This window comes from uncultured Phascolarctobacterium sp. (assembly GCF_902463975.1).
Classification (GTDB): Bacteria; Bacillota; Negativicutes; order Acidaminococcales; family Acidaminococcaceae; genus Phascolarctobacterium_A.
On the sequence record NZ_CABQHJ010000013.1, the window covers coordinates 1 to 57,671 of the forward strand.

Annotated in this window: 51 protein-coding genes, 1 riboswitch and 2 other annotated features; of the genes, 49 read left to right on the forward strand and 2 right to left on the reverse strand. The window is 46.2% G+C overall.

Features of this window, described 5'->3' with window-relative positions; genetic code table 11:
* Window positions 1–79: 79 nt before the first annotated feature.
* Together RDW05_RS05215 and RDW05_RS05220 are read right to left on the reverse strand one after the other, a co-directional pair.
* Window positions 80–334, reverse strand: a complete 255-nt coding sequence (locus RDW05_RS05215; RefSeq protein WP_307978103.1) for a DUF2442 domain-containing protein — start codon at window positions 332–334, stop codon at window positions 80–82.
* Window positions 335–700: 366 nt separating this feature from the next.
* Window positions 701–1,903, reverse strand: coding sequence for a Fic family protein (locus tag RDW05_RS05220; protein WP_307978104.1), 1,203 nt, complete (start codon window positions 1,901–1,903; stop codon window positions 701–703).
* Between the two features lie 422 nt (window positions 1,904–2,325).
* Window positions 2,326–2,585 (forward strand) — a binding site (T-box leader).
* Between the two features lie 86 nt (window positions 2,586–2,671).
* On the opposite strand from RDW05_RS05220, the gene metA reads away from it, so the two are divergent.
* From metA to RDW05_RS05465, 49 genes are all read left to right on the forward strand, one after another.
* On the forward strand, window positions 2,672–3,682 hold the full coding sequence (gene metA, locus RDW05_RS05225; RefSeq protein ID WP_009145640.1) for a homoserine O-succinyltransferase: 1,011 nt from the start codon (window positions 2,672–2,674) through the stop codon (window positions 3,680–3,682).
* A gap of 33 nt (window positions 3,683–3,715) precedes the next feature.
* The gene (locus RDW05_RS05230) at window positions 3,716–5,005 is read left to right on the forward strand and encodes an O-acetylhomoserine aminocarboxypropyltransferase/cysteine synthase (RefSeq protein WP_307978105.1); all 1,290 of its coding nucleotides are present in this window, start codon (window positions 3,716–3,718) and stop codon (window positions 5,003–5,005) included.
* A gap of 182 nt (window positions 5,006–5,187) precedes the next feature.
* On the forward strand, window positions 5,188–5,547 hold the full coding sequence (locus RDW05_RS05235) for a DRTGG domain-containing protein (RefSeq protein WP_246869400.1): 360 nt from the start codon (window positions 5,188–5,190) through the stop codon (window positions 5,545–5,547).
* Window positions 5,548–5,552: 5 nt separating this feature from the next.
* On the forward strand, window positions 5,553–5,996 hold the full coding sequence (locus RDW05_RS05240; RefSeq protein WP_307978106.1) for an anti-sigma regulatory factor: 444 nt from the start codon (window positions 5,553–5,555) through the stop codon (window positions 5,994–5,996).
* A gap of 61 nt (window positions 5,997–6,057) precedes the next feature.
* On the forward strand, window positions 6,058–7,404 hold the full coding sequence (locus tag RDW05_RS05245; protein ID WP_307978107.1) for a [Fe-Fe] hydrogenase large subunit C-terminal domain-containing protein: 1,347 nt from the start codon (window positions 6,058–6,060) through the stop codon (window positions 7,402–7,404).
* Entirely contained in the window at window positions 7,394–7,747 is a 354-nt protein-coding gene (locus tag RDW05_RS05250; protein ID WP_307978108.1) for a serine kinase, read from the forward strand. Before RDW05_RS05245 ends, RDW05_RS05250 begins: the two co-directional genes overlap by 11 nt.
* Before the next feature lie 3 nt (window positions 7,748–7,750).
* Complete coding sequence (locus RDW05_RS05255) at window positions 7,751–8,521, forward strand: PHP domain-containing protein (RefSeq protein WP_307978109.1); 771 nt, start codon at window positions 7,751–7,753, stop codon at window positions 8,519–8,521.
* A gap of 114 nt (window positions 8,522–8,635) precedes the next feature.
* The gene (gene nuoE / locus RDW05_RS05260) at window positions 8,636–9,145 is read left to right on the forward strand and encodes an NADH-quinone oxidoreductase subunit NuoE (RefSeq protein ID WP_293722718.1); all 510 of its coding nucleotides are present in this window, start codon (window positions 8,636–8,638) and stop codon (window positions 9,143–9,145) included.
* Between the two features lies 1 nt (window position 9,146).
* A complete protein-coding gene (locus tag RDW05_RS05265) occupies window positions 9,147–9,698 on the forward strand; it encodes an ATP-binding protein (protein WP_307978110.1) in 552 nt (183 codons plus the stop codon).
* Between the two features lie 4 nt (window positions 9,699–9,702).
* Window positions 9,703–10,071 (forward strand): ferredoxin, encoded by a 369-nt coding sequence (locus RDW05_RS05270; protein WP_009145649.1) that lies wholly within the window; start codon window positions 9,703–9,705, stop codon window positions 10,069–10,071.
* A 78-nt stretch (window positions 10,072–10,149) separates the two neighbouring features.
* Window positions 10,150–11,940 carry an NADH-quinone oxidoreductase subunit NuoF gene (gene nuoF / locus RDW05_RS05275; protein ID WP_307978111.1) on the forward strand — a complete coding sequence of 597 codons (1,791 nt, stop codon included), beginning with the start codon at window positions 10,150–10,152 and terminating at the stop codon, window positions 11,938–11,940.
* A gap of 14 nt (window positions 11,941–11,954) precedes the next feature.
* A complete protein-coding gene (locus tag RDW05_RS05280; RefSeq protein WP_374111012.1) occupies window positions 11,955–13,679 on the forward strand; it encodes an NADH-dependent [FeFe] hydrogenase, group A6 in 1,725 nt (574 codons plus the stop codon).
* 425 nt (window positions 13,680–14,104) lie between these two features.
* Window positions 14,105–15,643, forward strand: a complete 1,539-nt coding sequence (locus RDW05_RS05285; protein ID WP_293722725.1) for a succinate CoA transferase — start codon at window positions 14,105–14,107, stop codon at window positions 15,641–15,643.
* A gap of 263 nt (window positions 15,644–15,906) precedes the next feature.
* Window positions 15,907–17,556 (forward strand): methylmalonyl-CoA mutase, encoded by a 1,650-nt coding sequence (locus RDW05_RS05290; protein ID WP_293690594.1) that lies wholly within the window; start codon window positions 15,907–15,909, stop codon window positions 17,554–17,556.
* A 36-nt stretch (window positions 17,557–17,592) separates the two neighbouring features.
* Window positions 17,593–17,982, forward strand: a complete 390-nt coding sequence (locus RDW05_RS05295; protein WP_293690592.1) for a cobalamin B12-binding domain-containing protein — start codon at window positions 17,593–17,595, stop codon at window positions 17,980–17,982.
* Window positions 17,983–18,062: 80 nt separating this feature from the next.
* Complete coding sequence (gene meaB / locus RDW05_RS05300; RefSeq protein WP_009145656.1) at window positions 18,063–19,001, forward strand: methylmalonyl Co-A mutase-associated GTPase MeaB; 939 nt, start codon at window positions 18,063–18,065, stop codon at window positions 18,999–19,001.
* A 34-nt stretch (window positions 19,002–19,035) separates the two neighbouring features.
* Entirely contained in the window at window positions 19,036–19,467 is a 432-nt protein-coding gene (gene mce, locus RDW05_RS05305; protein ID WP_293722727.1) for a methylmalonyl-CoA epimerase, read from the forward strand.
* A gap of 161 nt (window positions 19,468–19,628) precedes the next feature.
* Window positions 19,629–21,128: a carboxyl transferase domain-containing protein gene (locus tag RDW05_RS05310; protein ID WP_210685480.1), complete on the forward strand. Its 1,500-nt coding sequence runs from the start codon at window positions 19,629–19,631 to the stop codon at window positions 21,126–21,128.
* Window positions 21,129–21,188: 60 nt separating this feature from the next.
* The gene (locus RDW05_RS05315; protein ID WP_021719201.1) at window positions 21,189–21,539 is read left to right on the forward strand and encodes an OadG family protein; all 351 of its coding nucleotides are present in this window, start codon (window positions 21,189–21,191) and stop codon (window positions 21,537–21,539) included.
* A gap of 55 nt (window positions 21,540–21,594) precedes the next feature.
* Window positions 21,595–21,984, forward strand: a complete 390-nt coding sequence (locus RDW05_RS05320) for a biotin/lipoyl-containing protein (RefSeq protein ID WP_021719200.1) — start codon at window positions 21,595–21,597, stop codon at window positions 21,982–21,984.
* A 107-nt stretch (window positions 21,985–22,091) separates the two neighbouring features.
* Window positions 22,092–23,222 carry a sodium ion-translocating decarboxylase subunit beta gene (locus RDW05_RS05325; RefSeq protein ID WP_293722729.1) on the forward strand — a complete coding sequence of 377 codons (1,131 nt, stop codon included), beginning with the start codon at window positions 22,092–22,094 and terminating at the stop codon, window positions 23,220–23,222.
* Between the two features lie 164 nt (window positions 23,223–23,386).
* Window positions 23,387–25,111, forward strand: a complete 1,725-nt coding sequence (locus tag RDW05_RS05330; protein WP_307978113.1) for an ABC transporter ATP-binding protein/permease — start codon at window positions 23,387–23,389, stop codon at window positions 25,109–25,111.
* Between the two features lie 12 nt (window positions 25,112–25,123).
* Window positions 25,124–26,305 (forward strand): FprA family A-type flavoprotein, encoded by a 1,182-nt coding sequence (locus RDW05_RS05335; protein ID WP_307978114.1) that lies wholly within the window; start codon window positions 25,124–25,126, stop codon window positions 26,303–26,305.
* Window positions 26,306–26,406: 101 nt separating this feature from the next.
* A complete protein-coding gene (locus RDW05_RS05340; RefSeq protein WP_293389607.1) occupies window positions 26,407–26,865 on the forward strand; it encodes a YbjN domain-containing protein in 459 nt (152 codons plus the stop codon).
* Between the two features lie 259 nt (window positions 26,866–27,124).
* On the forward strand, window positions 27,125–29,749 hold the full coding sequence (locus RDW05_RS05345) for a calcium-translocating P-type ATPase, PMCA-type (RefSeq protein ID WP_307978115.1): 2,625 nt from the start codon (window positions 27,125–27,127) through the stop codon (window positions 29,747–29,749).
* A 202-nt stretch (window positions 29,750–29,951) separates the two neighbouring features.
* Window positions 29,952–30,186, forward strand: a binding site (T-box leader).
* A gap of 76 nt (window positions 30,187–30,262) precedes the next feature.
* Complete coding sequence (gene leuA, locus RDW05_RS05350; RefSeq protein WP_307978116.1) at window positions 30,263–31,942, forward strand: 2-isopropylmalate synthase; 1,680 nt, start codon at window positions 30,263–30,265, stop codon at window positions 31,940–31,942.
* 721 nt (window positions 31,943–32,663) lie between these two features.
* A riboswitch (cobalamin riboswitch) is annotated at window positions 32,664–32,835 on the forward strand.
* Between the two features lie 224 nt (window positions 32,836–33,059).
* The gene (locus RDW05_RS05355; protein ID WP_293852601.1) at window positions 33,060–33,464 is read left to right on the forward strand and encodes a hypothetical protein; all 405 of its coding nucleotides are present in this window, start codon (window positions 33,060–33,062) and stop codon (window positions 33,462–33,464) included.
* 130 nt (window positions 33,465–33,594) lie between these two features.
* Window positions 33,595–35,859 carry a TonB-dependent receptor gene (locus tag RDW05_RS05360; RefSeq protein WP_307978117.1) on the forward strand — a complete coding sequence of 755 codons (2,265 nt, stop codon included), beginning with the start codon at window positions 33,595–33,597 and terminating at the stop codon, window positions 35,857–35,859.
* A gap of 97 nt (window positions 35,860–35,956) precedes the next feature.
* Window positions 35,957–37,006 (forward strand): ABC transporter substrate-binding protein, encoded by a 1,050-nt coding sequence (locus tag RDW05_RS05365; protein ID WP_307978118.1) that lies wholly within the window; start codon window positions 35,957–35,959, stop codon window positions 37,004–37,006.
* Window positions 37,007–37,008: 2 nt separating this feature from the next.
* Entirely contained in the window at window positions 37,009–38,064 is a 1,056-nt protein-coding gene (locus tag RDW05_RS05370; RefSeq protein WP_307978119.1) for an iron ABC transporter permease, read from the forward strand.
* 2 nt (window positions 38,065–38,066) lie between these two features.
* A complete protein-coding gene (locus tag RDW05_RS05375) occupies window positions 38,067–38,840 on the forward strand; it encodes an ABC transporter ATP-binding protein (RefSeq protein WP_303711063.1) in 774 nt (257 codons plus the stop codon).
* Between the two features lie 101 nt (window positions 38,841–38,941).
* A complete protein-coding gene (locus RDW05_RS05380) occupies window positions 38,942–40,141 on the forward strand; it encodes a hypothetical protein (RefSeq protein ID WP_307978120.1) in 1,200 nt (399 codons plus the stop codon).
* Window positions 40,138–40,494 (forward strand): CGGC domain-containing protein, encoded by a 357-nt coding sequence (locus RDW05_RS05385; RefSeq protein WP_307978121.1) that lies wholly within the window; start codon window positions 40,138–40,140, stop codon window positions 40,492–40,494. The genes RDW05_RS05380 and RDW05_RS05385 overlap by 4 nt, the downstream gene beginning before the upstream one ends.
* Window positions 40,491–40,898 carry a GNAT family N-acetyltransferase gene (locus RDW05_RS05390; protein ID WP_307978122.1) on the forward strand — a complete coding sequence of 136 codons (408 nt, stop codon included), beginning with the start codon at window positions 40,491–40,493 and terminating at the stop codon, window positions 40,896–40,898. Before RDW05_RS05385 ends, RDW05_RS05390 begins: the two co-directional genes overlap by 4 nt.
* A 201-nt stretch (window positions 40,899–41,099) precedes the next feature.
* Window positions 41,100–41,639 carry a ribosome hibernation-promoting factor, HPF/YfiA family gene (gene hpf / locus RDW05_RS05395; protein WP_210684878.1) on the forward strand — a complete coding sequence of 180 codons (540 nt, stop codon included), beginning with the start codon at window positions 41,100–41,102 and terminating at the stop codon, window positions 41,637–41,639.
* Between the two features lie 488 nt (window positions 41,640–42,127).
* Entirely contained in the window at window positions 42,128–42,880 is a 753-nt protein-coding gene (locus RDW05_RS05400; RefSeq protein ID WP_293807847.1) for an amino acid ABC transporter ATP-binding protein, read from the forward strand.
* Between the two features lie 22 nt (window positions 42,881–42,902).
* Window positions 42,903–43,748, forward strand: a complete 846-nt coding sequence (locus RDW05_RS05405; protein ID WP_307978123.1) for a transporter substrate-binding domain-containing protein — start codon at window positions 42,903–42,905, stop codon at window positions 43,746–43,748.
* Between the two features lie 12 nt (window positions 43,749–43,760).
* Window positions 43,761–44,462, forward strand: coding sequence for an ABC transporter permease subunit (locus RDW05_RS05410; protein ID WP_307978124.1), 702 nt, complete (start codon window positions 43,761–43,763; stop codon window positions 44,460–44,462).
* The gene (locus RDW05_RS05415; RefSeq protein ID WP_307978125.1) at window positions 44,459–45,172 is read left to right on the forward strand and encodes an ABC transporter permease subunit; all 714 of its coding nucleotides are present in this window, start codon (window positions 44,459–44,461) and stop codon (window positions 45,170–45,172) included. Before RDW05_RS05410 ends, RDW05_RS05415 begins: the two co-directional genes overlap by 4 nt.
* A gap of 21 nt (window positions 45,173–45,193) precedes the next feature.
* On the forward strand, window positions 45,194–46,207 hold the full coding sequence (locus RDW05_RS05420) for a uroporphyrinogen decarboxylase family protein (RefSeq protein ID WP_307978126.1): 1,014 nt from the start codon (window positions 45,194–45,196) through the stop codon (window positions 46,205–46,207).
* A 164-nt stretch (window positions 46,208–46,371) separates the two neighbouring features.
* The gene (gene secA, locus RDW05_RS05425; protein WP_366914968.1) at window positions 46,372–48,831 is read left to right on the forward strand and encodes a preprotein translocase subunit SecA; all 2,460 of its coding nucleotides are present in this window, start codon (window positions 46,372–46,374) and stop codon (window positions 48,829–48,831) included.
* A gap of 118 nt (window positions 48,832–48,949) precedes the next feature.
* Window positions 48,950–50,054, forward strand: a protein-coding gene (gene prfB, locus RDW05_RS05430) for a peptide chain release factor 2 (RefSeq protein WP_187363676.1) whose coding sequence is annotated in 2 segments (ribosomal slippage) — window positions 48,950–49,018 and window positions 49,020–50,054 — 1,104 coding nt in all. Because the reading frame shifts where the segments join, the coding sequence is not laid out codon by codon here.
* A gap of 28 nt (window positions 50,055–50,082) precedes the next feature.
* On the forward strand, window positions 50,083–52,182 hold the full coding sequence (locus tag RDW05_RS05435; protein ID WP_307978127.1) for a DUF5693 family protein: 2,100 nt from the start codon (window positions 50,083–50,085) through the stop codon (window positions 52,180–52,182).
* The gene (gene csaB / locus RDW05_RS05440; RefSeq protein WP_307978128.1) at window positions 52,179–53,261 is read left to right on the forward strand and encodes a polysaccharide pyruvyl transferase CsaB; all 1,083 of its coding nucleotides are present in this window, start codon (window positions 52,179–52,181) and stop codon (window positions 53,259–53,261) included. Before RDW05_RS05435 ends, csaB begins: the two co-directional genes overlap by 4 nt.
* A gap of 25 nt (window positions 53,262–53,286) precedes the next feature.
* Window positions 53,287–53,964 carry a cell division ATP-binding protein FtsE gene (gene ftsE, locus RDW05_RS05445; protein ID WP_210685478.1) on the forward strand — a complete coding sequence of 226 codons (678 nt, stop codon included), beginning with the start codon at window positions 53,287–53,289 and terminating at the stop codon, window positions 53,962–53,964.
* Window positions 53,954–54,841 (forward strand): permease-like cell division protein FtsX, encoded by an 888-nt coding sequence (gene ftsX / locus RDW05_RS05450; protein WP_307978129.1) that lies wholly within the window; start codon window positions 53,954–53,956, stop codon window positions 54,839–54,841. Before ftsE ends, ftsX begins: the two co-directional genes overlap by 11 nt.
* A 14-nt stretch (window positions 54,842–54,855) precedes the next feature.
* The gene (locus RDW05_RS05455) at window positions 54,856–56,001 is read left to right on the forward strand and encodes a peptidoglycan DD-metalloendopeptidase family protein (protein WP_307978130.1); all 1,146 of its coding nucleotides are present in this window, start codon (window positions 54,856–54,858) and stop codon (window positions 55,999–56,001) included.
* 25 nt (window positions 56,002–56,026) lie between these two features.
* A complete protein-coding gene (locus tag RDW05_RS05460) occupies window positions 56,027–57,181 on the forward strand; it encodes a S41 family peptidase (protein WP_307978131.1) in 1,155 nt (384 codons plus the stop codon).
* A 12-nt stretch (window positions 57,182–57,193) separates the two neighbouring features.
* Window positions 57,194–57,541, forward strand: coding sequence for an arsenate reductase family protein (locus RDW05_RS05465; protein WP_307978132.1), 348 nt, complete (start codon window positions 57,194–57,196; stop codon window positions 57,539–57,541).
* Window positions 57,542–57,671 lie beyond the last annotated feature (130 nt).

Consider the following 57,671-nt stretch of genomic DNA (forward strand, 5'->3'; position numbering starts at 1 on the left):
CATAAATTTGCTTGCTGAAATTATCCATAGTTGCGAGTCCCTCCTTACTAATCTTACATTAGAAAATTTAAGTAGCAGCTTAAATAACCTGCAAAGGAAGGCTGCACTCATATAAATATTCCGGTGCAATATCAATTTCATCGCTCCAAGCTACGGAACCACAATCAGCCTTAGCTGTTAGGAAAAAACTGAGATTGTTCAATGGTTTGTAGATTGCTTTGGCAAGAAGTGGGCGAGCATCAAAGAGCTTCTTTTCACTGCTGGCAAAGGTTAAGATCAGCGTATAATCTTTTTGTGGTTGTACGTTGGTGACTACCCATACTGGCGTTTTCATAATCGTGGTCACTCCTTTTAACGCAATGGTTCGATTTTGTATAAGGTTTTTTCGTTAATTATAATATTTGCTCCAGCAAAATACAACATAAGGTGCTTAAGAAAAAAAGCAGTACACATAGCATACGGAAGTTCCGGATACCGTAGGTACTGCTAAATACTACCGACATGAGCCGGTAGGCCCTGCTTATTTTGTTGTCAATGTGAAGCTAAGATAAGTATAAATTAAAGGGTAGATTTGGACTAGTTCAAGTAAATTAATGTAATAGCAAACCCATAAAATGTAATAATTCTTAATCAAGCACAAAATTTGGACTAGGTCGATCCAACCACAAGTAATGGACTAATGCAAAAATCTCGCTCTTAATTATTTAAACATCAAAAGGTTTAACTTGTAATACTTGACTCTGTTGACAGTAGTAATTAGCAAATGTTCCCTAGGCATTGACTCAAGGCGTATTTTTATAGTTTTTTGAGATTTGTCAGTCATTTTTACTAGTTGAGCCATCGGGACACCTTGACCATAAAATAAAGCTGCCTGCAAGAGAATGTAGTAAATATTTTGCAGTAAATCATCATCACTGATAAATTTATCAACTTTAGCTCTGTATGTTTCCAACTGAGCCTCTTTACGTTGAAGTACTGCAATTGTATCATTGAAAGTAGATAACAAGAGTCGCATAAAGCCAGTGACAAACGGAGTCATATCGCCTCTATTTCTTTCACTGTCAGCTTCCTTGAAAAGAGCGTAATAAGTTGCACGATTTTTCTTTATAAAAATAGATAACCTTAATGAAGCTAATGGATGGAAGTGTTTAGATAGAAAATAAGAAGTAATAAATCTATCCGTTCTGCCATTACCATCATAAAAGGGATGGATATAAGCGAAAAAATAATGGAATATACTTACCCTAACAAGTAATGGAACGCTTTCATCGTTTAAAAGCTCCAAAGCATAATGCATTAAACTTATAATTTTTTCTTCAGGCATAACTCCTTGATGAATGGTTTTGCCAGTACCTGAATCAATATCAACAGAAAACTTTCGGAATAATTTACCGTCTAATTCGTTGTCAGGATTTTCTGCAATAACTTCAGCATGTGCAAAATCATCGTAAAAAGCTCTTACGTCTTCACATGTTTTGAATTCTATATCCGTTCTCCCCAGCAAATCTTGGTACTTATGAATTACTGAAGTGAAACGTGCCGAACGTGGTGCCGTACCGTCAATGATATCCCGCAATTCTTTCCTTGTGCTATGGATACCTTCTATTTCATTGGTAGATTTAACTTCTTCAAGTATAGATAATAACGTAAATTGGTCTAATACTACATTAGGTACAGAATGTATTACATACAGCAGCGTTTCGTATGATTTGTATATTTGCTCCGTGAGCAACGCTATTTCTTGCGTGTAAATGAGAAATGCTGAATAAGTATTTTTGCGATTATATTCTTTGATGGGCATATCAAAATGTTGGGTAAAAGGTGCGGCATAGCGTTTTGAATACTCTAATTCATAGCCGCTTTCGTTGGTGTAATATACTTTTTTTAGTGGTTCGTATTTCATATTTACTCCTAACGTCTTTGGTAAAAAAGGCCGATTTTCCAAAAGACAGCAAACGTCTTTGGTAAAAAGGGCCGATTTTCCAAAAGACAGCAAACGTCTTTGGTAAAAAAGGCCAATTTTCCAAAAGACAATTAAAATCTTGCGAATTGATGTGCATACCGTAGAAAGAAGATATTAACGGCATACTGTTTTCTCTCCTTTAATTATAATATTTGCTCCAGTAAAATACAACATAAGGTACTGAACAAAAAAGCAGTACACATAGCATTCGGAACTTCCGGATACCGTAGGTATTACCAATTTTGTGCAAATTTCTGTAACCTACTTTACAAAATCTGCGCTATACACTTTTTCTACGAGAAAACTGCAACTTTTTGTTGACAGTTACAAAGAATTACTGTATTATCATGCACATAACTTAATAATGGGCGATGAAGAGAAGAGTAAATGTACGAGCCTGGCAAAGAGAGCCTTCATAATGGTGCAAGAAGGAGCAGGTGGTGACATTGAAGATGGTCTTGGAGCCGATGGGCTGAGATGCTTGCATTTAGGCCGTCCGGGTGCGCCCGTTACAGTGCTGGAGTATTAAAGGGTAAACAACCCCTGCGTACTTGATGAGGTCTGTGTGGTGACATATGGATGAATTAGGGTGGTATCACGAAGCAACGCTTTCGTCCCTGTATTTTTACAGGAACGGAAGCTTTTTTATTGCTCTTCCTCCTGTAGCAAGTCGAAAATCTAAGTTAGGAAATGTAGGAGGAACAAACAATGCCGATTAAAATCAATGACCATTTATCCGCTATCTGCCAACTGCAGGAGGAAGGAATTTTTACCATGACAGAGCAGCGTGCGACAACGCAACGTATTCGTCCGCTGAAGGTGTGCGTGCTGAATCTGATGCCGCTGAAGAAGCCGACTGAAATTCAGCTGCTGCGTCTTTTGGGCAATTCTCCGCTGCAGATAGAGGTTGATTTCTGCCGTACTGTGAGCCGTGAAACTACGCATACCGATAATTCGTATCTTGACCGTGCTTATCTGGAGTTTGACGATGTTAAGGACCGCTATTACGATGCGTTCTTGATGACGGGTGCGCCTGTAGAAACTATTCCCTTTGAAGCTGTCGATTACTGGAAGGAAATCGAAGCTTATCTTGATTGGGCGGAATATCACTGTTATTCTACGATGACACTTTGTTGGGGCGCGCAGGCTGCCTTGTATCATTATTACGGCGTAAACAAAACGATTTTGCCGGCGAAGATGTTTGGCATCTTCCCCTACGGCCTGACGGTGAAAAATCATCCGCTGCTGCGTGGCTTTGACGACAGATACTTTATTCCGCAGTCACGTCATACCGCAGTTGATGATGATGCGATTGATGCCTGTAAGGCACTGCAGGTGCTGTCACGTTCGGTAGAAAACGGCATCAACATTTGTGCGACCAAGGATTTGCGCCGCATCTTCGTTTTAGGTCATTTCGAATATGATCGCTATACTTTGGCTAATGAATATTTCCGCGATAAGAAAAAGAATTTGCCGATTGATTTGCCGGAGTTTTACTTCCCTGATGGCGATACAACGCAGGAGCCGGTATTTAAATGGCGCAGCTACGCGCATCTGTTCTATATGAACTGGCTGAACATCGTTTACCAGGATACGCCGTATGATTTGCACGAACTGGCACCGGCGAGCGGTAACAAGTTGGATAAGGCTTTGGGCGAATATAACAAAATTCTTTTGCAGCTGCAGCGCATGGGTGCCGCAATTCCTGCTAACCAATAATATAATGATAAATTGTTAAAGGAGCGATAGAAAATGAGTGATTTTAAGATTAATACAAAATGCTTAGTAGGCGGTTACAAACCTGGTAACGGCGAACCGCGTCAGATTCCTATTATCCAATCCACTACATTTAAGTATGATACTAGCGAGGCGATGGGCAAGCTGTTCGACCTGGAGGCTACAGGCTATTTTTACTCCCGCCTGCAAAACCCGACCTGCGATTTCGTAGCAGCTAAGATTGCGGAGCTGGAGGGCGGTGCTGCAGCAATGCTCACTTCTTCCGGTCAGGCAGCTAACTTCTTTGCCCTGTTCAACATCTGCGAGGCGGGCAGCCATATTGTTGCTTCTTCTTCGATTTACGGCGGCAGCTATAATCTGATTGACGTAACGCTGGCGAAGATGGGTGTAACAGTGACCTTTGTTTCTCCAGATGCTACGAACGAGGAGCTGGACGCTGCTTTTCAGGACAATACCAAGGCTGTGTTTGGCGAAATTATCGCTAACCCTGCATTGACGGTGCTGGATATTGAAAAGTTTGCCAACGCTGCGCATCGTCATGGTTTGCCTCTGATCGTGGATAACACCTTCCCGACACCGATTAACTGCCGCCCGCTGGAATGGGGTGCAGACATCGTAACGCATTCCACGACGAAGTATATGGATGGCCATGCTGCCTGCCTAGGCGGTGCGATTATCGACGGCGGCAAGTTCGACTGGCTGGCGCATGCCGACAAGTTCCCCGGTCTGTGCGCACCGGATGAATCCTATCACGGAATTACCTACGCTGAAAAGTTTGGCAAGGAGGGGGCTTTTATTACCAAGGCAACGGCGCAGCTGATGCGTGATTTCGGCGCTATGCAGTCGCCGCAAAGCGCGTTCATCCTGAATCTTGGCTTGGAATCGCTGCATGTGCGTATGCCACGCCATGTAGAAAACGCTCAGGCTATAGCGGAATTTTTGGAGCAGCAGCCGCAGGTGGAATATGTCAATTACCCCGGACTGAAGTCCAATAAATATTATGCTTTGGCGCAAAAATATCTGGGCAACGGCGGCTGTGGTGTAGTTTCCTTCAACCTGAAGGGAGGACGCAAGGCGGCGGAAGAATTCATGAAGCGCTTGCAGCTGGCGGCAATCGAAACGCATGTTGCCGACGCGCGTACCTGCTGCCTGAATCCTGCAACTACAACGCATCGTCAGATGACGGATGAGCAGCTGGCGGTGGCCGGTATTCCTGCAGGCTTGGTGCGTTTGTCCTGCGGTTTAGAGGATAAGGAAGATTTGCTGGCGGATTTGCAGCAGGCACTGGCAGGTATTACAGAGTAAATCCAGTAGCTTTTATAATGAATTTTGAAGGCTGGTCCTGTGGGCCGGTCTTCTTTTTTGCGTAGTTATGCTATACTATTTATTTACATCTTGCGTATTAAAGTGTACAATAAATGTAATCAAGTCTGGCAAAAAACAGATATTTTGCTTAGATAAAGCTGTAATAAATGGAGGAAGGGGCTATGTGTATGGATTTGTATAATGTACAAAAGCTGCTGCAGGCCAAGATTCTGACCGGCAGCGAGCTGATGCACCGCCAAATTGAGTCCTGCTGCGGCAGTGACATGATGAGCGATGTTCTGGCCTTTACCAAACGCAACACCTTGCTGTGCACGGGACTGACTAATATGCAGGTAGTGCGCACCGCCGATATGACGGAGCTGAGCGCGCTGGTATTTGTGCGTGGAAAGGTGCCTGATGCTGATATTGTGGCAGCGGCGGCGGAAAACAATCTGCCGGTTCTGGCTACCGATTATACCTTATTTGAAGCCTGCGGCATTCTTTACGGAGCAGGTATCCGTGGCTGCAGCAAAAAGGAGTAAGCAAAATGACAGACAGTAAATCAGTAAAATTAGCCTTTGACTGCGTCGGCGGCGATTTTGAGCGCGCAGGCGAAGCCTCTTCTAGAATAAAAAAGATGCTGCAGCGCCTAGGCATTCCGGCAGATATTGTACGCCGTATTGCCATCGGCACCTATGAGGCGGAAATGAATGTTATCATTCATGCCGGCGGCGGCAATGTAGCGGCCGAGGTTTTCTCGGATGTTACGGTTATTACTGTAACCGACCACGGCCCCGGCATCCCTGATATCAACAAGGCCTTGCAGGAGGGCTGGTCTACTGCGCCTGATTATGTGCGTCAGATGGGCTTTGGCGCCGGCATGGGCCTGCCTAATATGGTAAAGTGCTCCGATAAGTTTGATATTCAGTCCAAGGTGGGTGAAGGAACCTGCATTACGATGCAGTTCAAGCACCAGAGCGAGGATTTATAAGAGATTTTAAGAAACGAGGTGATACGCAATGGCTCCTCAACCAACAACATATTTCCATTCAGTGGAATTGCAGCGGAATAAATGTCAGGGCTGCGTATCCTGCGTCAAGCTGTGTCCGACAGAGGCCATCCGCGTACGCAACGGCAAGGCAGAGATTTTGGGAGACCGCTGTATTGACTGCGGTGCCTGCGCTGCAGGCTGCCCCTATCATGCCTTTAACGTGAAAACCGACACGCTGGAGGGCCTGGCCGATTATGCTTATAATATTGTGCTGCCTGCACCTTCTCTGTATGCGCAGTTCCCGGATAATATCCCGCTGGAAAGCATTTGGCAGGGATTGCATAATATAGGCTTTGACGAAATTTTTGATGTTTCACTGGCTTCGGAGTATATCGCTCTGGAAATAGAAGAATATGTAAAAAAGAACAGCAACGGACGCAAGCCGTTGATTTCATCTACCTGCCCCGCAGTTATGCGCCTGATTCAGGTTAAGTTCCCCGAGCTGATTAAGCAGGTAGTACCCGTGCTGCCGCCGGTGGAGGCTGCGGCGATTTACGTGAAGCGTGAAGCGGCGGCGCGCAAGCAGCTGCCTGCGGAGCTGATTGGTGTATGGTTTATTTCACCCTGTCCGTCTAAGGAAACTAATATCCGCCAGTCGGTAGATGTGCACCATACAGAGCTGACAGGCAGCTTCAGCCTGTCGGAGATTTACGGACTGCTGCTGAAGAATCTTGGCGGCACGCATGAGCTGAATGTGCGCACCGGTTCCTCCTATGGCATGGCCTGGGGAACCTATGGCGGCGAAATAGAAAGCGCCGGTATTACCAACGGTCTGGCAATTCATGGGATTGATAATGTGTATGACCTGCTGGAGCAGGTTTCTATGAATAAAATGCCGCAGCTTGATTATGTGGAGTGCAGTGCCTGCAAAGGAGGTTGCCTAGGCGGTCTTTTGGCAGCAGAAAACAAGTTCGTGGCCGAATGCAATCTGCGCAGGCGTATCGCAGGCCTGCGGGAGCAGGAGCCGGCGGACAGGCGTGAGGCGATGGCGCGCACGATGGTGCTGGAGGACTTCCCGCATTCGGAGGCCTATCGCAAGAAGCTGGTAGCGCGTCCGATGATGCAGCTTGATGATGACATCATGGAAGCTATGAAAAAGTTTGAACGTATGGAAGAGGTGCTTTGCTCCTTGCCAGGTCTGGACTGCGGTGCCTGCGGTGCACCCAGCTGCCAGGGACTGGCGGAGGATATCGTGCAGGGCAAGGCGCACGAAATAGATTGTATTTTTAAATTGCGTGCCAGTGTACATAAATTGTCACAGGGCATGCTGGAGCTGGCTAAGCAGATACCTATTTATCACGAGCCGGCAGAAATAAATAAAACGGAGGCAGACAACGATGAAGGTTAAAGAAATGATTGAGAAGCTTGATTTGAAGCTTCTGACTAAGGATGTAAGCGAGGATGCTTTATATGCAGAGGTAGAAGGCGGTTATGCTTCCGATTTATTGAGTAATGCAATGGGCCAGGGTCAGCCCGGTATGGTTTGGGTAACGATGCAGGGACATCAGAATGTTGCTGCGGTTGCTTCGCTGATTGGCTTTGCGGCAGTTATTGTAGCTGGCGATGGTCCGGTAGCAGAGGATACACTGCATAAGGCAAATCTGAATGATGTTGTTATTGCGGCAACCGAAGCGCCTGCCTTTGAGGTTATCGGCAAGCTGTATGCATTGGGTGTTGGCAAGAAGGACTAAGCAATGCAGACAGTTCTGGCGGATTTACATGTACATACGCTGCTTTCGCCCTGTGCTGAGGTAGAAATGACACCGCATCACATTGTGATGCGTGCCGCCGAGTATGGCATTGGCGCGGTTGCGATTACCGACCATAACGCCGGTGCCAATGTGCCGGCTGCGCTGGAGGCAGCGCAGCGCTACGGCGTGAAGGTATTTCCCGGTATGGAAGTGGAAAGCAGTGAAGAAGCGCATATTGTGGCGCTGTTTGATACGCTGGAGCAGCTGCAGAGATGGCAGCTGCTGGTTGATGAGCATATGAACGGTATGCTGAATGATGCAGAACGTTTCGGTGCTCAGTATGTAGTAGATGCCGAGGACGAGTTTGTGCGCGAGGAGCAGCGTCTGCTGCATGCACCGCTGTCGCTGACTGCGGCGCAGGTGGTGCGGCAGGTTGATGCTTTGGGTGGCCTTACCATTGCCGCTCATATCGACCGTCCTTCCTACAGCATTCTGGGACAGCTGGGTTTTATTGAGCCGGACTTTGGCTTTGCTGCTGCCGAAATATCCGATGCGGGCTGGCGTCGCAAGCTGCAGTCGAAGCTGCAGCGTTTGGCAGGCTATCTGCCTTTTATTACGAATTCCGATGCACATAATATTTATGATTTTGTACAGGGTCCGAAAAATTTACTCCAGGTGGAGAAATTAACGATAGCAGAGCTGAAATTGGCGCTGGCAGGCAAAGGGATGCGTAATGTCCTGCCGGGACAATTTTCAGATTTTTGTAAAGAATAGCACAAATAGAGTACACTATATAGCGAAAATAACATAAATAGTATTGTGTATTTGCTTGCGAAATGGTATACTGAGTTGGTAAGTTTACAAAAAATCCTTTAGAGGAGGGGTAGTATGAATAATAGTGAAAACCGTCTTGAGCGTAAATGCAGCTGCTGCGGCGGCGAAAATCCGGAAAAGCAGCGTATTGATGCTATTCTGGAAAAATACGCAGATGTTAAGGGACCGCTGATTCCTATTCTGCAGGAAGTGCAGAACCTGTACAACTATTTGCCTAAGGATGTACTGGAGTATATTGCCGATAAAACAGGTACGCCGATTTCCGAAATTTACGGCGTAGTAACCTTTTATTCATTGTTCCATCTTAATCCGCGCGGACGCAATGTTATTCGCGTCTGCCAGGGTACTGCCTGCCATGTGCGTGGCGGCAAAACAATTCTGCAGGCCTTGGAAAAGCAGCTGGGTATTAAGGCCGGACATACGACCGACGACCTGCGCTTTACCCTGGAAACTGTAGCCTGCATCGGTGCCTGCGGCTTGGCACCGGTTATGCAGATTAACGATGATACGCATGGACGCCTGACTACCGATAAGCTGGCAGGCATTCTGGCAAGGTATAAATAAAATGCGGGAGCTGGCATTACACATCTTGGATATAGCCCAAAATTCTGTGGCTGCCGGTGCCCGTCACATCTGGCTGACTGTCAGCGAAAATGAACAGGGGTACTTTGTTTTCAGCGTCCGCGATGACGGAAAGGGCATGGATAGCGAGATGCTGCAGCGGGTGCGCGACCCCTTTGTTACCAGCCGTACTACCAGAAAGGTAGGCATGGGAATTCCCTTTATCGATATGGTTACGCAGCAATGCGGCGGACATTTGGAGCTGCGGTCTGCGCCCGGAAAGGGAACTGCGTTGACTGCATATTTTGCGGCAGATAATATTGACCGGCCACCGCTGGGAGATATTGTGAGCAGTGTGCAGGTGCTGTTGGCGGGGGCGCCGCAGCTGGAGCTGGAATTTGCCTATAACGGCGCCAACGGCTCGCTGGTGTTCAGAACGCAGGAGGTCAGAGAAATATTAGGCGAAGCGTGTGACTTTGCCAATCCTGAAATATATGCCTGGCTGGGTGCTTATTTAAAGGAGCAGCTGGCACAGGTGCAGGGTGAGGAGGTATAAACGAATGAAAAGCTTAGCGGATTTACACGCTTTGAGAGATAAACTGAAGGCAGATATCAAGCTGCGTCAGAGCTCAGGTACAAAAATTATTGTAGGTATGGGTACCTGCGGCATTGCTGCCGGTGCGCGCGAGGTTATGAGCGCTATCCTGCAGGAGCTGAACAAGCGTCATTTATTTGATGTTCAGGTACAGCAGACAGGCTGCATCGGTATGTGCGAAAAAGAGGTGCTCGTGGACGTAGTGCGTCCGGGTGAAGCACGAATTACCTATGGCAAGGTAACCCCGGAGGATGTTCCCAAAATTATCGCAGAGCATGTGGTAAACGGTCACATTGTGGAAGAGCTTGTCGTAGGCAGGCTGGATCAGGAATAAGCCGCAGGCAGGGTACACAGCAGTTGGAGAAGCTGATGTATCATAGCTTGTAAACAAAACAGGTGGAGGAAAAATATTATGCAGCATATAAGAGCTCACGTTTTAGTGTGTGGCGGTACGGGCTGTAAGGCTAACGGCTCGAAGGAAATCCAGCTGACTTTTGCCAGAGAGCTGCAAAAGTTCGGCCTGCAGGATGAGGTGATGGTTGTTGAAACAGGCTGCCATGGCTTCTGCGAGCACGGACCGCTGGTTATCGTTTATCCGGAAGGTACCTTCTATTGCAGTGTAAAGCCGGAGGACGTTAAAACCATCGTTGAAGAACATTTATATAAAGGACGCATCGTGCAGCGTCTGCTTTATCGTGAACCCATCAATCAGGAGCAGGTTCCGCGTTATTCGGAAATCGGCTTCTACAAAAAGCAGCATCGTCTGGTATTGGCTAACTGCGGCGCTATCAATCCGGAAGCTATTGAAGAATATATCGCCGTAGGCGGTTATGAGGCATTGGCTAAGGCTGTTACGCAGATGACTCCGCAGGAGGTTGTGGACGAGGTAAAAAAATCCGGCCTGCGCGGTCGTGGTGGCGGCGGCTTCCCGACCGGTATGAAATGGCAGTTTGCCAAAAACTCCGAGAGCGATAAAAAATATGTTATCTGTAATGCGGACGAGGGCGACCCAGGCGCATTTATGGATCGCAGCGTTCTGGAGGGTGACCCGCACCGTGTATTGGAAGGCATGGCTATCTGCGGTTATGCTATGGGTGCGGATGAAGGCTATATCTATGTACGTGCGGAATATCCGCTGGCTATCAAACGCTTGCGTACTGCCATTGCTCAGGCTGAAGAAATGGGTCTGTTAGGTGAGCATATTTTTGAAAGCGATTTCAGCTTTACTATTCATATCAAAGAGGGTGCCGGTGCCTTCGTCTGCGGCGAAGAAACTGCCCTGATGGCTTCTATCGAAGGCAAGCGCGGTATGCCACGCCCGCGTCCGCCTTTCCCTGCGGTCAGCGGCCTGTGGGGCAAGCCGACGAACATCAACAACGTAGAAACCTTTGCTAACGTGGCGCAGATTATCGTTAACGGTGCAGACTGGTACTGCCAGCTTGGTACCGAAAAATCCAAAGGCACCAAGGTTTTCGCTTTGACCGGCAAAATCAATAACACCGGTCTGGCAGAGGTGCCGATGGGTATTACCATGCGCGAGATTATCTATGATATCGGCGGCGGTATTACCAACGGCAAAAAGTTTAAGGCTGTACAGATCGGCGGTCCTTCCGGCGGCTGCTTGCCCGAAAGCATGCTGGATTTGCCGGTAGATTATGATTCTCTGATTGCTGCCGGTGCTATGATGGGCAGCGGCGGTCTGGTTGTTATGGATGAGGATACCTGCATGGTTGACGTTGCCAAGTTCTTCCTGAACTTTACGCAGTCGGAATCCTGCGGCAAATGTACTCCCTGCCGCGAAGGCACGAAGCGTATGCTGGAAATCCTTACCCGTATTACGGAAGGCCAGGGACGTGAGGGCGATATCGAGCTTTTGGAAAATCTGGCCAAGAATATCAAGGAAACAGCTTTGTGCGGCTTAGGACAAACCGCTCCTAACCCTGTTTTGAGCACCTTGAAATATTTCAGAGATGAATATGAGGCGCATATCAAAGAGAAGCGCTGTCCTGCAGGCGTCTGCGAAAAGATGCTGCATTACGAAATCAGCGATGCCTGCCGCGGCTGCGGTCTGTGTGCACGTCAGTGCCCGGTACAGGCTATCAGCGGTTCGCCGAAAGCAAAACATGTTATTGACCAGAACAAATGCATTAAATGCGGTGCCTGCATGACGGCGTGTCCGTTTAAGGCAATCAGCAAGGCATAAGGAGGGGACTGATGATGCAGATGGTTAATTTAACAATAGATGGAAAACAGATTCAGGCCCCGGCAGGCTCCAGTGTACTGGAGGCTGCACGCAGCGCGGGTATTTATATTCCTACGCTGTGCTACCACCCGGACCTGCGTCCGGAGGGTGCCTGCCGCCTGTGTATGGTAGAGGCCAGCGGTGCGCGTACTATGGTTGCTTCCTGCGTATATCCTGTAAGCGAGGGTATGGTAGTAAAAACTAATACCTCCAAGGTACGCGAAGCGCGTAAAACAGTACTGGAGCTGCTTTTGACCAATCACCCGAAGGACTGCCTGTGCTGCCAGAAGAACGGCGACTGCGAGCTGCAGAAAATTGCTGCTGACTTGGGCGTGCGTAAGCTCCGCTTCGAGGGTGGCGAAACAAGGGCGCGTACTATTGATAACAGCAATCCGTCGCTGGTACGCGATCAGGAAAAATGCATTCTCTGCGGTCGCTGCATCCGTGTTTGCCGTGATGTGCAGGGTATGAGCGTTTACAGCTTTGCCGGCCGTGGCTTCAACACCATGGTATCTACAGCCTTTGAGCATGATTTGCTCAACAGTGCCTGCACCTACTGCGGCCAGTGCGCCGATGTCTGCCCGACGGGTGCTATCGTGGAAAAGGATGATACAGACAAGGTTTGGGATGCAATCAACAATCCTGACAAGGTCGTTGTAGTACAGACAGCTCCGTCCGTGCGTGTTGCCCTGGGCGAGGAGCTGGGCATTCCAGCAGGTCAGGTTGTTACAGGTAAAATGGTTGCGGCATTGCGTCATTTAGGCTTTGACAAGGTTTTCGATACAAACTTCTCTGCCGACCTGACTATTATGGAGGAAGGCCATGAGTTCCTGCAGCGTCTGCAGAACGGCGGCGTACTGCCGATGATTACCTCCTGCAGCCCCGGCTGGGTAAATATGATTGAGCTGAAATATCCTGAGTTGCTGCCGCATCTTTCTACTGCCAAATCTCCGCAGCAGATGTTTGGCGCTGTTGCCAAAACATATTTTGCAGAACGTGCAGGCATTGATCCTGCGAAGATTGTCAGTGTATCGGTAATGCCCTGTACTGCGAAAAAAGCGGAGGCTGCACGTGAAGAAATGTGCGCCAGCGGTTATCGTGATGTAGATGTGGTTATTACTACACGTGAGCTGGGACGCATGATTCGCGAGGCTGGTATTGATTTTAATGCACTGGAGGAAGCAGAGTTCGATTCTCCGCTGGGAACCGGTACCGGTGCCGCAGTTATTTTCGGTACTACAGGCGGCGTTATGGAAGCGGCTTTGCGTACTGTGGCCGAGGTTGTTGCCGGCAAGGAGCTGCCGAAGCTTGAATATAATGAGGTACGCGGCATGGAGCAGACACGTGAGGCTGTTATTGATGTTGCAGGCACACCTGTGAAGGTTGCTGTAGTACATACACTTAAATCTGCTAAAATGATGCTGGAACGCATTAAAGCAGGTACAGCAGATTATCAGTTTATCGAGGTTATGGCCTGCCCTGGAGGCTGCATCGGCGGCGGCGGTCAGCCTGTTCCGGTTGATGCTTCTATCAGGCAGAAACGCCGTGAAGCGATTTTTAATTGTGACTGTACAAGCGAATTACGAAAATCGCACGAAAACCCGGAAATAAAATCACTTTATGATACTTGGTTAGGCAAACCTCTTTCTGAGAAGGCTCATAGTCTATTACATACACACTACCACGCGCAAAACCGTTAATTGTTCTATCTGGATAATACAAATCCCCCTTTTTTTCCTTGAAAAGAAGGGGGTGTTTTGTAAATTTGTAAAGAAAAAGCTTGCAGTGTTACAATTTTATTGGTATCATATATAGCGTTGAGTGCAATTTGCCTGCTATGTAAAACACAGGAAAAATTTGACAGAAAAAAGTGAAGTTTTTCTGAAAATGTGTTATAATTGTAGCAGATAGTAAAGAAGCCTTTGAAAAAATATTTATAGTACAAGCAGGAGTTTTCTCTTGTATGTCGAAATGACTATATAGTCAAGTATGAAATATTTGTGAAGAGCTTGATATACGGTAATATCTTATTCGTAATGCCGCAGGGTATTGCTGATAAGTTATATGCAAAAGGGTAATACCCTTATAAAAACTCAATGTCCTAATTAAAAGGAGGAAGGTAAACATGATCGATATTAAAGATCGCATTTGTGACGTAGTAGCTGACAAAGTGATGAGCGCTGAAGCTGCTGCAGAATTCGTAAAAGATGGTGACAATTTAGGTGTCAGCGGTTTTACCCCGTCTGGCTATCCGAAAGCTGTTCCTCTGGCTCTTGCTGAAAAGGGCAAAAAAACTCCTTTCAAAGTTAACGTTTGGACTGGCGCATCTGTTGGTCCTGAAATCGACCAAGCAATGGTTGAAGCTGACATCATTGACCGTCGTCTGCCTTACCAGACCAACGGCACCATGCGTAAAGCTATCAACGCTGGCAAAGTAAAATACGCTGATATTCATCTGTCTCACATGGCTCAAATGGTTCGCTATGGTTACATGGCTGGCCGTCCGACCGGTCCGGATGTTGCAATCGTTGAAGTTTGCAAAATCAACGACCTCGGCAATGGCATGGTTGGCTTGATTCCGACCACTTCCATGGGCAACAGCTCTTCCTATGTAGCTGGCGCTAAAAAGGTTATCGTTGAAGTTAACACCACTCAACCGGTAGGCCTGGAAGGCATGCATGACTCCTATATTCCTCTGGATCCCCCGAATCGTCAACCGATTCCTATCACCGCTCCGGAAGACCGCATCGGTACCACCTACATTCCTTGCGAAGTAGAAAAAATCGTTGCAGTAGTTCCTTGCGACCGTCCTGACATCGTTCGTCCGCTGGGCGAAATCGACGACGACGCTAAACATATGGGCGCTAACCTCGTTAACTTCCTGAAAAACGAAGTTAAAGAAGGCCGTCTGCCGAAAAACCTGCTGCCGCTGCAATCCGGCGTAGGTTCCGTTGCTAACGCAGTTATCAATGGTCTGGTTAACTCCGATTTCGAAGACCTGACCGTTTACACTGAGGTTATTCAAGATGGTATGTTCGACCTGATCGACGCTGGTAAACTCCGCGTTGCTTCCGGTACCGCTCTGACTCCGTCTCCTGAGTGCCAAAAGAAATTCTACGAGAACGTAGAACACTACAAAAAATACTTGCTGCTCCGTCCGCAAGAAATCTCCAACAGCCCTGAAGTTGCTCGTCGTATCGGCGTAATCGCAATGAACACCGCTATTGAAGTTGATATCTATGGTAACGTAAACTCCACCCATGTTTGCGGCACCAAGCTGATGAACGGTGTTGGCGGTTCCGGCGACTTCGCTCGTAACGGCTACCTGACCGTATTCTTCACCAACTCCCTGGCAAAAGGCGGCAAGATTTCTTCCGTAGTTCCGTTCTGCAGCCATATCGACCATGCTACCCTGGATGTTGACGTTATCGTTTCCGAACGTGGCGTTGCTGACCTGCGTGGCCTGAGCCCGAAAGAAAAAGCTCCGATCATCATCGATCAAATCGCTAACCCGAAATATCAACCTTGGCTGTATGATTACTTCAAACGCGCTTGCGAAGCTTGCGGCAACAGCCAAACCCCGCACATCCTGGCAGAAGCATTCGATTGCTACAAACTGTTTGCTGAAACCGGTTCCATGGAAGGCATGGTTGAAGGTAAATAATTTTAAAAAAACTTTGCGAAACCCCTTGTTAAGTTTTGCAAAATAGGTTAAACTATGTAATGTGCTTGCCGGTGGGTGAGATTCCCGCCGGCAGGTATATACAGACAAAGCCTCACCCAAGGCTTTGCCCAATAAATTCAGTTGACGAAGTCTCACCCTAGACTTTGCCATATATAGCCGTCATAGACGGAACACTCTCACCATCATTTCGGAACCGTCCAATCCGAAATATGAAACACAAATATTTTAAGGAGGATTTGAGAATGGCATTTGAAGAAATTAAAGCCGGTTTAGAGAAATATCATGCTGAAGTTGAAGCTAAACTGGTAAAAAACCCTGAACGCGCAAACCTGGTTCCTAACAGACTGTACACCCCGGTAGATCTTGGTGAAAACTTTGACTACATGACTAAACTGGGCTTCCCCGGTGAATATCCTTACACCCGTGGTGTTCAACCGACCATGTATCGTGGCCGTTTCTGGACCATGCGTATGTATGCTGGTTTCTCCACCGCTGAAGAATCCAACAAACGTTATCGTTACCTGCTGGCAAACGGTGGTTCTGGCCTGTCCTGCGCATTCGACCTGCCGACCCAGATCGGTTATGATTCCACCGATCCGATGGCTGAAGGCGAAGTTGGTAAAGTAGGCGTAGCTATCGACTCCCTGGCTGACATGGAAATCCTGTTTGACCAAATTTCCCTGGATAAAGTATCCACTTCTATGACCATCAACGCTCCTGCTTCCGTACTGCTGGCTATGTACATTGCAGTAGCTGAGAAACAAGGCGTTTCCGCTGACAAACTGCGTGGCACCATTCAGAACGATATTCTGAAAGAGTATGCTGCTCGCGGCACTTACATTTTCCCGCCGAAACCGTCCATGCGTTTGATCACCAACATTTTTGAATATTGCTCCAAGAACGTACCGCTGTGGAACACCATTTCCATCTCCGGTTACCATATCCGTGAAGCTGGTTCCACCGCTTCTCAGGAAATCGCATTCACCATTGCTGATGGTATCGCTTATGTAGAAGCTGCTATCAAAGCTGGTCTGGACGTTGACGCATTTGCAGGCCGTCTGTCCTTCTTCTGGAATGCTCATAACAACGTACTCGAAGAAGTTGCTAAATTCCGTGCTTCCCGTCGTGTATGGTCCAAAGTTATGAAAGAGCGTTTCGGTGCTAAAAAACCGAAATCCATGATGCTGCGTGTACATACCCAAACCGCTGGCTCCATGCTGACCGCTCAACAACCGAACAACAACATCGTTCGTGTTGCTCTGCAAACTGCTGCTGCTGTAATGGGTGGTACTCAATCCCTGCACACCAACTCCAAGGACGAAGCTTTGGCACTGCCGACCACTGAGTCTGTAACCATCGCTCTGCGTACCCAACAAATCGTTGCTTACGAATCCGGCCTGGCTGACACCGTTGATCCGTTGGGCGGCTCCTACTATGTAGAAGCTCTGACCGACAAGATCGAAGCTGAAGCTTGGGAATACATTAAGAAAATTGACGAAATCGGTGGCGCTCCTGAAGCTATCGCTAAAGGCTACATCCAAAAAGAAATCCAAGACTCTGCTTACAAATGGCAGATGGAAATCGAAAAAGGCGACCGTATCATCGTTGGCGTTAACAAATTCACTCAAGAAGAAGAAGCTCCGAAAAACCTGCTGCGCGTAGACGGTTCTGTAGGCAAGCTGCAAGCTGAAAAGATTGCTGCTCTGAAAGCTCGCCGTGACAACGCTGCTGTAGAAAAAGCACTGGCTGCTTTGGAAGCTGGCTGCGCAGATGAAAATGTAAACCTGATGCCTCTGATTCTGGATGCAGTTCGTGCATACGCAACCGAAGGCGAAATCTGCGGCGTTATGAGAAAAGTATTCGGTGAATACCAACCTCATACCACTCTCTAATTTGTAAACACAACCAATATACGGAGGTAAACTATAATGGCTAACGTTAAAGTTTTAGTTGCTAAACCGGGTCTGGATGGCCATGACCGCGGTGCTAAAGTTGTAGCTCGTGCTCTGCGCGACGCTGGTTTTGAAGTTATCTACACCGGTATCCGTCTGACTCCGGAACAAATCGCTGAAGCTGCTCTGCAAGACGACGTAAACGTTGTTGCACTGTCCTTGCTGTCCGGCGCTCACAACACCCTTTTCCCGAAAGTAGTTGAACTGCTGAAAGAAAAAGGCCTGACCGACGTTCTGGTTATCGGCGGCGGCGTTATTCCTGACGCTGACATCCCTGGCCTGAAAGCTGCTGGCATTGCTGAAGTATTCACTCCGGGCACCCCGACCAGCAAAATTGTTGATTTCATCAACGCTAACGTAAAATAATTTTATCCCTTAAAGCAAGCCGGGTTTGTCCCGGCTTGCCTTATAAAATATTCACTATCCAAAACAAGGCGGTGTGAATTATGGAAATAGTAGATAAGTTATTAAATCATTCTCGTCTTGCATTATCTAAAGCAATCACTGCTGTTGAAAATGAATACGATGATGCTGTCAAAATTATGACAGAAATTTATCCTCATACTGGTAATGCTTATGTAATTGGTATCACTGGCCCTCCGGGTGCTGGTAAAAGTACTCTGACTGATAAATTGGCTAAGGAATACCGTAAACGCGGCAAGACCGTAGGTATCGTAGCAATTGACCCCACTAGCCCGTATTCTGGCGGCGCTATTTTAGGCGACCGTATCAGAATGATGGATCTGACCGCAGACGAGGGCATTTTTGTACGCTCTATGGCAACTCGCGGCAGTCTTGGCGGCCTGTCCCAAAAAGCAGGTGACGCTGTTAAATTAATGGATGCTTTCGGCATGGATGTAATTATCGTTGAAACCGTAGGCGTAGGACAATCTGAGGTTGACATTGTAAAGACCGCAGATACTACTATGGTAGTAGTAATTCCTGGCATGGGCGACGATATCCAGGCTATTAAAGCAGGTATACTTGAAATCGGTGACCTGTTCACGATTAACAAAGCTGATCGTGAAGGTACAGACAAGCTCAACATTGAGATTGAGATGATGCTCGAATTAAATCCCGAACATGTTGGCTGGCGTCCTCCGATTAACAGGACCATTGCCAGCAAGGGTGAAGGTATAGAGGCTGTTGTGGACTCTATTGAGGCTCACAAGGCATATTTGATTGAGAGTGGTAAATTAAACGATATCCGTAAAGCTCGTATTAAAAACGAGGTTACCGCTATGCTTAATGACCATGTAAATCGCTACATCGACAAGAACGTCATTCAAACGGATGAATTTGACAACTTAGTTGTAAAAATGCAATCCCGTGAGATTGAGCCGTACTCTGTCGTTGATGATATTGTTGGCAAGGTTTTAAAATAAACCGCCAAAAAAACAATTTTAGGAGGAATTTATTATGGCATTCAAAACTATTTGTGTTGACCATGTAGGTATCGCTTGCGCTGGTACCTTGGAAGAAGCTGCAAAAATTTACACTGAGGTACTGGGCCTGAAAGCTACTGGTACTGAAGAAGTTAAAGAACAAGGTGTTGCTACCGTATTTGTTCCCTGCGGCGAAACCCTGATTGAGCTCCTTGTTGATATCACTGAAAACAACGATGGTCCTATCGGCAAATACGTTGCTAAAAACGGCCCTGGCATCCAACATATGGCTCTGCGTGTTGATGACATCAAAGCTGCTATCGCTGACCTGACCGAAGCTGGCGTTCGTATGATCGACAAAGCTCCTCGTAATGGTGCTGGCAACATGAAAATCGCTTTCGTTCATCCGAAATCCGCTGGCCTGCTGCTCGAGCTGTGCCAACCGGCTGCAACCTACAAAGACTAATTTATTAGCTGCGTAGATTCAGGGCGATTTAAGGTCCCATAATTTAAGCTACATAATGCTGGAGATATACAAGTGATATATCTTCAGCATCTGTGTATAAATTTGTTCTCCCAATAATGATGGAGGTGTAAGATTTGTCTACTCAAGAAAAAATTGAGAAAATGCTCAAAAAAGCCGAAGTAATTCTGGCTGCTGGTGGCGAAAAACGTGTTGCAAAACAACATGAATCCGGCAAAATGACTGCTCGTGAAAGAATCGCTGCTCTCCTCGACGAAGGTTCCTTCGTAGAACTCGACCGTTTTGTACGTCATCGTTGCTACAACTTCGGTCAAGAAAAGAAAGAACTGCCTGGTGAAGGCGTAACCACCGGTTACGGCACCATCGATGGCCGTCTGGTTTATGTATTCGCACAGGACTTCACCGTTGAAGGTGGCTCCCTCGGCGAAATGCATGCTGCTAAAATCGTTAAAGTACAACGCCTGGCACTGAAAATGGGTGCTCCGCTGGTTGGCTTGAACGATTCCGGCGGTGCTCGTATCCAAGAAGCTATCGACGCTCTGGCTGGCTATGGTAAAATCTTCTTCGAGAACACCATTGCTTCCGGCGTAGTTCCTCAGATCTCTGCAATTATGGGTCCTTCCGCTGGCGGCGCTGTATACAGCCCGGCACTGACCGACTTCATCTACATGGTAAAGAACACTTCCAAAATGTTCATTACTGGCCCTGCAGTAGTTAAATCCGTTACCGGTGAAGATGTAACCCAAGAACAACTGGGTGGCGCTATGACCCACAACAGCACTTCCGGTGTTGCTCACTTCGCTGCTGAAAACGACGAAGACTGCCTGCAACAAATCCGTTACCTGCTCTCCTTCCTGCCTTCCAACAACGTTGAAGGTGCTCCGATCGTAGAGACTGGTGATGACCCGATGCGTACCGACGACAGCCTGAACACTCTGCTGCCGGACAACTCCAACCAAGCTTACGATATGTATGATGTAATCAGATCTATCGTAGATAACGGCGAATTCTATGAAAACCAAAAATACTGGGCAACCAACATCATCACTTGCTTCGCTCGTATGGATGGTCAAACCGTAGGTATCATTGCTAACCAACCGAAAGTTATGGCTGGCTGCCTGGATATCAACGCTTCCGATAAATCCGCTCGTTTCATCCGCTTCTGCGACGCTTTCGGCATTCCTCTGCTGAACCTGGTTGACGTTCCTGGCTTCCTGCCTGGCTGCAACCAAGAATACGGCGGCATTATCCGTCACGGCGCTAAGATGCTGTATGCTTACTCTGAAGCAACTGTTCCTAAAATCACTCTGGTTACCCGTAAAGCTTACGGCGGTTCCTACCTGGCAATGTGCTCTCAAGACCTGGGCGCTGACCAAGTTATCGCATGGCCGACCGCTGAAATCGCAGTTATGGGTCCTGCTGGTGCTGCTAACATCATCTTCCGTAAAGATCCTGATGTTGAAGCTAAGACTAAAGAGTACATCGACAACTTCGCTACTCCGTACCAAGCAGCAATGCGCGGCATGGTTGACATGGTTATCGAACCGAAAAATACTCGTCCCACCATCATCAACGCTCTGCAAATGCTGGAAAGCAAACGCGAAACCCGTCCGGCAAAACGCCACGGCAACATTCCTTTGTAATTCACAAGCAGTTGCTTAGTGCTTAAACAACCTATTTTAAGATAAGATGAGGTGAAATAAATGGGTCCTGTTACTACTAATCCTTGGTTGATTGCTTTAATCAATATGACCATCGTATTCGGCGTACTGATCGCTCTGGGCATATTGATGAACTTACTCCAAGTTATCGATCCGACTAAAAAAAAAGTTGCTAAACCGGCAGTAGCTCCTACACCGGCAGCAGCTCCCGCTGCAGCTCCGGTTGCAGCAGCTCAAGATGATAGCGAAATTATCGCTGTTATCGCTGCAGCAGTAGCAGCTTGCGGCGTTAGCGCAGACCAAATCGCTTGCGTACGTCGTATTGATGCTAAATCTGCATGGACTGTAAGCAGTCGTGTTGAAGCTATTAGCGTTCGTAAAGAATGCTTCTAATGCATATAGTTTGCAATTTTAATTAAAAAACGAGATTTTAAGGAGGATTATATCCATGAAAAAGTATACTATCACCGTAAATGGTACCGCATACGAAGTTGAAGTTGAAGAAGCAGGCGTTGTTGCTTCCGCTCCGAAAGCTGCTCCGAAAGCTGCTCCGGCTCCGGCTGCTGCTCCGGCTCCGAAAGCTGCTCCGGCTCCGGCTCCGAAAGCTGCTGCTCCGGTTGCTGCTGGTGCAACCACCGTTTCCGCTCCTATGCCGGGCAAAGTTCTGTCCGTTAACGTAAAAGCTGGCGACGCTGTTAAATCCGGCGACGTTCTGCTGATTCTGGAAGCTATGAAAATGCAAAACGAAATCATGGCTCCGGCTGATGGCACTGTTTCCGACGTTCGCGTTTCCGCAGGTCAAACTGTTGCTACCGGCGACGTTATGATCGTTCTCTAATTCTTACTCGATAGTTCGCAATATCAGTAAGTCTTAAATACCCTTGATCTTTGGAGGGGGCTTTTCGCAGAGCCCCTTCCACAAATTGAAAATTGGGAGGATATTAAATGGAAGCATTTCTCGTTGCTTTGTCTTCCGTATGGGCAGATTCCGGTTTCTCTGCACTGACAGGCGGTCACGTAATCATGATCGTTGTAGGTCTGGTTCTGCTTTATATGGCTATTGGTAAAGGTTTTGAGCCTTTGCTGCTGTCCCCGATCGCATTCGGTTGTATTCTGGCTAACATTCCTAAAAACGGTTTCGAAGAACCTGGTGTTATGTCCGTTATCATGTATGGTATTCACCACGAAGTATTCCCGCCGTTGATCTTCTTGGGCGTAGGCGCTATGACCGACTTTGGTCCTCTGCTGGCTAACCCGAAAACCCTGCTCCTGGGCGCTGCTGCACAGGGCGGTGTATTCGTAGCTCTGCTGGGCGCTATGCTGCTTGGCTTCACCGTACAAGAAGCTGCTGCTATCGGCATCATCGGTGGTGCTGACGGCCCGACTTCCATCTACTTGGCTGCTAAAATGGCTCCTCAGCTGTTAGGTGCAATCGCAGTTGCTGCTTACTCCTACATGTCTCTGGTTCCGCTGATTCAGCCTCCTATCATGAAACTGTTCACTACTGAAGCAGATCGTAAGATCGTTATGCAACAGCTGCGTCCGGTTTCTCACTTTGAAAAGGTTGCTTTCCCGATCATGTGCACCATCGTTATTTCTCTGCTGTTACCTTCCGTAACCGCTCTGATTGGTATGCTGATGCTGGGTAACCTGTTCAAAGAAGCTGGCTGCCTGGATCGTCTGTCCGACACCGCACAAAACGCTCTGATGAACACCGTAACCATCATGCTGGCTACCGGTACTGGTCTGACCATGAGCGCTGAGTCTTTCCTGAACGCTAAGACTCTGCTGATCATCGTTCTGGGTCTGGTTGCATTCGTAGCTGGTACTGCTGCCGGCGTTATCTTCGGTAAGATCATGTGCATTGTAGACGGTGGCAAGACCAACCCGTTGATTGGTTCCGCTGGCGTTTCCGCAGTTCCTATGGCTGCTCGTGTATCTCAAAAAGTTGGTCAGAAAGCTAACCCGGCTAACTTCCTGCTGATGCACGCTATGGGTCCTAACGTAGCAGGCGTTATTGGTACTGCAGTTGCTGCAGGTACCATGCTGGCTATGATCGGTCCTGTTGGCAAATAATCATTAGCTAACTTCATGAGCTCACACATTAGTGTGAGCTCTTTTTTGTATCTAAAATGTAAATTTTATTGTTGGCGATACTCTTAGGCTAATATTTATAGTATAATAAAAAGGAACTGTTCAAGAATTGAATAGCATTTCTTTATCAGAGGAGTCTTGAGTATATGCAACGATTTAACTTGACCAGACAGTTTTTCAGGGATGTCTGGTATCTTACTAAAAGCTACTGGCAGTCGGAAGAAAAGAAAAAGGCTTTCTTTTTATTAGGCTGTATTATAGCACTTACACTTGGCGTGGTTTATATGCTTGTTCTGCTTAACCAGTGGAACAACAGCTTTTACAGCGCATTGCAAAATTATGATGCAAAGAAGATTTTTGATGAACTCATTCATTTTTCGTGGTTAGCTGCTATTTATATCTTATTGGCAGTATACTCATATTATCTGCAGCAGACATTGATTTTGAATTGGCGTCGTTGGCTGACAACGCGTTTTATCGACATCTGGCTGCAAAACAAAACCTACTACAATCTGCAGATGTTCGGTAAGGATACGGATAACCCTGACCAACGTATCAGTGAGGACGTGCGACAGTTTGTTGAAATGACCTTGAGCTTTGGTATAGGCATCCTCAAGGCGTTTTGCACGTTTGCATCCTTTGTTGTCATTTTATACAATCTTTCCGGCAGTCTTAGCTTTACCTTTATGGGTAAAACATGGACGATTAATGGTTATATGTTGTGGGCATCACTGCTATATTCTGTAATTGGTACCTACATTACCCACATTGTTGGCCGCAAGCTGGTAAAAATCAACTTCATCCAACAGAAATATGAAGCGGATTTCCGTTTCAGTATGATTCGCCTGCGTGAAAGTGCGGAAAGCGTTGCTTTCTATCGCGGTGAAGCGCAGGAAGGCAGTGTATTTAAGCTACGCTTTAAAATGCTTCTTGATAACTTCTGGAAGCTGGTTAATAAGCAAAAACAGCTTGTCTTTTTAAATTCCGGTTATTCTCAAATCGCTATCATTTTTCCCTTTGTTGTAGCCATGAACCGTTATCTTACGAAAGAAGTAACACTAGGCGGACTGATGCAGGTTGCCAGTGCTTTTGGCCGCGTGCAGGATTCACTTTCTTATTTTGTTGATATGTACAGCAGCATTGCTCAATGGCAGGCTGTTGTCATGCGTTTAACTTATTTTGGGCATCATATGCATGAGGTTTCACAGCAGGCTGAACGCTTTCATGTGGAACGCTTTGCTGCTGCCGATGTGGTCGAGGTTAACGATATGCAGATAAATCTGCCGGACGGAAAGCCGCTTCTGGAAAATATCAGCTTTACACTGCATCCGGGGCATAATGTTTTGATTAAGGGTGTCAGCGGCAGCGGTAAAAGTACCTTGCTGCGTGCTATCTCCGGTATCTGGCCCTTCGTCGACGGCAAAATCTTTCTTCCGTCACGTGATAAGCTGATGTTTATTCCGCAGAAGCCTTATCTGCCATTAGGTACACTGCGTGCTGCGCTTAATTACCCGGGAAATAAACCGATAGATGATACTGAATTGATTTATCTGATGGATTTGTGCCAGATTGGTTATCTTAAGGATAAACTTGATTTGGAGGCTGACTGGAGCCATGTGCTTTCTGTCGGTGAGCAGCAGCGTTTGGCCTTTGTACGTGCCCATATCCAGCAGCCACAGTGGCTTTTCCTGGATGAAGCAACCTCTGCTTTGGATGAAGTCACTGAGGCGACTATGTACAGCCTGCTACAGGAGCGTTTACAGCAGACTACTGTTGTCAGTGTCGGTCATCGCAGTACGCTGAATAAATATCACGAGCTTGTTTTACGCTTAAATAAATCAACTCGTCAAGTTACTCTTGAAAAATTATAAGGAGGTTTTCTTATGCTGCCATTGCAAATTGCAGAAAATATTTATGACGTTGGTGTTCAGGATTGGGCTGTGCGTGATTTTCACGGTTACAAAACAGAGAGAGGTGCAACCTATAACTCTTATCTGATTATGGATGAAAAGATAACCTTGATTGATACTGTTAAAGCACCCTTTACCGAAGAGCTGCTTGCTAATATCAGCAAGGTAACACCGTTGGATTCCATTGACTATATTGTCATCAACCATGTTGAGCCTGACCATTCCGGTGCTATGCCTGCGTTGGCCAAGGCTTGCCCCAAAGCAAAGTTCTATATTACGATGCAAGGTAAAAACGAGGCGCTTCAGCATTATGGAGATATTTTTAATTTTGAGGTCGTTAAGGACGGAGCAACCTTAAATATCGGTAAGCGCACTTTAACATTCGCTTCTATGGCAATGCTGCATTGGCCCGATAGCATGGCTACTTATAGTGAGTATGATAAAATACTTTTCTCTAATGATGCCTTTGGTCAGCATTATGCTACCAGTAAGCGCTTTGACTGTGAAGTAAATCAAGACGAGGTGTTCTACGAAGCTAAAAAGTATTTTGCCAACATTCTCTGGCCTTATGCCAAGCTGATTGGCAATGCGCTGAAAAAGCTTGGCGGTCTTGATATTAAAATGATTGCGCCTTCCCATGGTGTAATCTGGACCGAGCGTATTTCCGATATCCTGCGCTGCTACAGCGAATGGGGCAGCGGTGTACAGGACGGCAGTCTTGTTATTGCTTATGACAGCATGTGGGGCGGTACAGAAAAGTTGGCGCGGGCGATTGCGCGTGGTGCAGCTAATGCCGGCATTGTTGTTAAAGTATTTAAAATGGGCGCTACACCTAACAGTACGGTAGCAGCAGAGCTCTTTACTGCCTCCGGTTTTTTGGCAGGCTCTTCAACTCTTAATTGCAGCATGCTGCCGAATATGGGTTCCCTGCTGATTTATCTTAAAGGACTCGGCGCTAAAGGTAAAAAAGCTGCAGCCTTCGGTACCTTTGGCTGGGGCGGTGGTGCGCAGAAGGATATGGAAGAGCTGCTTGCAAAAAGCTGCTTCGATGCTGTAGAACCCGGTTTTAACTGCAAATGGACGCCGCAGAAGGCTGAGCTTGAAGCTGCAGAAAAGTATGGTTATGAATTTGCGTTAAAAATAAAAGCTGAATAAGCTGTGAATTTTGTGTAAAACAAATATATTTACTAATAAAAAAAGTACACAAATAACGATAATAGTGTATAATAGTATTATAACAATGAAAGCGAGGTCTTATGATGAATAAGAAAGCTGAAGTTTACAAGAAATTCCTTGAAGAAAACAAAATTAACTGGGGCGATGTATTCGAAGTTCCGAAGGCAGACGAGGTTCCTGAAGAAAGCTTCATGCATCCCGTTGTTTTCCGTTCTGCTATCGGCATCCAAGGTCAAAACCTGCCGACTATGCTGGTAATTGACGACAGCATCTATGTAATGCTGCAGGTTCGCGTAGGCGCTGGTCTGGTTAAAGAAGCTAACAAGGCTGCAGTTCTGGCACATTTGAATGCTCTGAACGAAAACTACAAGGTGTTTAAATATTATGCTGATGAAGCTGGCAATATCATCATTGAAAGCTGCATTCCTTCTACCGATGAGCAATTCGTACCGCAAATGATTCATGCAGTAATCGATGTTATTGTTGACCACCTTAACACTGAATATCCTAAGCTGATGAAAGCTGTTTGGGCTGAATAAGCTAAATAAAATAATATGGTACTTTCTTAAATAAGGGGAGTAGCCGGCACAAGCCTTAGGGCTGGTGTTTACACTGCCGTCAGTACGATTCGGAAGAATCCGGCTTTGTAATTAAGTGGCGAGACTTTGTTGTAAAATATTTTTATTTTACAGCATTGTCTCGCCCTTTTTTAATATATAATATAAGGTGAAGAGTGTACTTGCATGATTTACCACAATTTTCGACAAGTAGCAGACGTAAGGTCAAAGGAGGAAGAAAATGAGTAAATATGGCTTAAGCAAGGAGCAGATTGAAGAGTCACGGCGCAAGTACGGTGATAACACGTTGACGCAGCCGCCGCGGGAAACCTTTTGGAGCAAGCTGCTGGGGAATTTTCAGGATCCCATTATTCGCATCCTGATAGTAGCGCTGCTGGTAAATGCTTTTTTCGTGTATCTTGGTCACGGCGATTGGATTGAAACAATAGGTATTTTCTTGGCAATTATTTTGGCAACCTTTGTTTCCACATGGTCCGAATACAGCAATGAGAACGCCTTTCAGAAGCTGCAGGAGGAAGCTAGCCGTATCCGCTGCAAGGTATGGCGTGACGGCGAGCCGGAGGAAATCGCTATTGATGATGTTGTAGTTGGTGATGCCATTATCCTGGAGGCAGGTGATAAAATTCCGGCGGACGGCATTTTGCTGGAAGGAACGCTGAAGCTGGATCAGGCAGCGTTGAACGGTGAAAGCGAGGAAGCTAAAAAAACTGTTGCACCTGCTGAGTTCCAATGGGATGACGGTAAAATTGATTTTCTGGATGAACATAAGCTGTTTCGTGGAAGCGTTGTAGTAGAAGGCACCGCTGTGATGCAGGCTGTAAAGATAGGTGATAATTCCGTTTACGGCCAGTTGACGCAGGAGCTGAAGGATGATGAACGCGACAGTCCGCTGAAGCTGAAGCTGAAAGGACTGGCAGAGCAGATAAGTAAATTCGGTTATGCCGGCGGTGTGCTGATAGCAGTTGCGGTAATACTGCATAAGATATATCTGGCAGGCAGCTTTGCAGCATATTTTGCTGATATGACAACAGTAATTGCCGATTTGGTGCAGGCTGTAATTTTGGCGATTATTATTATTGTTATGGCGGTACCGGAAGGCCTGCCGCTGATGATTGCGATAGTTTCTTCGCTCAATATGCGCAAAATGCTGCATGACCATGTATTGGTGCGTAAGCTGGTCGGAATTGAAACAGCAGGCAGCCTGAACCTGCTGTTTACTGATAAAACAGGCACTATTACTAAAGGACAGCTGGAGGTAGTACGCTTCTTAACCGGCGATTTACAGGAAATTACTGATTTCACATCATTGCCTGCACGTCTTAAGGAGCTGACCTGTCAGCAGGTTCTGATCAATACATCATCTACCGTTACCGACGGCAAGATTGTCGGCGGTAATATGACGGAAGCAGCGTTAAACAATTATGTCGGTACCTATCGTTTGCCGCAGCTGCCGCAGCGCCAGCGCTTTATTCCATTTAACAGCGCCAATAAATATTCTTGGGCGCAGGTTGCTCCCGCTGACGGCGGCGCAGCATATTGCCTGATTAAGGGTGCCCCGGAAAAGCTGCTGCTGGCTGCCGATTGGTATTGGTCCAATGACGGTCAGCGTTTGCCGTTGACTGATGAGATAAAAGCAGCTCTGGATAACAGAATGCTGGAGCTTGCAGGACAGGCAATGAGAATGCTTGCACTGTGCACCTATGAAGGTGTGCCGGCTGACACGCTGCCTGATAAGGGTCTGACGCTTGCCGGTGTTGTAGCAATCCGTGACGACGTGCGTCCGGAGGCAGTAGAGGCTATTAAAGCAGTACAGCAGGCCGGCGTACAGGTAGTAATGATTACCGGTGACCGCAAGGAAACAGCGGTAGCAATTGCCAAGGATGCAGGTCTGCTGCAAAGTGCGGAGGACGTAGTCTGGACCTCCGACGAGCTGGCGCAGATGAGCGATGATGAAATCAAGGCTAAGCTGACGCATCTGCGTGTAGTGGCACGTGCTTTACCGATGGATAAATCGCGCCTGGTGCGCCTGGCACAGGAGCTGAATTTGGTAACCGGTATGACAGGTGATGGTGTAAACGATTCACCGGCACTGAAAAAGGCTGACGTAGGCTTTGCCATGGGCAGCGGTACAGAGGTTGCCAAGGAAGCAGGCGATATCGTTATCATGGACGATAATTTCCTGAGCATCAAGCAGGCAATTTTGTATGGACGTACAATTTACAATTCTATTTGCAAATTTATTGTTTTCCAGCTGACGATTAATTTCTCGGCTGTGGCAATTAACTTTATTGCTCCATTCATCAATATTGATGAACCGCTGACGATTACGCAGATTCTATGGATTAACCTGGTAATGGATACCCTTGCTGCGCTTGCTTTCGGCGGCGAGCCGGCATTGGCGCAGTATCTGTGCGAGGCACCGAAACGCCGCAGTGCGCCGCTTGTCAGCAAAAAGATGCTTACGAGCGTTATTATCAGCGGCCTGTATATGACTATTGTCGGTATTGCCTTCTATAAGAGCGCATGGGTTGACCATCTGTTCCGTGATGCAGATAATCATATTTATACCTACACGGGCTTCTTCTGCGCCTACATTTTCATGGCAGTTGCCAATGGCTTTAATGTGCGTACTGACGGTTTGAACCTTTTACAGAATATCAGCCTGAATAAGGGCTTCTTACAGGTAATGGCGCTGATTGTTGTAATTCAGGTGCTGCTGACCTTTGTTGGTGGGCGTGTACTGCGTACAATACCGCTGAATGCGCATGAATGGGGCGTTGTCGTCCTGTTTGGCGCTTCCATTATTGTTGTTGATTTACTGCGTAAGCTCATCATCAGCAGATAAAGTTATACACAGTTGTTGATAAGTCTGTTGATAATCTGTGGGTAAAACACATAAGCTGTGGATAAGTGTTCGTGGATAGAAGCACACTAATTGCTGTTACATTGGTTACAAATTTGCTGTAAAAAAATAAATTTCAGAAAGATTGTTGACAATTAAAAGCAGAGTGCGTATAATATCATTCAACGAATCAAATATCGTCCCTAAAAAAACGGTGAAGGGAAGAAGATATGACCGGATGGGCTAAGAGAGTCGCTGGCTGGTGTAAAGCGATGTCAATGGTTATATGCATACTGATCCCGGAGTTGCCTTTCCGATATGTAGGGAAGGACGTGTGGTCACGTTACAGGCAAAGGCCTTGTTGGAGGCTGAGAGGACAGCGCTGCTGAAGTGCTGTTGAAATAGGGTGGTACAGCGTGGAATTGTTCCCCGCCCCTAATTGTGTTATCAATAACACAGGTTAGGGACGGGGATTTTTGTTTATAATCGCTAAGAAAAGCTAGGGGGAAATTAATCATGCAGCAGGAGAAAAAATATATTCCGTTTGAACAAATAAAAATTACCGACCGTCAATGGCCTGATAAAACGATTACTAAAGCACCTGTATGGTGCAGTGTTGATTTGCGTGACGGCAACCAGGCATTGGTAACACCGATGGGTATTCCGGAAAAAATTCGCTTTTTCCACACTTTGGTAGATTGCGGCTTTAAGGAAATCGAGGTTGGCTTTCCTTCCGCTTCGGAAACAGAATACGAAATTCTGCGTACCTTGATTGAAGGCGGACATATTCCCGATGACGTAACCGTACAGGTTCTGGTGCAGGCGCGTGAAGAGCTTATCCGCAAAACCTTTGAAGCGGTACGCGGTGCCAAGAATGTTATCATCCATTTTTACAACTCCACTTCAACACTGCAGCGTAAAATTGTTTTTGGCAAGGATATGGACGGTATCACCGATATTGCTGTGCAGGGCGCGCGTCTTATTCGCCAGCTGACGGAAGAAGAGGTTGCCCGCAGCGGTATGAATATCCGTTATGAATATTCCCCGGAAAGCTTCTCCGGTACGGAAATAGATTTCTCTGTGGCAATTTGCGAGGCGGTAATGCAGGAAATGGGCTCTAACAAAGAAAACCCGATTATCCTTAATCTGCCTTCTACTGTTGAAATGTGTACGCCGAACACCTATGCCGATCAGATTGAATACTTCTGCCGTCATATTAAAAACCGTGAAGCAGCAATAGTCAGCGTGCATCCGCACAATGACCGCGGTACCGGCGTTGCCTGCGCTGAGCTGGCGCTTCTTGCCGGTGCCGACCGTATCGAAGGTACCTTGTTCGGCAATGGCGAGCGTACCGGTAATCTTGATATTGTTACCGTAGCACTCAACATGTTTACACAAAATGTTGATCCCGAGCTTGATTTCTCCAACATTTTGGATATCAAAAAGGTTTACGAGGAATGCACCCGAATGCATGTACCGGAGCGTCAGCCCTATGCAGGCGAGCTGGCCTTCACCGCTTTCAGCGGTTCGCATCAGGATGCAATCCGCAAGGGCTATGAGTACATGAAAAACAGCGGTACCGAATACTGGGAGGTACCGTATCTGCCGATTAATCCTGCGGATATTCATCGTGAATACGAGCCGGTTATCCGCATTAACAGCCAGTCCGGCAAGGGCGGCGCTGCCTTCGTGCTGCAGCATACCGTTGGCTACAATCTGCCTAAGGAAATGCATCCGGAATTTGGCAATATTGTTAAGGCTGCAGCTGACGAATACGGCGACGAGCTTTCCAGCGAGCAGATTGTGCAGCTCTTCCGCAAGGAATACATCGACTTTGTTGGCAAGTACCAGCTTTTGCGTCATCGCTTCACCGAGCTTAACGAAGCAGATGGCAGCATCCACAGCCGTTTTGAAGGTGAAATTGCGGTTGCAGGCGAAAATAAGAGCGTAGTCGGTGTTGGTAACGGTCCTATCGATGCCTTCTTCCAGGCGCTTACCAGTGTCGGCATTGATGGCTACGAATTTGTCAACTACCATGAGCATGCGATTTCCAAGGGCTCCGATGCGAAGGGCATTTGTTACATCGAGCTGAAGCAGAAAAACAATGGTCATATCTTCGGTGTAGGCATTCACTCTAATATCAACGTGGCAGCGTTGCGTGGTATTATCTGCGCTATCAACCGCGCTGAGAAGTGATTAATAGTTATAAGTGAATAGTGTTTAGTGGTTAGTAAACAGTTGGTAGTACGGGGCAAAGAGAAAATATATTAGAAAATCGCCCCTGTATATATTAGTTTGCTAAAGGCTGACGCCAGAAAAACAGATAAGCCGGCTTTGATAACCTCCAAAATAAGGGAAAGATTTTTTGGAAAACAAGGGAAAGAACTAAAAATAAGGGAAAGAAGCAAACGCCGCTGGCCGTAAGGCTGGCGGCGATTTGCGCTTTACAGAAGAACATTTCCCTGAATAAAATTGTGGAGCAGGCGCTGCAGCGCTTTTTGCTGACAGAAAATTAAATATATGAAAAATAGGTATCGCGGTATGATATCTGGCCAAGTATATTACGTCAGACTAAGAATATAGTTGTAGGTTAGTTGACGTGTAATTACAATGTAATAATGCTTTAAACATTAAGGACTTCGTTCTAAAATTACGGAGTCCTTTTTGATTTATCAGGTACCAAAGGTACCTGCAAGCCAAAAGTACTCGATGTACTTTTGCTTGACGGGGGGGGACAACGTGCTATAATTCTAGCAGTGACTAATTATGTAATTAAAGTTATTGCAAAATAAGAAAAAAGCCAATATACATAATTAACAATTTAGAGAGCTTTACATGTAAGTATTTTCCTCTTTGAGGAACTGAAAACACTGCATGATATATTGTTATAAAATTTAAGAACCTAACGAGAGAACAAGAGAATAAAAGCGTATCAGGTGTATTTATACTTAATAGGTAAACAGGTGCAAAACCTGTGCTGTCCCGCAGCTGTAATGTGGAGCTGGCCTTATATAGTCACTGGGAAACCGGGAAGACAAGGCTGGCAGTGAAGCAGAGCCAGAAGAACTGCCTGATATAGGGCCTTTAAAACAACCTGCGATGGACAGGATTGTGCTTTCCCGGAGATAAGTGCGTCTTGCTGTTACAGAACGGCAAGACGCTTTTATTTTAACTGCGATATTTGCATGAAGTGTATTTATTATTCTTGCATATTAACGTCTGACAAGCGGAACAAGGATAGCTTGGTCAGATGCTTTTATGAAAATAGATTTTGTCCCAGTATGCTCAAGAATTACGAGAGAAAGGAGGAGCTATGAAAAGGATATTTATGCTGCTGACCTTAATTTTGGCGCTGATGTGCCCAGCACTTGCCGGTGCTGCGGAGGTATCAAGTGACAAAATGATTTTGGACTGGACAACATCCAAGGTATGGGTTAACGGCGGTGAGCTGTGTGTAACAGGCACTTTTGTCAATAAGCGCAGTGATTTGACTATCACCAAGCTGAATGACTTTATTATGCGTGTGACCTACACAGATAAAAATGGCGAGCAGAAGCAGTTTACCGGCAGACCGGTAAAGTTTCCGCTGTGCAAAATTCCTGCCAATGGTTCGCGTAAGCTGAATCTTAACTTTGGCAAATTTGCTGACGAAAGCGTTGGCAACTGGGTAACGGCGCAGACCTATACGTTTACGTATATTAACGGTGCGCGGTTCTGATAATGTTTTTGATGAGTAAAGCATTTTTTGTGCTCTCAAAATGAATATGTGAATGTTTGTCGACATTCATAACAATCTAAGAAAGAAGTGTATGAGTAACATGAAGAGAAGATATACAGCTACGGCTGCGATGATGATGGTAATGGGCCTGTGCGCAAGCGCAAGCGCAGCATATGACGAAAACTTGAACGATTATACCCTGGATACAATTGTAGTAGAGGCTGACGCAATTAAAAATAAGTTCGGCGATACTATTACTGAGCAGTCCTATTATCGTACCGGTGGTGACGTTAAGGTTATTACCCGTGAAGAAATCGAAAAACGTCATTATACGGATGTAACGGAAGCAATTAAGCGTATTCCTGGTGTAACCTTCCAAAATTGTGGTTATCGTGGTGGCGAATATGGCTATAACTCTTTTAATAATAGTATGTCCATTAATGGCGACAGTCGTGTAATCATTTTGGTTGATGGTCGTCGTATTGATAATTCCACGAGTACACGTTTTGGTAGTACAACTAATGGTGGCACCAGAACTATGGCAGACTTAAATCAGGTTATAAGCGTTGAAGCTGTTGATAAAATTGAGGTTATTAAAGGACCTGGTGCTTCTGTATATGGTGCTGATGCAACTGGTGGTGTAATCAATATTATTACTCGCAAGGGCGGACAGGAAAATAAAGGCTCTATTGATCTTGCAACTGGTTCTTGGCATAAACATATTTATAATTTAAGCTATTCAGGTAGCGCAGGTAATGATGGCTCTTGGCATTATTTTGTATCAGCTAATAGAAATATGGCTAGCAATAGCAAATATAAAGATGGCGTAACTGGAAATAATTATACATACGAAGGTACAAATTATAAAGAAGAGGGCGTTAACCTTCGTGTTGATAAAGATTTTAATGAAAAACAAAATTTAAAAATATGGTATGATCACCAAAACGGCAAAGACGGCTATCCTATTACTGCTCGTAATTATAAGTATTGGAGTCAGGAAGGTTGGGATCAGACTCTAGATAATCTTAATAAAGTTCCAAAGAAGGATAATCCTGGCTATCGTAATTTCTTCTCGCTAGATGCTTTATGCGGTTCTTATAATTCTTACAAAAGTAATGATGTAGATGTCACGTTTACATTTGATAAGGACAACGGTATGGATAGCTTCATCAGAGTCTATAATCAAAATCATCATTATTGGGGGCGCGACGTTTATCCTGATTGGGAAAAAGGTTGGGGTTTTCCTGATAATCCTAATTTTAAGGACTTTATGGCAACGCAAGGACCGTTTGATATGTCTCCGACAAGAATAAGAAATGAAAAAAATCGTGGTGTGCAGCTGCAGTATGGCAAGTCTGTTGGTGTCAATGATTTGTTAGCTTCATTAACGTATGATAAAGCTAAAACCTATACACGTTCTTATAAAAGGGCTGATAAGGTATGGAAGACCGCTATAGTTGAACGTGATAGCATTTTAGGCTTCGTACAAGATAAAGTACATATTAATGATAAATGGGATTTAACGCCTGCTATTAGATATTCACATTACGGAACTTTTGATAATACGTCTGAAGACGGTTCTGCTAGTAGCGTTAATAATAGCTCTTCTTCTACAATCACTCCCACAATTAATACACAATATGCTTTTGATGATACTATGAGTGCATATTTTGGTTGGACGAAGGTATATAGACCTGTAAAAGCCGGCGATTTGAGCTTGCAGGATAATAAATTATGGAACGGCATGAAGCTGGAAGACGAAAAAGGTGATGTGTGGACTTTTGGCCTGCGTAAAGATATTTCGGATAAAACTAGTCTTGCAGTACATTATGATTGGACGAATATGTCTAATGCTGTAACTAGCTATTCTGTAATGACGAAAATTGTAAATAATGTACCTCAATATGAAAATAGAGCAGTAAACGCAAAAGAAACCAAAAAATCCTTTAATATTACAGCTGACCATAAATTTGACGAACATTGGAATCTTGGTCTCAGCTATACACATATGAAGGATAAATGGAAAGCTAAAAACGGCATGGATTTTGATCCAGATATTAGCTTGGATAAGAATTATAATGTTAACGCATTAATTAACTCCTATCGTCCTGCTAATTATTATAGTGCTAACCTTTCTTACGAAAATGGCAGATGGTATACTGGCCTTTTAGCTAACTTATATAGCGGTTGCGATACATCGTTGTATACAAGTAGCAGTTTCTTGGTGTTTGATTGGAATCTTAACTATGAGGTTAATAAAGATTTAACAGCTTATATTACTGTGAATAACCTTACTAATGAGGCATATGAAAATACTGCTTTGTATACCTATGGTCCTGGCGCTGCACCGCAGCCTGGCCGTTGCATCATGGTTGGTATGAAATACAGCTTCTAACTTTTAACTGATACATCATACTCTATCTCTTTTTAGGCAAAGCACTACTGCTGGCGCAGTAGTGCTTTGCCATATTCTTACTAAAACGAGGAAGTAAATGAAAAAAATATTAACAGGGGTGCTGCTGGGCGTTTGCTTGTTGCTCACCGGCTGTGAACGCAACATCTTTACTCTGCCGGTAAAGGAAAACCCCGAAGCGCTATTGCGCTTTAACCAACCGGTAGAATATGCTTATAATCCTGCGCACTACCCCGTAACTATCGAAAATTACAATACTCAGGGCGAGCCTGAGCAGATGACATATACAAAGCCGCCGCAGCGAGTGGTGGCTGTCTGGCAAAACAGCATTGAAACACTGTTGGCTTTGGGTGTGGGTGACCGCATTATTGCCGGTAACGGCGTGCCGGACAAAAAGTTTTTCCGCAAGGAATATCAGGAGCAGTACAGCAAAATCCCTTACACCGGACTGCAGCTTTTAGACCTGGAAACAACCATGATGCTCAAGCCTGATTTAATTGTAGGCTGGCATTCAACGTTTGCCTCGAAGGTGCTGCGGCGCCCCACTGATTTCTGGCATAAGCGCGGCGTAAACACCTTTATCGCACGCTCCTCTATGATTGATGCGAAACCGCGTACTTTGGCAAACGAATACAAGGATATTTTAGACTTAGGCAAAATCTTTGACAAAAATGAAAGAGCGCAGCAGCTTGTAGGGCAGATGCAGCAGGAGGTTAACTTTGCAATCAGTCAGGCTGCTTCATACAAAAAGCGTCCGCGTGCTCTGGTGCTGGAATTCATGGGCAAGGAGCCGACAGTTTATGGCGAAAAATCGCTGGCAGGAAATATCGTCAAAGAGCTGCATGGTGAACTTTTGGCTGAAAAACAGCGCGCTATTGGTCTGGAGCAGGTTGTAGAGCTTGATCCGGATGTTATTTTTGTGGTGGTAACAGAATTTAACTACGGACGCGAGCAGGATGTGCTGGACCGCGTTAATAAGCACAAGGCACTCAAGCATCTTCGCTGTGTGCAGCAGGGACGTGTGATTGCTTTGCCGCTGTACAGTATTTACAGCTCAGGCGTGCGCACCTATGATGGCATAAAAATTATTGCGACCGGAATGTACCCGGATTTGTATAAGGAGAAATAATTATGGTTGATTTTTTGAAAAAGCAGGGGTACTTATTCATCTGTCTGGCCTTGCTTATCCTGTTGGTAGTTGCTTTGTTTTGGGCGCTGTCAATCGGTACGGTCAAGCTGCCGTTGGTAAATATTTATAATGCAGTTGTAGAGCAGCTGTTTAGCGGACAGCCTATCGAAGGTGTTGACCGCGGACCGGTGCATGATATTATCTGGCTGCTGCGTTTGCCGCGTCTGGTACTGGCTGCCTTAGTGGGTATGGGTCTTTCGGTTTGCGGTGTTATCATGCAGGCTGTAGTAAAAAACCCCTTGGCGGACCCATATATTCTGGGCATTTCCTCCGGTGCTTCGCTTGGTGCAACGGCAGCAATTCTGCTGGGTATCGGCATGGCGCTGGGTGAAAATTTTGTCGGCATTGCAGCCTTTATCGGTGCCTTTGCTATGTCGCTGGGCGTACTGTTTATCTCTAACCTGGGCGGACGCAGCAATTCCGTTAAGCTGCTTTTGGCAGGCATGGCGCTGAGCGCAGTCTGCGGTGCTTTTTCCAGCTTTATCGTTTACTTTGCCAATAATAAGGAGGGCATGCAGACTATTGCCTACTGGATGATGGGCAGCTTTGCCGGTGCCAAGTGGGAAACACTGGCAGTTATCGGACCAATCGTAGTGTTGGCAGTAATGTTCTTCTGGACGCAGAGCCGTATGCTCAACCTGATGCTTTTAGGTGATGAATCTGCGTTGACCTTGGGAACTGATTTACATATTTACAGACAGATTTATCTGCTTGTAAGCTCTCTTATCGTAGGCTTTGTAGTATACGCTGCAGGTATGGTAGGTTTTGTCGGCTTGGTAGTACCGCACGTTATCCGTATGCTGGTAGGCACCGACCATAAAAAACTGATACCTGTTTCCGCTTTGACCGGTGCAGTATTTTTGGTAATTGCGGATGGTCTTTGCCGTGTAATTATTCCGCGTACCGAGCTGCCAATCGGTATTTTGATATCCTTAATCGGCGCGCCCTGCTTCGTTTACCTGATGATTAAGAAAACCTATGGCTTTGGAGGTAACTGATAATGGAAATTTTAGCAGAAGCAGTAAAAATGGCCTTCGGACCAAAGGAAATTCTTAAAGGAATAGATTTCAGCCTGCATAATAAGGAATTTGTGGGCATTATCGGGCCTAACGGCAGCGGTAAAAGTACCTTTCTGAAATGCGTTTACCGTGTGCAGAAGCCTACAGATGGTAAAATTACCTTCAACGGAACGCCGTTGGACGAGCTTTCCTATCGTGAATCGGCACTGCAGCTGGCAGTAGTAGCACAGCATAATGTTTACAGCTTTGATTTTTCGGTGCTGGAGGTTGTGCTGATGGGACGTTCGCCGCACAAGAAAATGCTGGAGCGTGATAATCTTAACGATTATCGCATCGCGCGCGAAGCGTTGGCGACTGTAGGTCTGGCGGACTTCGAAGAACGCAGTTTTGCGACATTGAGCGGTGGCGAGCAGCAGCGTGTAATTTTGGCGCGTGCACTGACGCAGCAGACGGAATGCCTGGTGTTGGATGAACCGACGAACCATCTGGATATTAAGTACCAGCTGCAGATTATGGATATTGTAAAATCACTTGATTTGACTGTTGTGGCAGCAGTCCATGACTTGAATATCGCAGCGATGTATTGCGACCGTCTTGTAGCAATTAAGGACGGACAGATTGTGGGTATGGGAACTCCGCGTGAGCTGTTGACGGAAAAGTTTATTTATGATATGTATGAGGTGCGCTGCAGAGTGGATGAGGAAAAGTCTACGGGACGTATAAATATTGTGTATCTGCCTCAACATTGGCAGTAGGACGGCGGCGGATAAGGCACCATCTGCGGCTTTACAGCCACTCGAAGTATTTTAAGTTTTTTGACCTACTATAATATTTTTTCTGTTCAAGGAGGGTTAAAATGAAAAAGCTTTTATTGATTCCGGCATTCATGGCCATGTTTTTTGCCGGCAGCGTAGCAGCTCCTGCTGCTTTCGCTGCTCAGCCTGCACCGCCGCAGGAAAGCAAAATGATGCTGCCGCCGCCCAAGGACGGCAAGCGTCCGCCGATGCCGCCGCGCATGCGCCGGCCGCAGTTTTCCAATGCAGAGGCTGCGGAAAAACTGCAGTCCGCATATGGCTACCGTTATTCTGATATGCTGCGACTGTTAAATATCGGCCACAGCTATGGCGATATGAATACAGCCTGCTTGTATGCATATCTTTCCGGTGAGCCGGTAGAAAAGGTGCTGCAGCTGCGCCAGCCTGCAACCTGGGGCAGGGTGCGTGCGCAGCTGGGGCTTACGCCTAAGCTGTATGCCGAAAAATACATGGAATATCAGGCAAGCTATCTGCCTGCCGACAGCTTGGTAGACAGAGAAACGGCGCTGAAATATCTGCGTCAGGGTTATCCGTTAGGCGATATTCAGCAGGCTGCCAAGCTGGCTAAGGAAAGCGGCAAAACGTTGGCACAGGTGCTGCCAATGCGCACTGTTACATGTGATTGGGAGCAGGTTAAGGCAAAGCTGGGCTTGCAGCAGGAAGCAAAACAGGACAAGCCTTTCGTCTTCAGAGGACGCGGTCAGCGTAGCGGTGCAGGCTTTGCCGGCTTGCATACACGTAACATGACGGCAGAAAGAGCTGCAAAGATTTTCCACGCTGATTATCTTTTTGATGAAGCAGAGCTGCTGCCGTTGTACGAAAAATATGGTTTTGAAGGCTTGGAGGATATCTGTCTGCATGCCTACATGAGTAAAAAAACGCTGCAGGAAATTATTGACCTGCGCGATAAATATTCCTGGGAGCGTATGAAATATGTGCTTGGCTTAACACCGCAGGTATATTTTGACCGTTGCGTGGATTATCAGGCGCGCCGTCTGGCTGAACGTATGGATATCCCGCAGAAGGTAACGAAGAAATATATGCATATGGGCTACGCAATGCATCATATCAACAGTGCTTATCTGCTGGCACAAAAGGCCGGTATGGATATCAAAGAGGTTATCGATTTGAAGACGCCGAAGAATTCCTGGCAGGATGTGGCGCTGAAAATCGGTCTGACTGTTGAAGATTGCCGGGAGGTTAAGAGCAAAATCAGCAAGGACTTTGGTAGGCATGAATGAAACGTATTGTAATTTTACGCTGCTTGAGTTCCAATGATGTATGCACAGGTGCAGGCTGCATGCGTGCTTTCAATACAAAAAGCGGTGCCTTCGCCAGATATGGTGAGGAACCGCTGGAGCTGGAGGCCTTTTGGAGCTGTAATGGTTGCGAAGACTGCCGATTGAAGCATCAGGATGGCATAGAAGAAAAGCTGGAGCGTATTATAGGCCTGAAGCCTGATGCAGTGCATGTTGGTGTCTGCGTCAAGCAGCACACGGATAATGGCGATGAGGTTACCTGCAAAACTATTGCAGAAATTTGCGAGCGCTTGCAGGCTTCCGGACTGACGATTGTGGAAGGTACGCATAGATGAATGTACGTAGATTTGTAGAATACAACTCCTATAATGAGGCCGAAATTATGGCGTTATATAGTAGTGTTGGCTGGAGTAATTATACCAATAATCCGGCAATGCTAAGGCAAGCTTATAAGAATTCACTTTATGTTTTAGCGGCCTATGCCGATGATAAGCTCGTGGGGATACTCCGTGTTGTCGGTGATGGTGCTTCCGTAGTTTTTCTGCAGGATTTAATAGTACTGCCGGAATTTCAGCGTCATGGTATTGGCTCACAGCTTATGCGGAAGGTTATGGAAAAGTATGCCGACGTTTATCAGCTACAGCTCCTTACAGAAGCAAGTGAAAAAAATATTGCTTTTTATGAATATCTTGGCTTAAAAAGAGTCGAAAAGTATGGTTGCTGCGCTTTTATAAGATGAAGATGGTATAGTCAGCTATAAGCTGTAAGTAATGTAACACTATCATAATAAATCAAAGTAAATAAGATAATTTTTGCAAACTTTAGCAGGAGTTTTCATCTCTATAGCGAAATATAAAAGCAAAGGGATAAAGCCCGAGCCCTTGATAGAAAAATGGTAGCACCAAAGCAATTTGGCGACATACCAAAGGAGGCATTGATTATGAGTGTAAACGTAAAAGGCAGAAACATTGATGTGACCCCGGCTCTGAAAGAGTATGTGGAGAAAAAAATTACTAAGGTTACTAAGCAGTTTAAGACTGTTGGTGACATTTCTGCAGTACTGAAGGTTGAGAAAGGTAACCATATTGTAGAAATTACAGTTCCTGCAAGCGGCATTTTGCTGAGAGCACAGGAAACTACGAAAGATATGTATTCCTCCATTGATTTGGTTGTAGAGAAAATTGAACGTCAGATTCACAAATATAAAACCCGTCTGATGAAGAGAAAATACAGCAACTTTGCTGATACCGCTGTTCCTGCTCCGGCACCGGCTGCAGAAGCTGCTGATGAAGGCGAATTCGAAATCATCAAGAATAAACGCTTCATCATGCATCCTATGACTCCGGAAGAAGCAATTCTGCAAATGAACCTGTTGAACCACGATTTCTTCGTATTCTACGATCCTGATCTTGGTGCTACCAATGTAGTTTACCGCCGTAAGGATGGCAAATACGGCTTGCTGAGCCCGGAACTGAAATAAGTGAATCGTTCTAAGAACCAATAATTTCTTCAACGCCCCTGGTAATCAGAGATTTTACCTGATTGCCGGGGGCGTTCTTTATTTTTTCACGGAATTATTGTAAAACGTGGAACAGAGATTACAAAAATACCTAGATTTGTTGCTAAACAATTATTGAACGAAAAAAGTTTACAAAAACAGCTTGACAAATCGCAGGATAAGAGTATAATAGTCTACAACATACAAAACCTATAGAATTAGTATGTTAAATAAATTTTTGGAGGATGGAAATTATGCAAAACTTAACTGTAGCAATCAACATGATGATGTGTAGCGGTATGTGTACTTGTATGTGCTTTTGTGATACCGAAAACCGAATGTGTTGATGCTATGGTAATGTAAAATTTTGCTGATTTTTTTACAGGCCATAGAGCCTGTTTTTTTATACTTAAAATTAGCGAAATAATTACTTACAGATGTATAATATCGAAAGCGGAGGGGCAGAAGCTATGCTGAAAGTTAATAATATACGTAAGTCCTTTAACGATAACGAAGTGTTGAAGGGTGTAGACATAGAAGTGAACAAGGGCGATGTAGTGACAATCCTTGGTCCCAGCGGCAGCGGTAAAACAACGCTTTTGCGCTGCATAAACTTTTTGGAAAAAGCTGATGCCGGACAATTGGATTTTGATGAGCAGCATCTTGACTACGCCAATGTAACCGGAAAGGAAATCAAAGCGATACGTCATAAAACAGCCTTTGTTTTTCAAAACTACAATTTGTTTAATAACAAAAATGCTTTAGAAAATGTTACCGAAGGCTTGATTTATGGCAGAGGCATGGAAAAGAGCAAGGCTGTTGCTCTTGCGAAACAGGCTCTGGATAAGGTTGGTCTTTCACATCGCTACGATTATTATCCGGCGCAGCTCAGCGGCGGACAGCAGCAGCGTGTGGGCATCGCCAGAGCAATTGCTGTCGAACCGGAGATTATTCTCATGGATGAGCCGACAAGTGCTTTGGATCCGGAGCTTATCGGAGAAGTGCTGGAGGTTATTAAGTCCTTGGCAAGAGAAGGCAAAACGATGGTAATTGTGACACATGAAATGCAATTTGCCCAGGAGATTGCTACTAAGGTTATTTTTATGGATGGCGGGCAAATTGTGGAGCAGGGGCCGGCAAGTAAAATTTTTACAAATCCCGATAAAGAACGTACCCGCAAATTTTTACGCCGCATTTTGCCGGAAGCGGAATATATTATCTGATTAAATGAAGGAGAGATAGATTATGAAAACGAACTGGAAAAAATTTACTGTTTTAGCTTTAGGTGTATTAACAGCGGCAGCTCTCTTAGGAGGCTGCGGCAGTGATAATAAAGCGGCAGGCTCTGCTGCTGACGGCAAGACTGTTGTCAAAACTGTTATTAGCGGCACAGAAGCACCGCTGTCCTGGGTTGATGAAAAAGGCGAAAAGCATGGTTACGAATATGACGTACTGTTGGAGGTTAATAAACGATTGAAAAATTACCGCCTGGATATTCAGGCAGTACCGCCTGAAACAGAGGACGTAATGATGGAATCCGGTGATGCCAAGGTAGCAACAGGCGGTTATTTCAAAAACGCACAGCGTGAGCAAAACTTTCTTCTGCCTGAAAGTCCTATTGGTGCCAGCAGTCTGATGGTTTATGTGACTAAGGGCAATGAAACCAAGTATAAAAACCTGGAGGAACTTTTAAAAGATGGCAAGAAAATCGTTCCGCTGACAGCTAACGGCGGTGCCTTCCGCATTATTACGGAATGGAATAAAAAGCATGGAAATATTTTACCGGAAATCCCCGTACAATCAGGTGTAAGCGTAGCTGAGCGTATCAAGAGCATTAAGGAAGGTCAATACGATGCCTACATTATTCCCAATAACCTTGGCGTAGAAGATTTGGCTGCCAAGCAGGGAGTAACGCTTGTTGCTCTGCCTGAACCGATTAAAGTCAATGCTACTTATGTGCTTGTAAACAAGAAAGAGGATAAGCTCGCGGGCGAAATCAATGAAGCCTTAAAGAGCCTGCGTGACGATGGAACCTTGGCAAAGATTTCTACTAAATGGTATAAGGATGATTTGCTGAAATTATTAAAGTAAGGAGTGAGCAGGGTGCTGACTTTTAGCGTAGATTATTTTTTGACAGTATGGCCTAAGCTGCTGGAAGCAGTACCGTTTACTATCTATTTTATCGTGATGAGCAGTATTGTCAGCCTGCTGGCCGGCATTATTGTAGCCTGCATACGTATCCCGCGGTTGCCGGTGTTGTATCAGCTTACGGAGCTGTGGATGTCCTTTGTACGCAGCATGCCCTTTGTCCTGCTGCTCTTCTTATGCTACTTTTTGCTGCCGCTGCCTTTACAGGCAGCAGGCATCACCGGCAGTGATGTGCCGAAGGAAGTTTACGTATACGCAGCTATGATCCTGCATTACGGGCCTGTTATCGCCGAGGTTATCCGTCCTGCATATGAGGCTGTGCCTCGCGGGCAGACAGAGGCGGCAATCGCCTTCAACCTTAGTGCCTGGCATCGGGTAACGCAGATAATTTTACCGCAGGCCTTGCCTATAATGCTTCCTGGACTCGTAAATCAGGTGATAGAAATAATAAAAGATACATCACTGATGTATATGATAGGACTGATGGATTTAATGGGACGCGCCAACCTGTTAATTCACCTGCGTATGGGTGAGGGCAAGCTGGAATGCTACATAGCGGTAGCGATTATTTACTGGCTGCTGATTAGCGCATTGGAGCTGTTGGCTGCACGGCTTGACAGGAACAGCCAAAAATTTTTAAGGAGGCAGGCAGCATGACTATAGATTTTGCAACCATTATAGAAGCGTTTCTCTTCATTGTTAAACGCTTGCCTGTTACTTTATTTATTCCGGCAGTTACCTTGGTGGCAGGTATAGTCTTAGGTTCGGTAATAGCAATTATCCGTCTGCGCAGCGGAAAATTTGTAAATGCTGTGCTGGCAACAGGAGTATCCTTTGTCCGTGCCGTACCGGCGATTGTGCAGGTGTTTATCCTGTATTACAGCCTGCCTTATCTGCTGGCGCCGCTTTTAAGCTCTTTGACGGGCAGCGTAGTGAAGCCTTTTGATGTAAGTCCCTATTGGACAGCTTATATTTTCTTCATTATTTATCAGACTGCCTATCAGTCGGAAAATATCCGTGGTGCTTTGCTTGCGGTAGATAAGGGACAGATGGAAGCTGCTATGGCGGCAGGCTTGTCCACCTATCAGGCTTACAAGCGTATTATTCTGCCACAGGCCTTTGCTGTAGCGGTTCCTTCGTTCTTCACATATTATCTGCATGGAGTTAAGGGGCTGGCACTACTGTTTACGATTAAGATTGTTGATATTTTTGCCGCCGCCGATATATTTGCGGCATTATACAGCAGACGCACCGAACCGTATATTGCGGATGCGTTGCTTTACTGGGTGTTATGCATAGTGCTGACACTGTTGTTTAATAAATGGGAAAATAATTTAAAAGCAAATCTTGCTTTAGCAAAAAATTGATTTGACGAGGAGTTGTTAATTATGAATAAATCACAACGTGTGGAAGCTGCGATTAAAGGGCAGTCTGTAGATAGAATCCCGTTTTCCGTATGGTATCATATGTCAGGTGTGGACCAGGATCCTGTAAGCCTGGCGGAAACAACGGCGGAGCTGACTAAAAAGTATGATTATGATTTTGTCAAGATGATGCCCTTCGGCCTTTATGGTGTGCAGGATTTGGGCGCACGTATCAAAATTTATTCTCAGCAGGGTAAACCGCCTGTATGGGAGCATGGCCCGGTAAATAAGATAGAAGATTATTTCAGCTTAAAGCCGATTCCCGCTATTCAGGGAACCTATGGCAAGCAGCTGGAGTTTACCGAACTGTTACGTAAACAACTGCCTGGCGATGTACCTTATATTCAGACTATTTTCAGCCCGCTGACGACCTTGCATAAGCTTGTCGGTGACAGAGTGCTGGAAGATTTGAAGACCAGTCCTGAGGCAGTACGCTATGCGTTGGCTGTAATTACAGAAATTACGCTTGATTTTATTAACGAAAATATTAAACGCGGTGTAAGCGGCTTCTTCTTTGCAACGCAGGAAGCACGCAAAGAGCTGATTTCGTTGGAAAACTACCGTAGCTTTGCAGAACCGTATGATTTACAGGTACTGCAAAGCTACGTTAACCGTACATGGTTTAATGTTGTACATATCCATGGACTTGATGTGTACTTTGATGAGATTGCGCAGCATTATCCCGGTAATGTTATCAACTGGCATGACCGTAATACGGAACCGTCATTGGCAGAGGCCAGAGCTACAACCGATAAGGCTTTTTTGGCCGGTATTGCGGCAGCAACAAAGGTTGTTGATGGTAAAGAGGTACGTGACGATATTATTCAGGATGGTACGCCGGAAAGTATTATTGCTCACATTCGTGAAGCTATTGCTTCCGTCGACGGCAAGAGGTTGTTAATCGGTCCCGGCTGCTGCGTAGACCAATTTGCCCCTGAAGAGAATCTGGCTGCTGTACGTAAAGCGGTGGAGCTGTAAGCAAAAGCCGTATCTGAACCGTAAGGAAAAATAAAACAAATATTTTAACCTAAACTTCACAAAAAAGCACAGGAAATTCACCTGTGCTTTTTGCTTTTTAAGAGAGATTCTGCTATAATTTAAAATTAGGTGTATAGTCTTTTCAAACACCATAATTTTAAGGAGTGATCGTGTTGCTCGAAGGCATTTTAAAGAAAATTTTTGGTGATCCCAACGAAAAAGAAATCAAAAACATTCGTGTAATCGTAGATAAGATCAATAGTCTTGAAAAGGACATGGAAGGCCTTAGCTCTGCCAATCTGGCAGCCAAGACTGGCGAATTTAAGGTACGTTTGCAAAAGGGTGAAACCCTGGACGATATTCTTCCGGAAGCATTTGCCGTTGTCCGTGAAGCGTCCAGACGTGTTACCGGCATGCGTCATTTTGATGTACAGTTAATTGGCGGTGTAGTACTGCATCGCGGCAAGATTGCCGAGATGCGTACCGGCGAAGGTAAAACTCTGGTAGCTACTGCGCCTGTATATCTGAACGCGCTGACCGGCAAGGGCGTGCATGTTGTAACTGTCAATGATTATCTGGCACGCCGCGACAGCGAGGATATGGGCCGTATTTACAAGTTCCTCGGTCTGTCTGTAGGTCTGATTGTGCATGATATGGACTTCCCCGACCGTAAGGCTGCCTATGCCGCAGATATTACTTACGGTACCAATAATGAATTCGGCTTTGACTATCTGCGTGATAACATGGTAGTTGATGAAAATCAGATGGTTCAGCGTGAGCTGAATTACTGTATTGTCGATGAGGTCGACAGTATCCTGATTGACGAAGCGCGTACCCCGCTGATTATCTCCGGCCCCGGTGAAAAATCCACCGAGCTGTATCAGGTTCTGGCCCGTGTTGTTGCCAACATGGAAGAAGGCGAGGACTATACTGTTGATGAAAAACAAAAACAGGTAGCACCTACTGAAAAGGGTATTGCCAAGGCAGAAAAAATGCTGGGCATCGGCAACCTGTATGACAATGAGCATGGTGTGGACTACTCCCACCAGATTATGTGCGCTCTGAAGGCTAAGGCTTTGATGCATCGCGACCGTGATTACGTGGTTAAGGATGGTCAGGTTATCATCGTCGATGAGTTTACCGGCCGTCTGATGTTCGGCCGTCGTTTCTCCGAAGGCCTGCATCAGGCTATCGAAGCTAAGGAAGGCGTAAAGGTAGAACGCGAAAGCCAGACACTGGCAACTATTACCTTCCAGAACTACTTCCGTATGTACAAAAAGCTTGCCGGTATGACCGGTACTGCTAAGACTGAGGAGCAGGAGTTCCAGAAGATTTATAATCTGCCGGTTGTTGTTGTACCTACCAATAAGCCGATGATCCGTATCGACTATCCTGATGTTATCTATAAAACACGTATTGCTAAATACAAGGCAGCAGTCAACGAGATTGAAGAATGCCATAAGTCCGGACGTCCGGTACTGGTTGGTACTACTTCCATTGCTCAATCCGAAGAGCTGAGCGCTATGCTCAAACGCCGCAACATTCCGCATAACGTGCTGAATGCGAAGTACCATGAAAAAGAGGCTGAGATTATTTCTCATGCAGGCCAATACGGTGCTGTAACCATTGCTACCAACATGGCAGGCCGTGGTACCGATATTACCTTGGGTGAAGGCGTTCCTGAATTAGGCGGTCTGCATATTATCGGTACAGAGCGTCATGAAAGCCGTCGTATCGATAACCAGCTGCGTGGCCGTTGCGCCCGTCAGGGTGACCCCGGTTCTTCCAAGTTCTTCCTGAGCCTGGAGGATGATCTGATGCGTCTGTTCGGCAGTGATAATATTGCCGGCATCATGGACAAGCTGGGCATGGAGGACGATGAGCCGATTGAACACAGCCTTGTTACCAAGTCCATCGAAAATGCACAGAAGAAGGTTGAAGCACGTAACTTCAGCATTCGTAAGCATGTCCTGGAGTATGACGATGTTATGAACCAGCAGCGTGAGGTTATTTATTCTCAGCGTCATAAAATCCTGCATCAGGAAAATCTTAAGGATACCATCAAGGAAATGGTTGATGAAACCGTTGAACGTACTATGACCATGTACGCACCGCCTGAGGTTTACTCTGAGGATTGGGATCTGCAGGCTCTGATTAACTACGCTGAGGATTTCTATGCTCCGCGTGGTCTGCTGACCGTAGATTATCTGCAAAACCTCAGCCGTGAAGAGCTGGCTGAATATCTGCAGAAGGTTGCTGATGACAACTACCAGGCACGTGAGGACGCAATCGGTCCTGAGCTGATGCGCGAGCTGGAAAACCTGGTTATGCTGAAGGTTGTAGACAACCACTGGATGGAGCATCTGGATGCTATGGATATGCTGCGTGAAGGCGTTGGCCTGCGTGCATATGGTCAGAAGGATCCGCTGGTTGAGTACAAATTTGAAGCCTACGATATGTTTGAGGCTATGATGGAGGCTATCAAGGAAGACGTTGTCCGCTACATTTACCGCGTCAATGTTATTACCCAGCCGCAGGTTGAAGACCCGCTGGAAAATGCTTCCACCAATAACCCGACTCCCGAGGGTGACGAGGGCAATTTGAAAGCTGAACCCAAGAAATAATTTTTAAGTCAGCAGCCTTGGCTGCTGACTTACTTAGCCTTGTTTGCAAGAACTCGGCAAAACGGCTGAGGCCGTAAATAACTAATATTTGCTACACGAAAGGTTGTGAGGAATTTTGTTGATTGAAGAATATAAGCCTGAAATTACAAATCTGCAAGCAAAATTAGAGGAAATGAGGGGATCTCTTTGACATCGCTGTCAAAGAAGATCGTATTGCAGAATTAGAACATAAAATGGGTGATCCTACTTTTTGGGATGATCCGGAAAAGGCACAAAAAACTGCGCAGGATGTTAACAGCTTAAAGGAAGAGGTTGACGGTTTCCATAAATTAAGCGCAGGTGTTGACGATTTGGAAGCTTTGCAGGAAATGGCTGCCGAAGAAAATGATGAAAGCCTGCTTCCTGAAATGGATGAGCTGCTGGCAAAATGCCGCAGCGAGCTTGAGCATTTGGAGCTGGGTATGCTGCTCAGCGGTGAATATGATGCCAATAATGCTATCCTGACACTGCATGCAGGTGCCGGCGGTACCGAAGCGCAGGACTGGACCAGTATGCTGCTGCGCATGTTTACCCGTTTTGCGGAGCAAAACGGCTTTGCGTTGGAGATGCTCGACTATCAGCCGGGTGATGAGGCCGGTGTAAAAAGTGCTACCATTCAGGTTAACGGCCACAATGCTTATGGCTTCTTGCGCTCTGAAAAGGGTGTACACCGTCTGGTGCGCATTTCTCCGTTTGATGCCAATGCCCGCCGTCATACCTCCTTTGCTGCGGTAGACGTAATGCCGGAGCTGGATGATACTGTTGATGTAAATATTAATATGGATGAGGTGCGCGTCGATGTTTACCGTTCCAGTGGTGCCGGCGGTCAGCACGTCAACAAAACGTCCTCTGCTGTACGTATGACACATGAACCGACGGGTATCGTTGTTCAATGTCAGAATGAGCGTTCCCAAATTCAGAATCGTGAGCGCTGCCTGCAGATGCTGCGTGCAAAATTATATGAATATGAAAAGGCTAAGCAGGATGCTCTTGTCAGCGATATTGCCGGTGATTACCAGAATATCGAATGGGGCAGCCAGATTCGTTCCTATGTGTTCCAGCCCTATACTATGGTTAAGGACCATCGTACCGGCTGCGAAACCGGTAACATTCAGGCTGTTATGGATGGCGATTTGATGCCGTTCGTAGAAGCATATCTGCGCAGTCAGCAGAAGAAGGTTTAATAAAGCGAGGTCTGAACAGGTGAATTTTATGAAAAGCCGATATAATCCTTTGCTTTTGGCAGTAATCGTAATCGGTCTTGTTTGCGCCTTATGGCTGAACGTTGTCCGTCACGATGTTGAACAAAAAAACAATACTGTAGAAATGGCTATGGAGTACGAGGGCTTACGTAAGCTGGCTGCCTTGCAGGGCCTGCCGGAGGAGGATGTACTGCGTCAGTTTAAGGATGCAGGCATCAACTCGCTGATGATTTTTGATACTACGCTGGAGCGTCTGACTAAAAACGGCGAAATCCAGACGGTAACAGGCGGTGAGCTGCGTCAGGCAGCTGCGCTTGGTTCCGGCATGGGTGTTTTCGCTAATGTGGGAGCCGGCGATGTTGAAGAAAATGCTGCTTACGTTGCTGCTACTGACAAGCAGTCTGTCTTAGATGATGTAGAGCAGGATTTGTGCCTACGCTACGGTGCTGACCGTGTAAAGGTTGTAAGTGAAAATCCGCGTATTATCAAAATCAAGGGCAGCACTACACCTCTGCCTGAGGGTAAATACGATGAGCCTCAGGGACTGCTGCAGGCTCCTTTAGGTTTGCCAGTGCAGGATATGCGTAAGGTTGCTGCTTTGGGCTTCAAAATTATCGTACGTCCGCAAAATTATGTGGATGTAACGGATGAGCAGATTGACGGCATTTTTGCCCGCATTAAAGAAGCCGGTGTATCAGTTGATGCTCTGATGCCATGCGGTACAGAGGTTGTGGGCTATCCTAATAAAATGCAGCATTTTGGCGAGCGTATGAAGGAAAACAACATGACGCTGGTAATGCTGGAGCATTATACCCAGCTGCAGTTTGCTAAAATCGACGGTCTGCTGCCTTTGGCTGAGTTCAATAACTATAAGGCTGCCCGTTCCTATGTTATCGACCCGACCGAGCAAAAGAAAATCAGCGTGGGCGAGGCTTTGCGCCGTTGGGCGCTGACGGACGAGGAGCGCAATATCCGCGTGAACTATATCCGTCCCTTCCTGATGCCTGAGGGTGGTCAGGATATTATGAAGACTAACCTGAAGTATGTGCGTGATATTAAGGCCAGCGTCGAAGCGCGTGGTTATACTATCGGCGAAGCAGGTGTTTTCAGCGCCGAAAACAAAGATGGCTTTGCACCGTATTTCCCTGCAAAGGTAAGCTTTATTCCTATTGTACTGGCGATTGCCGCAGGTGTAGTGCTGTATCTTGCGCTGCTCTTTAACCTGGGCGGCAAGCAGCAAATAGCACTGTGGGCAATTTTTTCTGCTGGTGCTCTGGCACTGCTGTTTATCGGCCGCGGCCTGTTTACACGTCAGCTGCTGGCTTTGGCGGCAGCAAGTGTTTTCCCGGTGCTTTCAATGAATGTTATCTTTAACATTTGGGATAAAAATACGAGTGATAAGCACAGTCTGCTTGCTATCTGCTGGAACGGTATCTGGCAGCTGGCGTTGGCTATTGCTTTGTCTTTGGTGGGCGCAGCCTTCCTGTCTGCGATATTGACAGACAGCCGCTTCCTGCTGGAAATTGATATCTACCGTGGAGTAAAGTTAACCTTTATTCTGCCGGTTATGCTGACAGCAGTTCTCTTTATGAAACGCTATGACCTGCTGCAGGTTGTGGGCAAGGGATTGAAAACTCTGTGGGAGCGTCTTAACGGTTTGCTTGACACAGAGATTACCTTCCGTCATGTAGCAGTGCTTGCGGTGCTGCTGTTTATTGCATATTATTTTGTCGGCCGCAGCGGTCACACCGGTGGTGTGCCTGTGCCGGCGATTGAATTGAAGATGCGTGCCTTCTTAGAGCAGCTGATGTATGCACGTCCGCGCGAAAAAGAGTTTATGATTGGTCATCCGGCATTTTTCGTAGCAGTGCTTGCTGTTTACCGTTGCGCACCGCGTTGGTGGCAGTTTGTACTGACCTGCGCTGCCGTTATCGGACAGGGCAGTCTGGTGCAGACCTTCTGTCATATGCGTACTCCGGTTGTTATGAGCTTTGTACGTGCTCTCGACGGCTATGCTGTTGGCGTTGTATTCGGCGTAATCGCTGTACTGGTGCTTGGCATGCTGTTGCCTTTAGTTGTTAAGTTTAGAAGGAGATACCTTGAAGAATGAGTAAGATCGTGATTTCCGGATACTATGGATTTGCTAATGCCGGAGATGAAGCTATGCTGACCGCGATCATTAAGGCTTTGCGCAGTACGGAAAAGACCGTGGAGCTGACGGTTATCTCGGGCAATCCGCCCGCTACTGCCGCAAAACACAAGGTGAATTCTCTTCATCGTTTCAGCTTTTGCAAAATTTTTGCTGCCCTGATGGACTGTGACCTGCTGCTCAGCGGCGGTGGCAGTCTGCTTCAGGACGTTACCAGCAAGCGTAGTCTGTTATATTATCTGTTTATCTTGGCTTTGGGCCTGTTGCTCAAAAAAAAGGTCATGCTTTTCGGTCAGGGTATAGGACCTATCCATAACAGACTTATGCGCAGGCTGACTAAATTTATCTGCAGCCGGGTGGATTTGATAACCGTGCGTGACCAAGACTCGTTGTATGAACTGCGCCGCATCGGTGTACCGGCGGAAAAGGTGCAGCTTACAGCCGATTCTGTGCTGACCTTGCCGCAGGAAAGTAAGGAAAAAGGACTCGAATTGCTGCAGCAGTTTAATATTCCTGAAAATAAAATGCTGATAGCAATCAGTGTACGTAAATGGCAGGAGGATGATAAGTACCTGCTGGAGCTGGCTAAGGCTGCGGATATTCTAGCTAAGGAATATAAGGCACATATTGTGCTGCTGCCGCTGCAATATCCTGTGGATGTGGCTGCCTGCAACAGATTACAGCACTTTATGAGGAGCAAGGCAGACAGTACTGTTTTGGAAACCGGATGTGATACCGAGCAGTTTTTGTCGCTGATGGGTAACTTTAATCTGCTTATCGGCATGCGCCTGCATGCGCTGATTTTTGCTGCAGTTATGGAGCTGCCTTTTGTGGCTGTATCCTATGACCCCAAAATTGACGGCTTTGTTAAAGACATTAACGGCATCAGCGCAGGAGCTGTGGAAACACTGCAGGCTGCGCAGGTAGTTGCGTCTGCGCGCAAGGCGCTGGCTTCTGCCAATGCTGCTCATGGACTTTTGGATACATTGAGAGCGAAAGCTTTTTTAAATGCAAAGGAAGCCTTTGATTTATTAAATTGAGAGGAGATTGAAGGTAGTGCTGAAAATGACTGATGTAAGCAAGGTATATCCCGGTGGGTCTGTTGCCTTGCAGAACGTCGATATTCATATTGAACCAGGCGAATTCGTCTTTGTTGTAGGACCTAGCGGCGCTGGTAAGTCTACCTTTATCAAAATGCTGTTCCGTGAGGTTCTGCCGACCACGGGCAGCATTTTTGTTAATGGCGTGGATATTTTATCGCTGACACCCAATGAGATTCCGTATATGAGGCGTCAGCTGGGCATAATTTTCCAGGATTACCGCCTGCTTCCGGACCGTACGGTTTATGAAAACGTAGCTTTTGCTATGGAGGTAATAGAAACACCGCGCCGCAAGATTAAGCGCAGAGTGTTGAATGTATTGGATCTTGTCGGCCTGCGTCACCGTGCCGATGCTTATCCTAATGAGCTGAGCGGTGGCGAGCAGCAGCGTATCGCTATTGCCCGTGCTATTGTCAACGATCCTATTATGGTAATTGCCGACGAACCTACAGGTAACCTGGACCCGGAAACAAGCTGGGATATTATGGAAATCTTTAAGGAAATTAATGCTGAAGGAACTACGATTGTCATGGCAACTCACGATAAAGAAATAGTTGATGCCATGGGCAAGCGCGTTATAGCCATAGAGGACGGGCATATCGTACGTGATGAAGCAAGCGGGGTATATGGCTATGAGCTTTAGTACAAAAGAATATTTTGTTAAGGAAACCTATAAATCTATCAGGCGTAACGGCTTTATGAGCTTTGCTTCTATTTCGACTGTAGCGGTTTCGCTGTTAGTGCTGGGAATGTTTCTGCTGATTTTTCTCAACACCAACAATTTGGCACAGTATCTGGAAAGTCAGGTACAGGTGTCGGTCTATATGCAGGATAATGCCTCTGCGGAGGAGCTGAAAGCAGTAGAAGCGAAGCTGAAGAAGATGCCCGGCGTAGTCAAGGTAACGCCGGTAAGCAAGCAGCAGGCTCTGGCACGCTTCAAGGAGCGTCTTGGCGATCAGGAGCAGCTGCTCAACAGTTTGGGTAAGGACAATCCGTTCCCCAATTCCTTTGAGGTGCAGGTGGATAGTCCCGAGCGCATCAAGGTTATCACGCCTTCTATCGGACAGCTGCCTAAGGTAGAAACAGCTAAATTCGGTCAGGAGGTTGTGGAGCACCTGTTTTCTCTGACCAAAATATTGCGCTTCGGCGGCATTGTGCTGGTTATATTTTTAGCTATGGCAACGCTGTTTATTATCTCCAATACTATCCGTCTGACGGTTTTTGCCCGCCGTAAGGAAGTTGTCATTATGAAATATGTAGGTGCAACCGACTGGTTTATCCGCTGGCCATTTTTGCTGGAAGGAATGACCTTAGGCTTTTTCGGCGCTGTGATTGCATCTGTCTGCATTAACAGCCTTTACGCCGGGCTGTTGGAAAGAATCCATGCTACTCTGGCCTTTCTGCCGTTACTGCCCACATCGCCCCTATTGTTTTATGTAACAATGTTTTTGCTGGCAGCCGGTACTGGGATTGGTGCCTTGGGCAGCTACATCTCCTTGCGTAAGTTTTTGCGCGTTTAAGGGAGGCATATGTGATGGAGAAAAAGAAGCTTGGTGGCTTGCTGTTGGCCCTGTGGCTGGCGGTGCTGCCAATTTACGGTGCTTTGTGCTTTGCTGATACTGCTGATGATAAGCGTGCGGAGCTTAACGATGTGCGCCAGCGAATGGAGCGTATGCAGACGCGCAAGGAGCAGGCGCGCAGGAAGGCTGAAAGCGCCAGCGCACAGCTGAGTGAGGTTATGGGCAGCCTGAATGAGCTGCAATCACAGGCTAATAATCTGCAGAAAAAAAGCGATACTCTGCAGGGAAAAATAAATGATAACCAGGCTAAGCTGGAGAAAAAGCAACAGGAAATGCAGGAGCGGATGTTGATTTACCGCAAGCGTCTGCGTGATATTTATATCAACGGTCAGATAAATTATCTGGATGTGCTTTTGGGTGCCAAGGATTTCAGTGATTTTTCCTCGCGTATGTATTTGCTGCAAAAAATCATCAGCCGCGACCTGGAGCTGTTGGAAAAGTTGAAGCAGGATGCTGCTGAAATCAACAGCCGTAAGGAGCAGCTGGCAGCAGAAATGAAGGAAATTAAGGCTACGCAGACTGAGCTGGAGGCTAAGAAGGCCAAGGTCAATAAGCTGCGTGAGCAGCGTGCCTATATGCTTTACAAGGCACAGGAGGAAGAGCAGTCCAGCCAGGAGGAATATGAGCGTCTGCTGGCTATTTCGGAAAATATCGCTTCTATGCTGCGTAATATGGAGGCAGGCGGCGGTGGTGCACCTGCCGGACAAGGCGGTACAGGTCAGTTTATGTGGCCCTGCAATGGTCCGATTACTTCTTATTATGGCTGGAGAACACATCCGATTTTTGGTACTACCAAGTATCATAGCGGCATGGATATTGCGGTTGATTCGGGAACGCCGATTCATGCTGCTGACAGCGGCACTGTAGTTTACAGCGGCTGGCTCGGAGGCTACGGCAACTGCATAATGATTGACCATGGCGGCGGTCTTGTAACTCTGTATGCACATAATTCGGCGTTAAATGTTGGTGAGGGGCAATATGTAAGCAAGGGCACAGTTGTTGCTTATGCAGGCAGTACCGGTTATTCTACCGGTCCGCACTGTCATTTTGAGGTGCGTCTGCATGGTGAGCTTACAGAGCCGTTAAATTATTTGCCATGATAGACAGAAAACGGAGGCAATAGAATTGTTTGGAAAAAGAAGATGGCAGCTTACAGCCTGCTGCCTGCTGACAGCGGTGTTGACTACTGCAGCAATCGTAGGAACTGAAGCTGTGCTGTTAAACAGGTTGACTGGCAGTGTTTCGGAATCAGTGCGCTTTTTGCGCACTATGAAGCTTTTGAAGCGCAATTATAACGGCGAGGTTGACAATCACCAACTGTTCGATGGTGCACTTAAAGGCATGGTAGAGTCTGTTGGTGATCCTTATACAGTTTATCTGAACAAGAAGGATTTTCAGCAGCTGAGCGAAATGACAGTTGGCAGTTTTGGCGGCATTGGTATTGTTTTTGGTAAGCGCGGTAATGACTATGTGGTTATTTCTGCTTTAGAGGATAACCCAGGTGCGAAGGCAGGCATTAAGAGCGGTGATATTATTACTGCTATTGATGACAAGTCTACGCGTGAGATGAATATGGAGCAGGTAGCCAATAAAATCCGCGGAAAATACGGAACAACAGTTACGCTGGAGCTCAAGGATAAAGAGGGAAAGCTGCGTAAGGTAAATGTAGTACGAGCTGAAATCAAAAATCCTTCTGTTGCAGGACAAATGCTGGCGAATACCAAAATCGGTTATATAAGAATTGCTATATTTAATGAAAACACTGGTGATGACTTTGCCAAAAAATATGCTGAGCTGGAAAAGCAGGGCATGCAGGCCTTAGTGCTTGATTTGCGCGAAAATCCTGGCGGTATTTTGGATGCAGGTGTTGATGTTGCCGGAATGCTAGTGCCTAAAGGGCCTATTGTTTCTGTTATAGATAAAAACGGCAACAAATTTGAAGAAACATCAAGTCTGGAAAAGGTGAAATATCCTTTGGCTGTGCTTGTCGACCATGGCAGTGCCAGCGCGTCCGAAATTGTTGCCGGTGCCATTAAGGATACCAAGAGTGGTAAACTGTTTGGTGTAAAAACCTTTGGCAAGGGCAGTGTACAGTCTGTATATCGCCTGGACAATAATACTGCAGTAAAAATTACGGTGGCTAAATATTATACTCCGTCCGGCGTTTCTATTCATAATGTAGGCATTGAGCCTGATGTGAAGGTGGAGTTGCCAGATGACGCTACCGTTGATGTTCAGCTGAAGGCGGCAGAGGATTACCTGCTGCAGCAGCTACAGTAAGGAGGTATAAAGATGTTATTTGTTTGCTATCCTAAGTGCTCTACCTGCAAGAAGGCAGAGCAGTATCTGCAGGCTAAAGGCCTGAGCTTTACTGTGCGTGATATCAAGACTGACAATCCGACGGTTGACGAGCTGCGTACATGGTATACAGCCAGCGGCTTGCCGCTGAAACGCTTCTTCAACACCAGCGGCATTTTGTATAAGCAGCTGGGACTGAAGGATAAGCTGCCGACAATGAGCGAGGACGAGCAGCTGGAGCTGCTTGCAAGCGATGGTATGCTTGTTAAACGTCCGTTGGTAATTTATGACGGCGGTGTGTTGGTTGGCTTTAAACAGGCTGAATATGACGAGAAGCTCTGATATATTAATTTAAAATAACTTTGGAAAAACAGGCAGAACTTATGCGACAGGTCTGTCTGTTTTTTCTCTTTCGGAAGTACAGTTACTTTGCCGTCACGAAAACAGCAAATGTGCTAAAATATACTTAGAA

Excerpts from the sequence above, each read along its gene's own strand:
- RDW05_RS05215 (WP_307978103.1), bottom strand. The coding sequence starts at position 334 with ATGAAAACGCCAGTATGGGTAGTCACCAACGTACAACCACAAAAAGAT.
- RDW05_RS05220 (WP_307978104.1), bottom strand. The coding sequence starts at position 1,903 with ATGAAATACGAACCACTAAAAAAAGTATATTACACCAACGAAAGCGGC.
- metA (WP_009145640.1), top strand. The coding sequence starts at position 2,672 with ATGCCGATTAAAATCAATGACCATTTATCCGCTATCTGCCAACTGCAG.
- RDW05_RS05230 (WP_307978105.1), top strand. The coding sequence starts at position 3,716 with ATGAGTGATTTTAAGATTAATACAAAATGCTTAGTAGGCGGTTACAAA.
- RDW05_RS05235 (WP_246869400.1), top strand. The coding sequence starts at position 5,188 with ATGTGTATGGATTTGTATAATGTACAAAAGCTGCTGCAGGCCAAGATT.
- RDW05_RS05240 (WP_307978106.1), top strand. The coding sequence starts at position 5,553 with ATGACAGACAGTAAATCAGTAAAATTAGCCTTTGACTGCGTCGGCGGC.
- RDW05_RS05250 (WP_307978108.1), top strand. The coding sequence starts at position 7,394 with ATGAAGGTTAAAGAAATGATTGAGAAGCTTGATTTGAAGCTTCTGACT.
- RDW05_RS05255 (WP_307978109.1), top strand. The coding sequence starts at position 7,751 with ATGCAGACAGTTCTGGCGGATTTACATGTACATACGCTGCTTTCGCCC.
- nuoE (WP_293722718.1), top strand. The coding sequence starts at position 8,636 with ATGAATAATAGTGAAAACCGTCTTGAGCGTAAATGCAGCTGCTGCGGC.
- RDW05_RS05265 (WP_307978110.1), top strand. The coding sequence starts at position 9,147 with ATGCGGGAGCTGGCATTACACATCTTGGATATAGCCCAAAATTCTGTG.
- RDW05_RS05270 (WP_009145649.1), top strand. The coding sequence starts at position 9,703 with ATGAAAAGCTTAGCGGATTTACACGCTTTGAGAGATAAACTGAAGGCA.
- nuoF (WP_307978111.1), top strand. The coding sequence starts at position 10,150 with ATGCAGCATATAAGAGCTCACGTTTTAGTGTGTGGCGGTACGGGCTGT.
- RDW05_RS05280 (WP_374111012.1), top strand. The coding sequence starts at position 11,955 with ATGCAGATGGTTAATTTAACAATAGATGGAAAACAGATTCAGGCCCCG.
- RDW05_RS05285 (WP_293722725.1), top strand. The coding sequence starts at position 14,105 with ATGATCGATATTAAAGATCGCATTTGTGACGTAGTAGCTGACAAAGTG.
- RDW05_RS05290 (WP_293690594.1), top strand. The coding sequence starts at position 15,907 with ATGGCATTTGAAGAAATTAAAGCCGGTTTAGAGAAATATCATGCTGAA.
- RDW05_RS05295 (WP_293690592.1), top strand. The coding sequence starts at position 17,593 with ATGGCTAACGTTAAAGTTTTAGTTGCTAAACCGGGTCTGGATGGCCAT.
- meaB (WP_009145656.1), top strand. The coding sequence starts at position 18,063 with ATGGAAATAGTAGATAAGTTATTAAATCATTCTCGTCTTGCATTATCT.
- mce (WP_293722727.1), top strand. The coding sequence starts at position 19,036 with ATGGCATTCAAAACTATTTGTGTTGACCATGTAGGTATCGCTTGCGCT.
- RDW05_RS05310 (WP_210685480.1), top strand. The coding sequence starts at position 19,629 with ATGCTCAAAAAAGCCGAAGTAATTCTGGCTGCTGGTGGCGAAAAACGT.
- RDW05_RS05315 (WP_021719201.1), top strand. The coding sequence starts at position 21,189 with ATGGGTCCTGTTACTACTAATCCTTGGTTGATTGCTTTAATCAATATG.
- RDW05_RS05320 (WP_021719200.1), top strand. The coding sequence starts at position 21,595 with ATGAAAAAGTATACTATCACCGTAAATGGTACCGCATACGAAGTTGAA.
- RDW05_RS05325 (WP_293722729.1), top strand. The coding sequence starts at position 22,092 with ATGGAAGCATTTCTCGTTGCTTTGTCTTCCGTATGGGCAGATTCCGGT.
- RDW05_RS05330 (WP_307978113.1), top strand. The coding sequence starts at position 23,387 with ATGCAACGATTTAACTTGACCAGACAGTTTTTCAGGGATGTCTGGTAT.
- RDW05_RS05335 (WP_307978114.1), top strand. The coding sequence starts at position 25,124 with ATGCTGCCATTGCAAATTGCAGAAAATATTTATGACGTTGGTGTTCAG.
- RDW05_RS05340 (WP_293389607.1), top strand. The coding sequence starts at position 26,407 with ATGATGAATAAGAAAGCTGAAGTTTACAAGAAATTCCTTGAAGAAAAC.
- RDW05_RS05345 (WP_307978115.1), top strand. The coding sequence starts at position 27,125 with ATGAGTAAATATGGCTTAAGCAAGGAGCAGATTGAAGAGTCACGGCGC.
- leuA (WP_307978116.1), top strand. The coding sequence starts at position 30,263 with ATGCAGCAGGAGAAAAAATATATTCCGTTTGAACAAATAAAAATTACC.
- RDW05_RS05355 (WP_293852601.1), top strand. The coding sequence starts at position 33,060 with ATGAAAAGGATATTTATGCTGCTGACCTTAATTTTGGCGCTGATGTGC.
- RDW05_RS05360 (WP_307978117.1), top strand. The coding sequence starts at position 33,595 with ATGATGATGGTAATGGGCCTGTGCGCAAGCGCAAGCGCAGCATATGAC.
- RDW05_RS05365 (WP_307978118.1), top strand. The coding sequence starts at position 35,957 with ATGAAAAAAATATTAACAGGGGTGCTGCTGGGCGTTTGCTTGTTGCTC.
- RDW05_RS05370 (WP_307978119.1), top strand. The coding sequence starts at position 37,009 with ATGGTTGATTTTTTGAAAAAGCAGGGGTACTTATTCATCTGTCTGGCC.
- RDW05_RS05375 (WP_303711063.1), top strand. The coding sequence starts at position 38,067 with ATGGAAATTTTAGCAGAAGCAGTAAAAATGGCCTTCGGACCAAAGGAA.
- RDW05_RS05380 (WP_307978120.1), top strand. The coding sequence starts at position 38,942 with ATGAAAAAGCTTTTATTGATTCCGGCATTCATGGCCATGTTTTTTGCC.
- RDW05_RS05385 (WP_307978121.1), top strand. The coding sequence starts at position 40,138 with ATGAAACGTATTGTAATTTTACGCTGCTTGAGTTCCAATGATGTATGC.
- RDW05_RS05390 (WP_307978122.1), top strand. The coding sequence starts at position 40,491 with ATGAATGTACGTAGATTTGTAGAATACAACTCCTATAATGAGGCCGAA.
- hpf (WP_210684878.1), top strand. The coding sequence starts at position 41,100 with ATGAGTGTAAACGTAAAAGGCAGAAACATTGATGTGACCCCGGCTCTG.
- RDW05_RS05400 (WP_293807847.1), top strand. The coding sequence starts at position 42,128 with ATGCTGAAAGTTAATAATATACGTAAGTCCTTTAACGATAACGAAGTG.
- RDW05_RS05405 (WP_307978123.1), top strand. The coding sequence starts at position 42,903 with ATGAAAACGAACTGGAAAAAATTTACTGTTTTAGCTTTAGGTGTATTA.
- RDW05_RS05415 (WP_307978125.1), top strand. The coding sequence starts at position 44,459 with ATGACTATAGATTTTGCAACCATTATAGAAGCGTTTCTCTTCATTGTT.
- RDW05_RS05420 (WP_307978126.1), top strand. The coding sequence starts at position 45,194 with ATGAATAAATCACAACGTGTGGAAGCTGCGATTAAAGGGCAGTCTGTA.
- RDW05_RS05435 (WP_307978127.1), top strand. The coding sequence starts at position 50,083 with ATGAAAAGCCGATATAATCCTTTGCTTTTGGCAGTAATCGTAATCGGT.
- csaB (WP_307978128.1), top strand. The coding sequence starts at position 52,179 with ATGAGTAAGATCGTGATTTCCGGATACTATGGATTTGCTAATGCCGGA.
- ftsE (WP_210685478.1), top strand. The coding sequence starts at position 53,287 with ATGACTGATGTAAGCAAGGTATATCCCGGTGGGTCTGTTGCCTTGCAG.
- ftsX (WP_307978129.1), top strand. The coding sequence starts at position 53,954 with ATGAGCTTTAGTACAAAAGAATATTTTGTTAAGGAAACCTATAAATCT.
- RDW05_RS05455 (WP_307978130.1), top strand. The coding sequence starts at position 54,856 with ATGGAGAAAAAGAAGCTTGGTGGCTTGCTGTTGGCCCTGTGGCTGGCG.
- RDW05_RS05465 (WP_307978132.1), top strand. The coding sequence starts at position 57,194 with ATGTTATTTGTTTGCTATCCTAAGTGCTCTACCTGCAAGAAGGCAGAG.